59 protein-coding genes and 2 riboswitches (2 of these 61 running past the window's edge) are annotated in these 55,253 nt (G+C 70.4%); of the genes, 31 read left to right on the top strand and 28 right to left on the bottom strand.

Features of this window, described 5'->3' with window-relative positions:
• The 5 genes from hemE to ASE56_RS17660 all read left to right on the top strand — a co-directional run.
• Positions 1-303, top strand: the 3' portion of a protein-coding gene (gene hemE, locus ASE56_RS02480) for a uroporphyrinogen decarboxylase (RefSeq protein WP_082450287.1). Its footprint begins 735 nt before the window's first position; 303 of the gene's 1,038 nt are visible here — the last part of the coding sequence; its start codon lies off the left edge, out of view; it ends in the stop codon at positions 301-303.
• The gene (gene hemG, locus ASE56_RS02475; protein ID WP_056224625.1) at positions 300-1,808 is read left to right on the top strand and encodes a protoporphyrinogen oxidase; all 1,509 of its coding nucleotides are present in this window, start codon (positions 300-302) and stop codon (positions 1,806-1,808) included. The genes hemE and hemG overlap by 4 nt, the downstream gene beginning before the upstream one ends.
• A gap of 111 nt (positions 1,809-1,919) precedes the next feature.
• Entirely contained in the window at positions 1,920-2,321 is a 402-nt protein-coding gene (locus ASE56_RS02470) for a hypothetical protein (RefSeq protein ID WP_056224623.1), read from the top strand.
• Positions 2,322-2,324: 3 nt separating this feature from the next.
• Positions 2,325-2,735 (top strand): phage holin family protein, encoded by a 411-nt coding sequence (locus ASE56_RS02465; protein WP_056224620.1) that lies wholly within the window; start codon positions 2,325-2,327, stop codon positions 2,733-2,735.
• Entirely contained in the window at positions 2,725-3,162 is a 438-nt protein-coding gene (locus ASE56_RS17660) for a hypothetical protein (RefSeq protein WP_235556912.1), read from the top strand. Before ASE56_RS02465 ends, ASE56_RS17660 begins: the two co-directional genes overlap by 11 nt.
• Here ASE56_RS17660 and ASE56_RS02455 read toward each other — a convergent pair.
• Complete coding sequence (locus ASE56_RS02455; RefSeq protein WP_056224619.1) at positions 3,107-3,895, bottom strand: DUF4239 domain-containing protein; 789 nt, start codon at positions 3,893-3,895, stop codon at positions 3,107-3,109. The two genes, ASE56_RS17660 and ASE56_RS02455, sit on opposite strands and share 56 nt — an antisense overlap.
• Before the next feature lie 137 nt (positions 3,896-4,032).
• Here ASE56_RS02455 and hemQ point away from each other — a divergent pair, with 137 nt between their 5' ends.
• From hemQ to hemL, 5 genes are all read left to right on the top strand, one after another.
• Positions 4,033-4,704: a hydrogen peroxide-dependent heme synthase gene (hemQ, locus tag ASE56_RS02450; RefSeq protein ID WP_056224617.1), complete on the top strand. Its 672-nt coding sequence runs from the start codon at positions 4,033-4,035 to the stop codon at positions 4,702-4,704.
• Positions 4,701-5,702 (top strand): hydroxymethylbilane synthase, encoded by a 1,002-nt coding sequence (gene hemC, locus ASE56_RS02445; RefSeq protein ID WP_056224616.1) that lies wholly within the window; start codon positions 4,701-4,703, stop codon positions 5,700-5,702. Before hemQ ends, hemC begins: the two co-directional genes overlap by 4 nt.
• Positions 5,699-6,514, top strand: coding sequence for a uroporphyrinogen-III synthase (locus ASE56_RS02440; RefSeq protein ID WP_056224614.1), 816 nt, complete (start codon positions 5,699-5,701; stop codon positions 6,512-6,514). The genes hemC and ASE56_RS02440 overlap by 4 nt, the downstream gene beginning before the upstream one ends.
• Positions 6,511-7,494: a porphobilinogen synthase gene (hemB, locus tag ASE56_RS02435; protein WP_056224611.1), complete on the top strand. Its 984-nt coding sequence runs from the start codon at positions 6,511-6,513 to the stop codon at positions 7,492-7,494. The genes ASE56_RS02440 and hemB overlap by 4 nt, the downstream gene beginning before the upstream one ends.
• A gap of 103 nt (positions 7,495-7,597) precedes the next feature.
• Positions 7,598-8,938, top strand: a complete 1,341-nt coding sequence (gene hemL / locus ASE56_RS02430) for a glutamate-1-semialdehyde 2,1-aminomutase (RefSeq protein ID WP_056224609.1) — start codon at positions 7,598-7,600, stop codon at positions 8,936-8,938.
• A 212-nt stretch (positions 8,939-9,150) separates the two neighbouring features.
• Here hemL and ASE56_RS02425 read toward each other — a convergent pair whose 3' ends face one another.
• The 8 genes from ASE56_RS02425 to ASE56_RS02390 all read right to left on the bottom strand — a co-directional run bounded on the left by ASE56_RS02425 (position 9,151) and on the right by ASE56_RS02390 (position 13,783).
• Positions 9,151-9,420: a hypothetical protein gene (locus tag ASE56_RS02425; protein WP_056224608.1), complete on the bottom strand. Its 270-nt coding sequence runs from the start codon at positions 9,418-9,420 to the stop codon at positions 9,151-9,153.
• Between the two features lie 17 nt (positions 9,421-9,437).
• A complete protein-coding gene (locus ASE56_RS02420) occupies positions 9,438-9,965 on the bottom strand; it encodes a hypothetical protein (protein WP_156371580.1) in 528 nt (175 codons plus the stop codon).
• Positions 9,966-10,028: 63 nt separating this feature from the next.
• The gene (locus tag ASE56_RS02415) at positions 10,029-10,892 is read right to left on the bottom strand and encodes a hypothetical protein (protein WP_056224603.1); all 864 of its coding nucleotides are present in this window, start codon (positions 10,890-10,892) and stop codon (positions 10,029-10,031) included.
• A 14-nt stretch (positions 10,893-10,906) separates the two neighbouring features.
• Complete coding sequence (locus ASE56_RS02410; protein ID WP_056224601.1) at positions 10,907-11,131, bottom strand: SseB family protein; 225 nt, start codon at positions 11,129-11,131, stop codon at positions 10,907-10,909.
• Positions 11,132-11,365: 234 nt separating this feature from the next.
• Entirely contained in the window at positions 11,366-11,713 is a 348-nt protein-coding gene (locus tag ASE56_RS02405) for a hypothetical protein (protein WP_056224599.1), read from the bottom strand.
• 2 nt (positions 11,714-11,715) lie between these two features.
• Positions 11,716-13,065, bottom strand: coding sequence for a TNT domain-containing protein (locus ASE56_RS02400; RefSeq protein WP_056224597.1), 1,350 nt, complete (start codon positions 13,063-13,065; stop codon positions 11,716-11,718).
• Positions 13,062-13,376 (bottom strand): hypothetical protein, encoded by a 315-nt coding sequence (locus ASE56_RS02395; protein WP_056224595.1) that lies wholly within the window; start codon positions 13,374-13,376, stop codon positions 13,062-13,064. The genes ASE56_RS02400 and ASE56_RS02395 overlap by 4 nt, the downstream gene beginning before the upstream one ends.
• Before the next feature lie 5 nt (positions 13,377-13,381).
• Entirely contained in the window at positions 13,382-13,783 is a 402-nt protein-coding gene (locus ASE56_RS02390; RefSeq protein WP_235556909.1) for a YbaB/EbfC family nucleoid-associated protein, read from the bottom strand.
• Positions 13,784-13,923: 140 nt separating this feature from the next.
• Between ASE56_RS02390 and cofD the strand changes: the two genes are divergently transcribed.
• Positions 13,924-14,889, top strand: a complete 966-nt coding sequence (gene cofD, locus ASE56_RS02385; protein WP_056224592.1) for a 2-phospho-L-lactate transferase — start codon at positions 13,924-13,926, stop codon at positions 14,887-14,889.
• Positions 14,890-14,902: 13 nt separating this feature from the next.
• Here the strand turns inward: cofD and cofC are convergent, their stop codons facing one another.
• The 4 genes from cofC to cofG form a co-directional block, all read right to left on the bottom strand.
• Positions 14,903-15,538 carry a 2-phospho-L-lactate guanylyltransferase gene (cofC, locus tag ASE56_RS02380; RefSeq protein WP_056228053.1) on the bottom strand — a complete coding sequence of 212 codons (636 nt, stop codon included), beginning with the start codon at positions 15,536-15,538 and terminating at the stop codon, positions 14,903-14,905.
• Positions 15,539-15,626: 88 nt separating this feature from the next.
• Positions 15,627-16,637: a glucose-6-phosphate dehydrogenase (coenzyme-F420) gene (gene fgd, locus ASE56_RS02375; RefSeq protein WP_056224590.1), complete on the bottom strand. Its 1,011-nt coding sequence runs from the start codon at positions 16,635-16,637 to the stop codon at positions 15,627-15,629.
• A gap of 17 nt (positions 16,638-16,654) precedes the next feature.
• The gene (locus tag ASE56_RS02370) at positions 16,655-18,124 is read right to left on the bottom strand and encodes an NAD(P)/FAD-dependent oxidoreductase (protein ID WP_056224588.1); all 1,470 of its coding nucleotides are present in this window, start codon (positions 18,122-18,124) and stop codon (positions 16,655-16,657) included.
• Positions 18,121-20,475 (bottom strand): 7,8-didemethyl-8-hydroxy-5-deazariboflavin synthase CofG, encoded by a 2,355-nt coding sequence (gene cofG, locus ASE56_RS02365; protein WP_056224586.1) that lies wholly within the window; start codon positions 20,473-20,475, stop codon positions 18,121-18,123. The genes ASE56_RS02370 and cofG overlap by 4 nt, the downstream gene beginning before the upstream one ends.
• Positions 20,476-20,595: 120 nt before the next feature.
• On the opposite strand from cofG, the gene ASE56_RS02360 reads away from it, so the two are divergent.
• Positions 20,596-20,985, top strand: coding sequence for a hypothetical protein (locus tag ASE56_RS02360; protein WP_056224584.1), 390 nt, complete (start codon positions 20,596-20,598; stop codon positions 20,983-20,985).
• A gap of 10 nt (positions 20,986-20,995) precedes the next feature.
• On the opposite strand, the gene ASE56_RS02355 is transcribed toward ASE56_RS02360, so the two are convergent.
• From ASE56_RS02355 to ASE56_RS02345, 3 genes are all read right to left on the bottom strand, one after another.
• Positions 20,996-21,814, bottom strand: coding sequence for a TSUP family transporter (locus ASE56_RS02355; protein WP_056224583.1), 819 nt, complete (start codon positions 21,812-21,814; stop codon positions 20,996-20,998).
• Between the two features lie 64 nt (positions 21,815-21,878).
• Positions 21,879-22,697 (bottom strand): ABC transporter permease subunit, encoded by an 819-nt coding sequence (locus ASE56_RS02350; protein ID WP_056224581.1) that lies wholly within the window; start codon positions 22,695-22,697, stop codon positions 21,879-21,881.
• On the bottom strand, positions 22,694-23,953 hold the full coding sequence (locus tag ASE56_RS02345) for an ABC transporter ATP-binding protein (protein WP_056224579.1): 1,260 nt from the start codon (positions 23,951-23,953) through the stop codon (positions 22,694-22,696). The genes ASE56_RS02350 and ASE56_RS02345 overlap by 4 nt, the downstream gene beginning before the upstream one ends.
• 109 nt (positions 23,954-24,062) lie before the next feature.
• On the opposite strand from ASE56_RS02345, the gene ASE56_RS02340 reads away from it, so the two are divergent.
• From ASE56_RS02340 to ASE56_RS02330, 3 genes are all read left to right on the top strand, one after another.
• On the top strand, positions 24,063-25,151 hold the full coding sequence (locus ASE56_RS02340) for an enoyl-CoA hydratase/isomerase family protein (protein WP_056224577.1): 1,089 nt from the start codon (positions 24,063-24,065) through the stop codon (positions 25,149-25,151).
• Positions 25,152-25,284: 133 nt separating this feature from the next.
• Positions 25,285-26,211 (top strand): DnaJ domain-containing protein, encoded by a 927-nt coding sequence (locus tag ASE56_RS02335; RefSeq protein WP_056224575.1) that lies wholly within the window; start codon positions 25,285-25,287, stop codon positions 26,209-26,211.
• 38 nt (positions 26,212-26,249) lie between these two features.
• On the top strand, positions 26,250-26,432 hold the full coding sequence (locus ASE56_RS02330; protein WP_056224573.1) for a DUF5302 domain-containing protein: 183 nt from the start codon (positions 26,250-26,252) through the stop codon (positions 26,430-26,432).
• A 64-nt stretch (positions 26,433-26,496) separates the two neighbouring features.
• Here the strand turns inward: ASE56_RS02330 and thiD are convergent, their stop codons facing one another.
• The 10 genes from thiD to ASE56_RS02280 form a co-directional block, all read right to left on the bottom strand.
• A complete protein-coding gene (thiD, locus tag ASE56_RS02325; protein WP_056224572.1) occupies positions 26,497-27,933 on the bottom strand; it encodes a bifunctional hydroxymethylpyrimidine kinase/phosphomethylpyrimidine kinase in 1,437 nt (478 codons plus the stop codon).
• The gene (locus ASE56_RS02320; protein WP_056224570.1) at positions 27,930-28,607 is read right to left on the bottom strand and encodes a thiamine phosphate synthase; all 678 of its coding nucleotides are present in this window, start codon (positions 28,605-28,607) and stop codon (positions 27,930-27,932) included. The genes thiD and ASE56_RS02320 overlap by 4 nt, the downstream gene beginning before the upstream one ends.
• Entirely contained in the window at positions 28,604-29,428 is an 825-nt protein-coding gene (gene thiM, locus ASE56_RS02315) for a hydroxyethylthiazole kinase (protein ID WP_056224568.1), read from the bottom strand. The genes ASE56_RS02320 and thiM overlap by 4 nt, the downstream gene beginning before the upstream one ends.
• A riboswitch (TPP riboswitch) is annotated at positions 29,420-29,511 on the bottom strand. It overlaps the preceding gene by 9 nt.
• A gap of 39 nt (positions 29,512-29,550) precedes the next feature.
• On the bottom strand, positions 29,551-30,930 hold the full coding sequence (locus tag ASE56_RS16795; protein WP_156371578.1) for a hypothetical protein: 1,380 nt from the start codon (positions 30,928-30,930) through the stop codon (positions 29,551-29,553).
• Entirely contained in the window at positions 30,914-32,185 is a 1,272-nt protein-coding gene (locus tag ASE56_RS02305; RefSeq protein ID WP_056224564.1) for a S8 family serine peptidase, read from the bottom strand. Before ASE56_RS02305 ends, ASE56_RS16795 begins: the two co-directional genes overlap by 17 nt.
• Positions 32,186-32,238: 53 nt before the next feature.
• Positions 32,239-32,661 carry a hypothetical protein gene (locus ASE56_RS02300; protein WP_056224562.1) on the bottom strand — a complete coding sequence of 141 codons (423 nt, stop codon included), beginning with the start codon at positions 32,659-32,661 and terminating at the stop codon, positions 32,239-32,241.
• Between the two features lie 149 nt (positions 32,662-32,810).
• Positions 32,811-33,476: an SDR family oxidoreductase gene (locus tag ASE56_RS02295; RefSeq protein WP_056224560.1), complete on the bottom strand. Its 666-nt coding sequence runs from the start codon at positions 33,474-33,476 to the stop codon at positions 32,811-32,813.
• A gap of 237 nt (positions 33,477-33,713) precedes the next feature.
• Positions 33,714-35,057 (bottom strand): HNH endonuclease signature motif containing protein, encoded by a 1,344-nt coding sequence (locus tag ASE56_RS02290; RefSeq protein WP_082450284.1) that lies wholly within the window; start codon positions 35,055-35,057, stop codon positions 33,714-33,716.
• 230 nt (positions 35,058-35,287) lie between these two features.
• A complete protein-coding gene (locus ASE56_RS02285) occupies positions 35,288-35,644 on the bottom strand; it encodes a GntR family transcriptional regulator (RefSeq protein ID WP_056224558.1) in 357 nt (118 codons plus the stop codon).
• 3 nt (positions 35,645-35,647) lie between these two features.
• Positions 35,648-37,312, bottom strand: coding sequence for a D-alanyl-D-alanine carboxypeptidase family protein (locus ASE56_RS02280; protein ID WP_056224556.1), 1,665 nt, complete (start codon positions 37,310-37,312; stop codon positions 35,648-35,650).
• A gap of 29 nt (positions 37,313-37,341) precedes the next feature.
• Positions 37,342-37,452: riboswitch (TPP riboswitch) on the top strand.
• Between ASE56_RS02280 and ASE56_RS02275 the strand changes: the two genes are divergently transcribed.
• From ASE56_RS02275 to ASE56_RS02265, 3 genes are all read left to right on the top strand, one after another.
• Positions 37,444-38,079 carry an ECF transporter S component gene (locus ASE56_RS02275; RefSeq protein ID WP_056224555.1) on the top strand — a complete coding sequence of 212 codons (636 nt, stop codon included), beginning with the start codon at positions 37,444-37,446 and terminating at the stop codon, positions 38,077-38,079. (Overlaps the previous riboswitch by 9 nt.)
• Complete coding sequence (locus ASE56_RS02270; RefSeq protein ID WP_082450283.1) at positions 38,079-39,527, top strand: ABC transporter ATP-binding protein; 1,449 nt, start codon at positions 38,079-38,081, stop codon at positions 39,525-39,527. The genes ASE56_RS02275 and ASE56_RS02270 overlap by 1 nt, the downstream gene beginning before the upstream one ends.
• Entirely contained in the window at positions 39,524-40,309 is a 786-nt protein-coding gene (locus ASE56_RS02265) for an energy-coupling factor transporter transmembrane protein EcfT (RefSeq protein WP_056224553.1), read from the top strand. The genes ASE56_RS02270 and ASE56_RS02265 overlap by 4 nt, the downstream gene beginning before the upstream one ends.
• 80 nt (positions 40,310-40,389) lie before the next feature.
• Here ASE56_RS02265 and ASE56_RS02260 read toward each other — a convergent pair whose 3' ends face one another.
• Entirely contained in the window at positions 40,390-40,884 is a 495-nt protein-coding gene (locus ASE56_RS02260; protein ID WP_056224552.1) for a GNAT family N-acetyltransferase, read from the bottom strand.
• A gap of 130 nt (positions 40,885-41,014) precedes the next feature.
• Between ASE56_RS02260 and ASE56_RS02255 the strand changes: the two genes are divergently transcribed.
• The 4 genes from ASE56_RS02255 to ASE56_RS02240 are packed head-to-tail and all read left to right on the top strand — an operon-like array spanning position 41,015 to position 44,390.
• The gene (locus tag ASE56_RS02255) at positions 41,015-41,980 is read left to right on the top strand and encodes a hypothetical protein (protein ID WP_156371577.1); all 966 of its coding nucleotides are present in this window, start codon (positions 41,015-41,017) and stop codon (positions 41,978-41,980) included.
• Between the two features lie 45 nt (positions 41,981-42,025).
• On the top strand, positions 42,026-42,787 hold the full coding sequence (locus ASE56_RS02250) for an SDR family NAD(P)-dependent oxidoreductase (protein ID WP_056224549.1): 762 nt from the start codon (positions 42,026-42,028) through the stop codon (positions 42,785-42,787).
• Entirely contained in the window at positions 42,784-43,563 is a 780-nt protein-coding gene (locus tag ASE56_RS02245) for an enoyl-CoA hydratase/isomerase family protein (protein ID WP_056224547.1), read from the top strand. The genes ASE56_RS02250 and ASE56_RS02245 overlap by 4 nt, the downstream gene beginning before the upstream one ends.
• Positions 43,560-44,390, top strand: a complete 831-nt coding sequence (locus ASE56_RS02240) for an NAD(P)-dependent oxidoreductase (protein WP_056224545.1) — start codon at positions 43,560-43,562, stop codon at positions 44,388-44,390. The genes ASE56_RS02245 and ASE56_RS02240 overlap by 4 nt, the downstream gene beginning before the upstream one ends.
• A gap of 138 nt (positions 44,391-44,528) precedes the next feature.
• Here ASE56_RS02240 and ASE56_RS02235 read toward each other — a convergent pair whose 3' ends face one another.
• The gene (locus ASE56_RS02235) at positions 44,529-45,386 is read right to left on the bottom strand and encodes a Cof-type HAD-IIB family hydrolase (protein ID WP_056224543.1); all 858 of its coding nucleotides are present in this window, start codon (positions 45,384-45,386) and stop codon (positions 44,529-44,531) included.
• Between the two features lie 315 nt (positions 45,387-45,701).
• Between ASE56_RS02235 and ASE56_RS02230 the strand changes: the two genes are divergently transcribed.
• From ASE56_RS02230 to ASE56_RS02190, 9 genes are all read left to right on the top strand, one after another.
• On the top strand, positions 45,702-47,603 hold the full coding sequence (locus tag ASE56_RS02230) for a beta-glucoside-specific PTS transporter subunit IIABC (RefSeq protein ID WP_056224541.1): 1,902 nt from the start codon (positions 45,702-45,704) through the stop codon (positions 47,601-47,603).
• Positions 47,590-49,041, top strand: a complete 1,452-nt coding sequence (locus ASE56_RS02225) for a glycoside hydrolase family 1 protein (protein WP_056224539.1) — start codon at positions 47,590-47,592, stop codon at positions 49,039-49,041. Before ASE56_RS02230 ends, ASE56_RS02225 begins: the two co-directional genes overlap by 14 nt.
• A 44-nt stretch (positions 49,042-49,085) precedes the next feature.
• Positions 49,086-49,916, top strand: coding sequence for a PRD domain-containing protein (locus tag ASE56_RS02220; protein WP_056224537.1), 831 nt, complete (start codon positions 49,086-49,088; stop codon positions 49,914-49,916).
• An 18-nt stretch (positions 49,917-49,934) separates the two neighbouring features.
• Positions 49,935-50,201 (top strand): HPr family phosphocarrier protein, encoded by a 267-nt coding sequence (locus tag ASE56_RS02215; protein WP_056224536.1) that lies wholly within the window; start codon positions 49,935-49,937, stop codon positions 50,199-50,201.
• Positions 50,202-50,413: 212 nt separating this feature from the next.
• Positions 50,414-51,697, top strand: coding sequence for a 23S rRNA (adenine(2503)-C(2))-methyltransferase RlmN (gene rlmN, locus ASE56_RS02210; RefSeq protein WP_056224534.1), 1,284 nt, complete (start codon positions 50,414-50,416; stop codon positions 51,695-51,697).
• 87 nt (positions 51,698-51,784) lie between these two features.
• Positions 51,785-52,660 (top strand): ABC transporter ATP-binding protein, encoded by an 876-nt coding sequence (locus ASE56_RS02205; RefSeq protein ID WP_056224533.1) that lies wholly within the window; start codon positions 51,785-51,787, stop codon positions 52,658-52,660.
• A complete protein-coding gene (locus ASE56_RS02200; RefSeq protein ID WP_056224531.1) occupies positions 52,657-53,460 on the top strand; it encodes an ABC transporter permease in 804 nt (267 codons plus the stop codon). The genes ASE56_RS02205 and ASE56_RS02200 overlap by 4 nt, the downstream gene beginning before the upstream one ends.
• Positions 53,461-53,577: 117 nt before the next feature.
• Positions 53,578-54,591, top strand: a complete 1,014-nt coding sequence (locus ASE56_RS02195; protein WP_056224530.1) for an aldo/keto reductase family protein — start codon at positions 53,578-53,580, stop codon at positions 54,589-54,591.
• Between the two features lie 147 nt (positions 54,592-54,738).
• A protein-coding gene (locus ASE56_RS02190; RefSeq protein ID WP_056224528.1) for a DUF4407 domain-containing protein crosses the window boundary here: on the top strand, positions 54,739-55,253 show its start. It continues 1,180 nt past the right edge of the window; only the first 515 of its 1,695 coding nucleotides appear in the window; the start codon lies at positions 54,739-54,741; its stop codon lies beyond the right edge, outside the window.

Genomic DNA, 55,253 nt, shown 5'->3' with positions numbered 1-55,253 from the left:
ACGGGAGCTTTCCTCGACGACATGCGCCTGGGCGGTCTCGCCGACGCGGTGGGGGTCGACTGGCGCATGCCGCTCGACGAGGCCGCGGCAATCGTGGGCCCCGACGTGACGCTGCAGGGAAACCTCGACCCGGCGCTGCTGGGCGCTCCGTGGCCGGTCCTCGCCGCGCACGTCGACGACGTCCTCGCCCGCGGTCGCGCGGCCCGCGCACACATCCTCAACCTCGGGCACGGCGTGCCGCCCGACACCGACCCCGATGTGCTGACCCGCATCGTCGCCCGCGCTCACGGGGAGGACGCGTGAGCGAGCCCCTCGATCGTCTCGTGCGTCACGCGCACGAGACGCGGGTGATCGTCGTCGGCGGCGGGATCTCGGGTCTGGTCGCGGCGCGCGAATGCGCGAAGGTCGGCCTGAAGGTCACGGTCCTCGAGGCCTCCGGGGTGTTCGGCGGGGTCCTGCGGACCGCCGAGGTCGGCGGGATGACCCTCGACGTCGGCGCCGAGAGCTTCGCGACGCGCGGCGGAATCGTGCGCAGACTCCTCGACGAGCTCGGTCTCGCCGACGACATCGTCTCCCCGAATCCCGCCGGGGCGTGGGTCGCGGGTGTCCCGGGAGTCGGGGCGGCGCCGCTGCCGAAGGGCGGGGTGCTCGGCATCCCGGACAATCCCTTCGCCCCCGACGTGCGACGCGTCATCGGCTGGTCGGGGGCGTGGCGCGCGTACCTGGACCGCCTCCGGCCGCCGCTCACGATCGGTCACGCGCACAGCCTCGGAAAGCTCGTACGGTCGCGGCTGGGCGCGCGTGTGCTCGACCGGCTGGTCGCACCGGTCACGAGCGGGGTCTACTCGGCCCGTCCCGACGACATCGACATCGACCTCGCGGCTCCCGGTCTGAACGCGGCTCTGACGCGGACGGGCTCGCTCACGGGCGCGGTCGCCGACCTGCGTGCGAGCCGGGCGGCTGCGCGCCCCGCAGACGCTCCCGCGTCGGACGCTCCCGTCGTGTCCGGCGGGGCCTCGAAGACTCCCGCCCCCGGGGGCGCGGTCGAGGGCATCGCCGGCGGGATGTCTCGCCTCGTCGACGCTCTCGTCGCCGCCCTGGTCGAGAGCGGCGTGGAGTTGCGCACGGGCGTCGCCGCGCGGGCTCTCGAGAAGACCGACGACGGCTGGACGGTGACCACCTCGGTCGACGACGAACCGCTCCCGGCTCGCGCCGTCATCGTCGCCCTGCCCGAGGGGCCCGCCCGCGAACTGCTCGCGCCCGTGGTCCCCGGCCTCGAGGTGGGCGATCCGGTCGCCCCGGTCGTCGAGGTCGTGACCCTCGCGGTGCACGCCCCCGCTCTCGACCGGGCTCCGCGCGGCACCGGCGTCCTCACCGTCCCCGGCAGCCACGTCGCGAAGGCCCTCACGCACTCCACCGCGAAATGGGACTGGGTTCGGGATGCCGCCGAGCCCGGCGTCCACGTGGTGCGCGTGTCTTTCGGTGCTCAGGGCGAAGAGCCCGCGACCGCCGCTCTCGACGACGATGCGGCGGCAGCCCTGGCCCTCTCGGAGGCCTCCGCGATGCTCGGCGTCGAGCTATCGGCATCCGTCCTCCGGGACGCGCATCGCGTGCGATACGTGCAGTCGCAGCCCGCGGCGACCATCGGGCGGGCGGCCGAGACCGCCGCCGCGCGCGGTGCCGTACGCGCGGTTCCGGGCCTCGGGGCGACCGGCGCGTGGATCTCGGGCACGGGCCTCGCCCAGGTCATCCCCGACGCCCGCGATGAGGCCGATCGCGTGCGCAGCGACGCCCTCTGGACGAGCTGACCTCGCGCTCTCTCGACCAAGTCCGCCCGGCTGTCAAGGGTGGATGCCGAGCGCGGCATACATGACTACTGTGAGACTCGACCAGCACTCGTTCGAGCGTGAGGAGACCCCATGAGGGGCAAAGCAGCACTCGTCGTCGGACTCGTGGCGGGCTACGTGCTCGGCGCACGGGCAGGCCGCGACCGGTACGAGCAGATCAAGACTCAGGCCGCGAAGGTCTGGGACCAGCCCGTCGTCCAGGGACAGGTCGAGAAGGTCAAGGCCTTCGGCGTCTCGGCCCTGAAGTCCGTTCCCGGCGTGGTGTGGAAGGGCGCGAAGTCGGTCACCGGTGCCGCGAGCGGCTCGGGCACCGTGCAGGAGCGCGCCGAGCGCGCCGGACGCGCCGCCAAGCAGTCGGCCCACGAGGTCGCCGACGTCGTCGAGGACTCCGTCGACGACGCCAAGCAGGCGGAGAAGTCGGCCACCACGCGGGCGCGTGCGGCCAAGAGCGGCTCCACCTCGTCCGGGAGCTGACGCATGACCACTCCGCGCGGATTCCGCGATCGTTCCGACGACAGCCTGTTCACCCTGATCGGCGACATCCCCGAGCTGGTGCGCAACCTCGTCGTCGCCGAGATCAACGGCGCGAAGGCGTGGGCGCAGCGCACCGCCAAGGACGCCGGGATCGGCGCCGGGTGGTTCGTCGGTGCCTTGATCGTCGTTTTCTGGGCCATCCCCGTCTTCTTCGCTTTCGTCATCGCGGGGCTCTCGTCGTGGTGGCCGGTGTGGCTGTCCGCGCTCGTCGTGTTCGGCGTGATGATCGTCATCACCGCGATCCTGGCCCTGCTGGGGTACTTGCGTTTCAAGAAGCTCTCGAACCGCGAGAACCCGGGCACGGCCATCTCCGAAGACGTCCGCATCGTGAAGGAGGCCCGCGATGAGTATTGATCGCCCCGTCCCCGTCCCCCGCACCGCGGTTCCCCTGGGGATCACCGACCCGGTGCAGTCGGCGCGCGCCGAGCTCAAGGCGGCGCTGGCCGCCATCGAGGTGAAGGCCAACGCCCCGCGTCGCGTCAGCGAGGCCATCGACCGGACCGTCGGCGAGGTGCGCGAGAAGGCGCAGCAGAACCCCGGCGCTGCCGCGGCTGCGGTCGCCGGCGTCGCCGCGCTCGTCGGCCTCGCCGTCTGGGGCATCGTCCGCGCCTACACGCGCGGAGACTCCGCGAAGCGGCCCGCCTCCTTCGGGAGTCGGGCCGCTTCGTCGTCCGCGGGCCGGCCCCGGCGACCTCGGATCCGCTCGGGACCGGTCGGCGCGCGGCCTAGGGTTCGTTCGCGAACAGCCCGCGCAGCAGGTCCTCGAAGTACTCCGGCGTGACGGCGATCGGCCCGGCGTACGCATGGTCGAAGCCGGCGATGGCGTACAGCAGCAGAGCGACGAACAACGCGAGTATGCTCGACATCAGCAGGTGAACGCGGAGGTTCCGCACCTCGATCAGTCCGATGAGGATGGCATTGAGCACGGCACCCACGCCCAGCACGATCCAGAGCACGCTCGGCAGGGCGAGGTGGGTCAGGGCGATGCGGTCGCGGCGGTTCTCCACCAGCAGCTGGAACTGGTCGAGCGATTGCTGCACGTAGAGCGTCTCGGCGGCCGTCGTCGGCTGGACGGCGCCGATCGCGCGTTGCATGGCGGAGATATTGGCATCCGTCTCCGCGGGGATCTCGAGACGACGCTGCTCGGGCCAGTCCAGGTCGATGACGTTGCGGGCGTACTGCGTGATCTGCGCCTGCAGTTCGTCCCCCTGCGGGTCCGGAAGGAGTGCCGCCGTTCGGTACAGCGAGGCGAGCGACGACGACTCCTCGAGCACGACGCCGTCGACTTCGGTGAAGTTGCCGTAGGCCGCTGCCGCAATGAGGGCAAGGGTCACGCCGTAGAAGACCCCGTACACACCGACCGCGTAGCTGAGGACGCGGTCCCACTCCTCACCGCGCGGCGCCGCTCTGCGCACCCATTTCCGCAGCGCCAGGAGGATCGCGCACGAGCCCCCCACGACCAGGACGATGAACAGCGGCAGCCCCAGGTACATGGGGAGGTCGTACAGCCACATCGGTGCGCCTTCCGGGCGGCGTGCCCCGACGCCGTCGACGCACAGTACCAATGGGTGCGCCGCCGGCGCACCTGTCGGTGGTTCGGCGGCGAGTCAACCGGTTTGGACCGCCGCCCCGACCGGACGAGACTGGAAGCATGTCCGACGACAGCTCCTCCTCCGTGTACACGCTGTGGGCGGTTTTCCGCCGCGATCCCGAGAACCCGGTCACCGCCGCCGACGCGACCGAACTCGCCGACCTCGTCTCGCTCGTCGAGGCCGACGGTGTCACCGTCCGCGGCTTCTACGACGTCAGTGGTCTGCGCGCCGACGCCGACCTCATGGTCTGGCTCCACGGCGAAGACCCCCAAGCCCTTCAGCGCGACCTGCGACGCCTGCGTCGCACCTACCTGCTGAAGAACCTCCTGCCCACGTGGAACGCCATGGGCGTGCACCGCGACGCGGAGTTCAACCGCTCGCACGTGCCCGGCTTCCTCCGCGGCATCGAGGCCCAGCAGTGGTTGTGCCTGTACCCCTTCGTCCGCAGCTACGAGTGGTACCTCCTGCCCGAGGCCGAGCGTCGCGAGATGCTCATCGAGCACGGCAAGAAGGGCTCGGCCTACAAGGGCGTCATCGCCAACACGGTCGCGTCATTCGCCCTCGGCGACTACGAGTGGCTCCTGCCCATGGAGGCCGACGTCCTGACCGACCTCGTCGACATGATGCGCGACCTCCGCTACACCGAGGCCCGCCGCCACGTGCGCGAAGAGGTGCCGTTCTACACCGGCCGTCTGGTCACGCTCGACGAGATCCCCGAGATCCTTCAGTGAGTGCGCCTCTGCGCCTCGGCACTCGCCGCAGCACCCTGGCGATGACGCAGTCGCAGATGGTCGCCGACGCCGTGTCCGCGGCATCCGGTCGTTCCGTCGAGCTGGTGCCGATCGTCTCGGAGGGCGACGTCAACCGCGCCTCGCTGTCGCAGCTGGGCGGGCGCGGAGTCTTCGCGAACGGGCTGCGCGAGGCCCTCGTGGCGGACCGCTGCGACTTCCTCGTGCACTCGCTCAAAGACCTGCCGACGCAGCAGCCCGATGGGTTGGTGATCGCTGCGACGCCCTCTCGTGAAGATGCGCGCGACGTCGTCGTGACGCGCGAGGGTGTCGCCCTGGGGTCCCTCGCCCCGGGGTCGCGGGTCGGCACCGGTTCCCCGCGTCGCATCGCTCAGGCCCTGCGGCACAACCCGCGCCTCGACATCCGCGACATCCGCGGCAACGTCGACTCGCGTCTCGCCCGTGTGCGCGAGGGAGAATTGGATGCCGTGATCCTCGCGGCCGCGGGAATCTCGCGGCTGGGAGGAGATCTGGGCGGACTCCTCGCCGAAGAGCTCGGTCTCGCGGAGTGGCCGACCGCTCCGGGGCAGGGGGCGCTGGCGGTGGAGACGCGCGACGACATCGACCCGGACATCTACGCGGCCCTCGCCGAGCTCGACGACGAACGCACCCGGGTGGCCATCACCGCGGAGCGCACCGTGCTCTCCGCCCTCGACGCCGGGTGCAGCGCGCCCGTCGGCACGCACGCCTCGCTCGCGGAGGGCGACCTGCGCCTGCGGGCGGTGGTCTACGCGCTCGATGGAACGCAACGGATCGGCATCGACCGGACGGTGCGTCTCGACCCGGGGTATGGTGGGGACACTACGGGCAGTGGCAATGGAGCAGATGCTGCCGACGACGGGGGACCGATCGCGCGAGCGACGCGAGCGGGCCAAGAAGCCGCGCGTCGGTTGCTCGAACGCGGGGCGGCCGACCTGGTACCACGAGAGTCGACCACATGAACGAAGGCCACCAGCACACGCCGAACCCCTCCACGGGCAGCGTGCCGAAACCGCTTGCCGGTCGACGCGTCCTCGTTCCCCGAGGCGGTCCCTGGGGCGACGGCGTCGCGGCGAGCCTTCGACAGCTCGGAGCGGTGCCCGTCATCGCGCCGCTGATCAACTTCGCGCCGACGAACGACCAGGCGACGCTCGACCAGGCTCTCGCCGATCTGGCCGCGGGCGCCTTCGATTGGCTGACGCTCACGAGCGCCACGACGGTCGACGTGCTGTACGCCTATAAGGCGGTCATCCCCGCCGAGACGAAGGTCGCCGTCGTCGGCGAGACGACCGCGGCCGCGATGCAGGCCGTCGGTTATCACGTCGACCTCGTGCCCGAGCGGGACAACTCCGCTCAGGGTATGGCCGAGCAGATGATCGCGATCGAGACCGAGCCGCGCAAGGTGCTGACCCTGCGCAGCGAGATCGCCAAGCCGGTGCTGACGCGACTGCTCATCGAGGCCGGCCACGACGTGCGCAGCGTCGTCGCGTACCGCACGGTGGGCGTGCCGGTGACCGAGAAGATCGCCGCCGACGTGACCTCGGGCCGCATCAACGCCATCCTCGTCACCAGTGGCTCGGTCGCGGAGCAGGTCGTCGATCAGTTCCCCGAGATCCCGGCATCCACCGTCATCGCCGCCATCGGCCCCCGCACCGCCAAAGACGCCAAGCGCGCCGGTCTGAGCGTCGACGTGGTGGCCGAGACCCAGACCGTCGACTCCCTCATCGAAGCCGTCGCCCGCTTCCCCCTGCACTCCGACGAATCGACCTCATGAGCTTCCCCGAGCACCGCCCGCGGCGCCTGCGCCGCACCCCCGCCGTCCGTCGTCTCGCCCGCGAGACGCACCTCGTGCCCTCGCAGCTCGTGCTGCCGATGTTCGTGCGCGAGGGGATCACCGAGCCGAGCCCGATCGGTTCGATGCCGGGCATCGTGCAGCACTCGATGGACTCCCTCCGCCGCGCGGTGGCCGAGGCCGCCGAGCAGCGCATCGGCGGAGTCATGCTCTTCGGCGTGCCCGAGGTGCGCGACGCCGTGGGCTCCGGGGCCGACGACCCGAACGGCATCCTGAACCGCGCCACCGAGGCCGTGGTGGCCGAGGTCGGCGATGCGGTGGTCGTGCAGACCGACCTGTGCCTCGACGAGTTCACCGACCACGGGCACTGCGGCGTGCTGCGCGACGACGGGGCCGTCGACAACGACGCGACCCTCGAGCGCTACACCGCCATGGGGCTCGCGCAGGCGCGTGCGGGCTCGGCGATGCTGGGGCTGTCGGGGATGATGGACGGCCAGGTCGGCGCGGTGCGTGAGGCGCTGGATGCCGAGGGCTTCACCGACACGCTGATCCTCGCCTACTCGGCGAAGTACGCCGGGGCCTTCTACGGTCCGTTCCGCGAGGCCGTCGACTCGCAGCTCACGGGCGATCGCCGCTCGTACCAGCTCGACCCCGGCAACGGCCGCGAGGGCGTGCGCGAAGCGCTGCTCGACGTCGAAGAGGGCGCCGACGTCGTCATGGTCAAGCCGGCGCTGCCCTACCTCGACGTGCTCGCCGACGTGAAGGCCTCGGTCGACGTGCCCGTGTGGGCCTACCAGGTGTCGGGCGAGTACGCGATGGTCGAGGCCGCTGCGGCCCACGGCTGGATCGACCGCCGCGGCGCGATCATGGAGAGCCTGCTCGGCATCCGTCGCGCGGGCGCCGACGCGATCCTGACGTACTGGGCGGTCGAGGCCGCCCGCTGGCTCCGCGCCGAGCTCTGAGCCGTCTCCTCTCACGCGTGAGGGGTCATTTACGGTCGCCTGGACGGCGCCGAAGCGACACTTTTCGACCCCTCACACAGGGGGCCTCTAGGAGGATGGATTCATGACCGATCTCAACGACCAGTGGTTCGCTCGCGCCAAGGACGTCATCCCGGGTGGCGTGAACTCGCCCGTACGCGCGTACGGCTCCGTGGGTGGCACGCCGCGGTTCGTGCAGTCGGCCTCCGGCCCGCGGATCACGGATGCCGCGGGTCGCGAATACGTCGACCTCGTCGCCTCGTGGGGTCCGGCTCTGCTCGGCCATGCGCACCCCGAGGTGGTCGGGGCGGTGCAGTCCGCGGCATCCCGTGGTCTGTCCTTCGGTGCTCCGACGGGGGCCGAGGTCGAGCTCGCCGATCTCGTCGCGCAGCGCGTGCAGGTGGGCGATCTGAAGCCGATCGAGAAGGTGCGGCTGGTCTCGACCGGCACCGAGGCGACCATGACGGCGATCCGTCTCGCGCGCGGCGTGACCGGTCGCGACCTGCTGATCAAGTTCGCCGGGCATTACCACGGTCACTCCGACGGCCTGCTGGCCGCGGCGGGTTCGGGGGTCGCGACCCTCGCCCTGCCCGGGTCGGCCGGTGTTCCCGCGCCGATCGCCGCGCAGACGCTCGTGCTGCCCTACAACGACCTCGACGCGGTGCGCGAGGTGTTCGAGGTGCACGGCGAGAACATTGCCGCGATCATCGTCGAGGCGGCCTCGGCCAATATGGGCGTCGTTCCGCCGCTCCCCGGCTTCAACGCGGCGCTGGCCGACATCGCGCACAGCCACGGCGCACTGCTGATCATGGACGAGGTGCTGACCGGATTCCGCGTGCACCCCGCCGGCTTCTGGGGCCTGCAGGCGTCGCAGGGCGAGCGGTACCTGCCCGACATCCTCACTTACGGCAAGGTCATCGGCGGCGGCATGCCGCTGGCGGCCCTCGCCGGTCGCGCCGAGATCATGGACCACCTCGCGCCCCTTGGTCCGGTGTACCAGGCGGGGACGCTGTCGGGGAACCCGCTGTCGGTGGCCGCGGGTCTCGCCACGCTGCGGCTCGCGACTCCCGAGGTCTATGCGGCGGTCGACGCCGCGGCCGCGCAGGTGTCGGAGGCGCTGGACGCTGCGCTGACGGCCGAGGGCGTCGTGCACGCCGTGCCGCGCGCGGGCTCGCTGTTCGGTGTCGCGTTCCTGCCCGAGGTGCCTCTCGACTACGCCACGGCGCTCACGCAGCAGTCGTATCGGTACGCCCCGTTCTTCCACGCGATGCTGGATGCCGGTGTCTCGCTGCCCCCGAGTGTGTTCGAGGCCTGGTTCCTCACCGCCGCGCACGACGACGTCGCCCTCGACCGCGTGCTCGAGGCGCTGCCGGTCGCGGCGAAGGCGGCCGCGGAGGCGCTGGATCCGACGTTGCTGGCTCAGTAGCGGGGATCATCCTCGCGGAGGATACGTTTCGTCCTTTGCGATGATGCGCGGGGCAGGTGCGGCCGGAAGGCTGGAGTCATGCTTCCCGCACGCCCCGCGCCGTCCGCCATCTGGCAGCTGTTCTCGAGACTCGTGGCGTGGTGGCCGACGTCGATGGCACCTCGGCGCCGTCGCGCGACGTGGCAGCCGTGCCCGCGTGGTCAGGTCTGAGATCAGCGCCACGTCCAGCTGAGGAGAGCGGAGAGTGCCCGGATGCCGGCTTCGCCCACGTCGTCGCGCTCTGCAACGAGCGCGCGGGCGGTGCGGCCAGCCCACGCGGCCAGGTCTGTCGCGTCGTCGCCCGGGGTGATGGCATCGATTCGTTCGAGAAGGTCCTCGACGCGGGTGCGCAGGGCTCGGTCGGGGACGGCCTCGGGATGCCGGCCGGGGATGGCGGAGTCGTCGGCCCAGATGTATGCGGTGAGGGCGGTGTCGAGAATCATGGGTCCTCGCGAGAGGTCTAGAACGGGGAGGTTTGCGGCACCACGAAGGGCCAGCGCCATGTGAGGGCGTCCAGCGCGTCATCGGAGAGGCGGGGCATGATCAGCCCCAGACACGCTCGAACGCGACCGAGAAGCCCATCGTCGGCGGGCGCGACCTCGTGGAACACGAGCGACGCGGACCCGCGAACGAAAGCGGCCAGTACCGGCTCGAGGACTGGAAACTCTTTCGGGAACCGAGCCTCCGCACGGGTGACGTCGTCGATCGGTTCCGGCGTCACGCCCCACCCGGTGAAGAGCACGATCGCCTCGCTCAGCTGTGCGTCGTCGACCGCCGGGGAGGACGTGATCTGCTGCTCGGGGAAACGGGCCTGCGCCTCGAAGGCCGTAGCGGGGTTGTTGAACCTGCTGTTGCCTGTCCACCAGCTCTGACAATAGTCGCAGCGGTAAAGGAAATCATCGGGTGATGTTGCGACGAGGAAGGTGGGCTGAGCCTCGCGCATCGCCAGGTCGAGGCACGCGGGGCACCCGAGGGGTCTCGACTCCACGGGGTCACGTCCGTGGGAGAAGAACGGGCGCATCATGACTGCCTCGCCATGCGTGTGGGCACCTCAACTCGCCGTCCCTTGGCCGGCGGACTTCCCCTCGCGAAGTCGCCGCTCCATCCGCGCACGCTGTCGGTCGCCGCTCGCCAGCGCTTCCTGTTCGTCCGCGGCGGAGGAGGCGGGCGTTTCGCCCAGTCCCGGCTCCAGGTCCGACCACGCCCAGGCGCACGCCTCTTGCTCATCCGCGAATCGCATCTCCTGGCCGGCCGCATCCAGGACGGGGCGTGCGATGGTTCGGAGGTCACCACGTGTGACAGTCACCGTGCCATCGGGGTGCTGCACGAGGCAGAGGACCGTGGGAATGGGGCGTCCGTCGCGCGCCATCGAGACGATGTAGCGGACGGTCTCGGGTCCGACTCTCTCCCGGATGCGTGACTGCAGATGCTCGTAATTCAAAACCCTCGCTCTGGCGGGTTCGGCGGGACCGGGCGCCTGCCGCGTGACGACGACGCCCGGAAGCATGCTGTCGGTTTTTTCTGGAATGCTCGGCCGACTCCTGTAATCACCTTCCGCCTGGCGGCGGCGCAGGTTGTCCATGGCGGCTTGAGATTTCGCTCGATCCTCAGCGGACAGCCCGGGAGCTATCTCGTCGAAATCCTCCGTCGTCACCGTCCCAGAACGCTCGGCAGTTCCGCGTCGACGTGCGCGGTCCCCACCGCTCGAGGGCTCGACGACGTCGGAGAATCCATCCGGGAAGGGTACGGGATCCCCCTCAGCGCTCTTCACCCGAGAAACTCCGGGGAGCATAGACTCCGCCTTCCCAGGGATCGCGGGGCGATCGCGGTATTGCCCGGAGGCCTGCCGGCGCATCATCTGCTTGAGATTCTGCATCGTCTTCTCCTGCTCTTCAGGTTTCAGACCCGGTGCCATTCCATCTCGTTCGTTCACAGCACGAGTTCGGTTCGGGACTTCGCTCTCCCCGCCGGCTCGATGTCGAACCCGAGGTTCGAACCGGGGTTGACGACGAGGCCCTGCGTGGCCGGGGACTGCAGCAGCAGCTGACTCCCCGACATGGCGACGACGAACGGCGCAAGGTGGGCGACGCGCTCAGCCTCGTGAGGGGATGAGAAGACGGCCATCATCGAATGGTCGTGTTTCGGGAACAGCACGGGCTGAAGTCCGTGGACGTCTCTCCCGGATCCGCTCCGCTCGGAACGGAGAGCGTGCTCGCCGCGAACGTCCAGAGCCCCGACTGCATGGTGAGCTGGCCCGATCGCGCTGGGGCGGTTGCTGTCTCGAGCACTGAGGCCATCAGGAGTTTCCTCGATCCGCTGGGTGGCTTAGCCGACACGAGAGGGAGTCGATACGAGAGAACGCCTCTCGCGTCGATTCCAGCGCCTCCGTCAGAGTCCCAGAGTGCGCCGCAACTCTTCGTCGAAGTCGCGAGTGATGCGTTCGGATTCTGCCTTCTCTGCAGAAGTCAGGTGAACCCCTGGACGGTGATTCTTTCGCACCTGATCGAGGATGAAAGCGCACGCCTCGGATTCGGAGGGGAATCGCGCGAGTTCCGACCACTGTCCTCGATCTTGCACACCCACGACGAACATGGACGGCCCGTCCTCGCGAAGGATGAGGTCGCCCGTCACGGGATCGCCGTCGCCCACCCGTGGGTGCTGGGGACTCGAGACGCGGGCGGAGCCGAACTCCTCACGGAGCACACCACACAGCTGCTCGAAGGTCAGGTCTTGCATGCTCAGTTCTCGACTTTCGTGAGGTACCCGTGTTCCTCAAGCCATTGAACAGGCTTGGGAAGGTGGTACTGGACGCCCCCACCGGGTTGTTCAAACCAGGGCGCGATTTGGCCGGCGCGCGGCATCCCGGATTCTTCGTCGAAGGGTTTGGTCACCCGGTATTGGAAGTAGGGCTGCCCCACTGAGTCGGGCGGAATCGCACGCTCTGGGAACGGTGTACCGGCGGGCGAGGTGTACCGACCGTAGGGCTCGCCGTAGCGATCCATGACGTACCCCTCGGGGAGGTTCACTTCTTTCGGAGTCTTCCCCGCCGATAGGTCGAAGCCATCGTCCGGTGGATAGCGCCATCCGCCGGTCGATTTGTCGTAGTTGACGCTGTCGGGGTTCCAGTATTTGTCAACGAATTCTGATTCGGAAAGATCGCCGAATCGCCGGTAGGAGTCGGGGATGTTCGAATGCCCTGGGGTGGCATCTGTCACCTCCGAGGGCCCGAGGTGATCCGACGGGTTCCGAGCGACCGGAGGTGGATCTGGAAGCGGGGTGGTCGGCTCATGCGGGTGCGCGGAAGGGGCGTCGGCGCGAGGGGTGCCGCGGGGTGCGCGCCGCGGCACGCTTCCGAGCAGTCCGGCGCCCTTGCTCATCAGCGCCCGCAGCTCATTGAGAAGGTCCCCGAGCTTGCCGCACGAGCGCAGCAGGCCGGTGAGCTTGCCGCTGATCTTCGCGGTCCAGCTGGCGACGCGGGAGGAGACCTGGGAGATGATCCAGGGGGTGGCGATGCCGACGGTGACGACGGCTTCGGTGGCCCACGAGATGGCGGATCCGACGAGCTGGGAGAGGATGTCGCGGACGAGGTCGTGGACGACTTGGACGATGGTCGAGGCGATCTGCAGGCCGGTGGCCATGGCGCCGGCCCATTGGCCTGAGGCGCGGATGTGGGCGGCCGCGTCGGTTTGGAAGCGGCGGTAGGCGTCGATGGCTTCGCCGGCCATGTCGTCGAGGTCGCTGACGACACGGTCGAGGTAGTCGGCGGAGCTGTTGAGCTGGTTTTGGACGTTGGTCCAGGTCTGGGAGAACCCGGCGACGGCGCCGGCGTCTCCGGTCAGGTCGTTGAACCAGCCTTTGATGGGCTCGAAGTGATCGATCAGCCACCCGAGGCCGGCGGCGATGAGAGATCCGAGGGGGTCGATGGCGGTGGCGACGGTGTCGACGACCGTGCTGAAGGCCGCGAGGCCGCCTTCGACCCAGTTGCCGGACTCGATCGCGGATGCCAACTGCGTCCCCGAGTCCAGAAGCCCCGCCCCGCTGAACGGGGTCGCCGTGTCGACGGGACCGGCGACGAGCGCGTTGCTCACAGACCCGTCTCCAACGCACGGATCGATTCGAGGACCTTCTGCTCGTACGCGTCCATATCGCTTCCGACACCGACGATCTCGGTCGCGGAGCGGCGCACCATGTCTTCGGCGGCACCGATCAACGACCGAGCGGCGTCGGCCACCATCGTCGCGGGCGGCACGAGGAACGAACACAACACCCCGAACGCCTCGGCATTCAACCCGCCCGATGACCCGGCATCACGGGCGACGGAGATGTCGGATGCCACGGCGCTCAGCCGCGAGGCGTGCGAGCCGATCAGTTCGGAATCGACGGCGATACGGTCGGCCACGCGCGTCAGACCCGGAAACCCATGGGCTGCGACGGCGGCTCACGATCGAGCTCACCCGCGAGGTGATCGACGATCGGTGAATCAGCACCGAACGCGACCCGCGTGATCTCCAACGCCTGCTCACCCGCCAGCACCTGAGCGCGCCCCGCGGTCTCGGCGATCAGCTGCTCCAACGCGTCAGGACGCAGTTCGTACGCGGCGTCGGCGAGGCGGATACCGGCCAGACGTCCCGCCGCATCGACGGTCACCGTGACCTCGCGGCGCGGAGAGGTCGCCGACGCGCGAACAGCGTCGATGTCCGCCTGCACCTGCTGCGCTTGAGCTGCCCGAACCTGGGCTTCGGCCACTTGCTGCTCGATCCGGGCGATGGCCGCCTCGGCTTCACGAGAGGAGAAGAGGTCAGTCACTCGGGTGATGGTAGTCCCCGAGTCCATGACCTGGGTCAAAGATGTGAGAACTTTCATTTTCGCGCCGTTCGTGCTCACGCCGCCGGGGTGAGGCGGCTCACCGACGGCGCGCACTCCGCATCGGGTGGAAGACTGAACCAATGCTTCTCTCGCAGCCCCGTGTCGTCGTGCTCGCCGGTGGAGTCGGGGGGTCGAAGTTCACCCTCGGGGTCCGTGCCGCCCTTCGCCGGCTGAACGCTCCCGAGGCCACCGTCGTCGTCAACACGGGCGACGACCTGTGGCTCTCGGGCGTGCGGCTGCAGCCCGACGTCGACTCGATCACGTACGCCCTCGCGGGGGTGAACGACACCGAGCGCGGCTGGGGTCGGGCCGGCGACACCGAGCGCGTCAACGAAGAACTCCAGGCGTGGGGCGCGGGCTGGCCGTGGTTCACGCTCGGCGACCTCGACCTCGGCACTCACCTCGCCCGCACGGGGTGGCTGCGCGACGGCCTCACGCCGACCCAGGTGCTCACACGCATGGCGCAGCGGTGGCCGCTCGGCATCCGGATGCTCCCCATGACCGACAGCGAGGTCGACACCCATGTGCTGCTCGAGGACGGCGGACGCCTGCACTTCCAGGAGTGGTGGACGCGCCACCGCGCGAAGCTCACGCCCCGCGCCTTCGAGAACCCCGGGATCACGGATGCCGTGCCCGCACCGGGCGTCGCCGAGGCCATCGCGGGGGCCGATGTCGTCCTGATCGCGCCATCGAACCCCGTCGTGTCGATCGGTCCGATCCTGGCGGTTCTCGGGATTCGGGATGCCGTGCGGGAGACGTCGGCGAAGGTCGTCGGTGTCTCGCCGATCATCGGCGGGCGGGTCGTGCGCGGCATGGCCGACGTGTGCCTGAACGCGATCGGGGTCGAGACCTCGGCCGCGGCCGTCGCTCGGCACTACGGCGCACGATCGGCGGACGGTGTGCTCGACGCGTGGTTGCTCGCCGAAGAGGATGCGGCGTCGGCATCCGACGTCGAGGCCGCGGGTCTGCGCGCCGTCGTCGCGCCGCTGTGGATGCGCGACGAGGCGACGTCCGCCGCGATCGCGAAGGCGGCGCTGGGGGCCTGAGGCTCCGGCCCGGTCAGGCCGCAGCCGCGGCCAGCACCGCGGACGTCCGCGGACCCACGCCCAGCGCCACGGCCTCGGACAGCTGAGCCGCGGTGTCGACGTCGCGGTGCAGCGTCGAGTCGCGCTCGACGGCGAGGTCGGTACAGCCGAGCAGACGGTGGCGTGCGGCGGAGTCGGGGCCGAAGGCTGAGACCCACACCGCCCCGGCGCGGGCAGTGATCAGCGTGGAGCCGGTGCCCTCGGCATCCGGGACCAGACCTCGTTCGACGGATGCCGCGAGCTCGAGCGCGGCGTCGAGATCGGCGGGGCGCAGGGCCGGGACGTCGCCCAGCAGCGCGGCGCGCGGGGCGCCCACACCGGCCGCCTCGGCGCCGAGGGCGATGGCGGCGTCGAGGCCGCGGGTGTCGCCCTCGGTGACGACCTCGACGGTGCGCGAGCGGCGGAACTCGGAGCGGACACCCTCGTCGTCGGTCACGACGATCACGCGCGACACCAGATCGGCTGCGGCCGCCGCGGCGATCGTGTCGAGCGCGATCGCGCGCGCCAGGGCCTCGCGGTCGGTGCCCACGTCGGTGAGCCGGGTTTTGCCGACCGCGGCGGGCTTGACCGGCACGACGATCGTCCAGCCGGAGGTGTCAGGAATGCTCATCGCCTCCATTGTGTGCCGGGCATCCGACATTCCCGTGTGGGGGTGGCGGGGAGCCGCGAAACGTGCAGGCCCTGCCACCCCCACCGCCTCAGGCGAACCGCTTGCGCAGGCGCGGGAGGATCTCGTCGCCGTACATGCGCAGGAACTCCTCCTGGTCGTGCCCGGGGTCGTGGAAGACGAGGTGGCGGAAGCCGAGGTCGATGTACTGCGCGATGCGCTCCACGTGCTCGTCGGGGTCGGTCGAGACGATGAAGCGCGAGGCCGCGCGCTCGATCGGCAGCTCGTTCGCGAGGCGCTGCATCTCGATCGGGTCGTGCACGCTCATCTTCTCTTCGGCGGTGAGCGCCAGGGGAGCCCAGAAGCGAGTCTTCTCCAACGCGGTGTCGTGGTCGGGGTGGTACGACACCTTCACCTCCATGAGCGTGTCGACGTCGTCGCGCGAACGCCCGGCCTTCGACAGGCCGTCGTCGAGGGCGGGCAGCAGCTTCTCGGTGTAGAGCTCGGGATCCTTGCCGCTCGTCGTGATGTAGCCCTCGGCGATGCGGCCGGCCAGGCGCGTGGCCGCGGGACCCGAGGCGCCGATGTAGATCGGCACCTTCTGCTCGGGGCGGTCGTAGATCGTGGCGTCCTTGACCGAGTAGTAGGTGCCCTCGTAGGTGACGCGCTCGCCGGCCCACAGCTCGTTGATGATCGTGATGGCCTCTTTGAGGCGCTGGAAGCGCTCGGGCGGCTCGGGCCACTCGAGGCCCAGTGTCACCTCGTTGAGCGCCTCGCCGGTGCCGACGCCCAGCACGACGCGGCCCGGGTACATCACGCCGAGGGTCGCGAACACCTGCGCGATGACGCCCGGGTGGTAGCGGAACGTCGGGGTGAGCACGCTCGTGCCGATGATGACGCGCTCGGTGCGCGCACCCAGCGCGCCGAGCCAGGGGAGGGCATTGGGGGCGTGGCCGCCGTCGTGCATCCACGGCTGCAGGTGGTCGGAGAGGAAGACGGAGTCGAAGCCGACCTCCTCGGCCAGCACGCCGAAATCGAGCAGCTCGTTGGGCCCGAACTGCTCGCTCGAGGCCTTGTAGCCGAATCTCAGGGGAACGCTCATCTGTGACTCCTCCAGTGTCAGCTGCGCACGGGGCTGTGCGCGGGTTCGAACTCCGACCCGTCGGCGCCGGTGAGGCGCTCGCGGAACGCTTGCACGGTGCCCGGCCACAGCAGGGTGAGCCGGCCCGAGCGGGAATCGACGTACCAGTTGCGGCAGCCGCCGGTCATCCAGGGGGTGGATGCCGCGGCGGCGTCGATCTCGTCGGTATAGGCGGCCTCGGCCTCGGGGCGCACGCGCAGCACCCGCTCGGGGCGGCGGTCGCGTTCGGCGAGGGCGCGCACCACGTAGGCGGACTGCTCTTCGGCCATGAGCACGGCGGAGTTGTGGCCGAGGCTCGCGTTGGGGCCGTTGAGCACGAAGAGGTTGGGGAAGCCGGCGACGACCGTCGACCCGAACGAGGTCATGCCCTCGGACCAGTGCTCGGCGAGGGTCTCGTCGTCACCGCGCACGAGGTCGGCGTACGGCTGCTTGGCCGCGGCGAAGCCGGTCGCGAGCACGAGCACGTCGGCCTCGTACCGCTCGCCGCTCGCGGCGGTCAGGGTCGAGCCGTCGACCGCGGCGAGCTCCGTGGGTTCGAGGGTCACGGCATCCGACGCCACCGCCGGGTAGAACGCGTCGGAGAGCAGCACGCGCTTGCAGCCGAAGGCGTAGTCGGGGGTGAGCGCGGCGCGCAGAGCGGGATCCGTGACCTGCGCGTGCAGGTGGGCGAGGGCGGCATCGCGGGCGGCGGCGGATGCCGCGGCGTCGCCCGAACGCGAGGCGAAACGCTGCTCGCCCTCGGCGTAGAGCTCCGCCCGCAGGCGCGCGAGGGCACCGGGGCTGTCGGCGAGACGTTCGCGCTCGGGGACGGGGATGTCACCGCCACCGCGGGGGACGATCCACGCCGGGGTGCGCTGGAAGAGCGTCACGTGGGCGGCGAGACGCGCGAGCTCGGGCACGAGCTGCACGGCGCTCGCCCCGGTGCCCACGACGGCCACCCTCTTACCGGTGAGGTCGATGTCGTGGTTCCACCGCGCGGAGTGGAACAGCGGCCCCGCGAACGACTCCAGCCCGGGGATCGAGGGGACGAACGGCTCGGTCAGGCGACCGCACGCGAGCACGAGCGAGCGGGCGACGAGCTCTTCCGCGCCGGTGTCGATGTGCCACACCGACGTCTCGACGTCCCACGCGGCGCCCAGCATCGGGGTGCGCAACCGCAGCTTGTCGCCGAGCTCTTCGCGGTCGGCGACGTCGCGCAGGTAGTCCTGGATCTCGCCGCCCGGGGCGAAGGTGCGCGACCAGCCCGCGTTGGGGTGTGCGGCGAGGCTGTAGAGGTGCGCGGGCACGTCGCACGCGACTCCGGGGTAGGTGTTGTCGCGCCACGTTCCGCCGACGTCGGCCGCGCGTTCGAGCACGATCACGTCGTCGCGGCCGGCTCGCCGCAAGGCTCCGACCATTGCGAGGCCCGCGAAGCCCGCCCCGACCACGACGGTGTCGATGATCCTCATGCGGGGTGCCCGTCGCCGGGTCGGGGTGCGACCCGGTAGTCGGTGGTCCGCAGTCGGAACGGCCGCATGAGGCTCCGTGCGATGCGCTCGGCGGCCGCGACCGGCAGTTCGAGGCCCTGCTCGATGCCGGTGTCGGGCAGCACCCGACCGTCGTAGAGCGTGCCGCCGAGGTCATCGCCGCCCGAGCGCAGCAGCACGGCCGCGGCCTCGCGTCCGACCCGGGTCCACGGGATCTGCACGTGCGAGATGCTCCCCGACAGCGCGAGGCGCGACACGGCGACCATCGCGCGATGCTCGTCGATCGGGCTGCGACCCTCGACCAGGGCCACGTCTCCGCCGGGAAGGGGGATCGGCACGAACTCCGCGAAGCCGCGGGTCTCGGCCTGGATCTCGCGCAGGCGTCGCAGGTGCGCGATGCGCTCCGCGGCGGTCTCGACGTGCCCGTAGAACAGCACGGAGGTCGAACGGAAGCCCGCGCGGTGCGCCGCGGTGATGCCCTCGATCCAGCGATCGATCTCGAGGTCGCCGGGGGCGACGAGGGCGCGCACGCGCTCACTGAGGAGCTTCACGCCCGTGCCGGGCACGCTGTCGACACCCGCATCGCGCATCGCCGCGAGTGCGCCGTCGAGTCCGAATCCGCCGCGGTCGGCGAGGTCGCGCACGTCGAGCGGTCGGTACGCGTGCACGTGGATGCCGGGAGCCCCGCGCTTCACCGCCCGCACGAGGTCGAGGTAGCCCGAGGGGTCTTCGTCGGGCCGCAGCGCCCCCTGGATGCAGATCTCGGTCGCGCCGAGCGCGGCGGCATCCGCGGCGATCTCGGTGGCGTCGTCGAGGTCGAACTCTCCCGCGCTCCCCCGACCCGTGCGACGGAACCCGGTCGAGGTGAGGTTGCGGTTCTGCACGAGGGTGACGGGCTCGCCGACCGTGTAGCGGCGTGCGTCGTCGGCGGCGGCGGTGAGCTCGTCGAGCTCGGCGCCGGTGGCGCGAAGCAGTCGGACCCAATCGTCGTCGCCGAGGTCGAGAGGGGCGGATGCCGCCCGCTCGGCCAGACGCTTCACGCCGGGGTCGACGGCACGTGCGCCGGGCGTCATCACCGAGGCCGGTGCCGCCGCGGGCTTCACGTCGGCCGCGAGTCCCGTGGCATCCGCCAATGCCCGAACAGGAGCGTGCAGAGCGGAGTCGATCCAGCGCTCGGCGCCGCCCACGTACTCGGGGTGCGCGGTCAGGCGTTCGCGCAGGACGTATCCCTGCGCCGCGGTCTGCGCGGCCAGGTCGTCGATCTGCGGCCACGGGCGCTCGGGGTTGACGTGGTCGGCTGTCAGGGGCGAGACGCCGCCCCAGTCGTCGATACCCGCGTCAATCAGCAGGCTCAGCTCGCGCGGGTCGGAGAGGTTCGGCGGCACCTGGATGCGCATGTCGGCGCCGAACACGAGTCGCGCGACGGCGACCGCGGCGAGGTAGTCGTGCATGTCGGCATCCGGAGCGCCCTGCATCGCCGTGCGGGGCTTCGCGCGGAAGTTCTGCACGATGACCTCTTGCACGTGGCCGTGGCGATCGTCGATCTCGCGCAGGGCCACCAGTGATTCGGCGCGGTCGCGCACGGTCTCGCCGATACCGACGAGGATGCCGGTCGTGAACGGGATGCCGGCAGCCCCGGCGTCGTCGATGACCTTCAGTCGCAGTGCGGGGTCTTTGTCGGGCGAGCCGAAGTGCACCTGGCCGGGCTCCTCGTAGAGGCGACGCGAGGTGGTCTCGAGCATCATGCCCATCGACGGGGAGACGGGGCGCAGGGCGGCGAGCTCGTCGGGGTGCATGACGCCGGGGTTGGCGTGCACGAGCATGCCGGTCTCGGCGGTGATGAGCCGGGCGATGCGCGCGACGTAGTCGATGGTCGAGGCGAAGCCGTGCTCGTCGAGCCACGCGCGGGCCTCGGGCCAGCGCTCTTCGGGGCGGTCGCCGAGGGTCAGCAGCGCCTCTTTGCAGCCCATCGCCTGCCCCTGGCGCACGACGGTGAGCACCTGCTCCGGGCTCATGTACGCGGGCTTCCGCAGCAGGGCGAGCTGGCCGGGGGTGTCGACGAACACGCAGTAATGGCAGCGATCGCGGCAGAGGGTCGTGAGCGGCACGAAGACCTTGCGCGAGTACGTGATGACACGGGGCCGGCCGGCGTGCTCGAGCCCTTCGTCGCGCAGCGCCGACGCCACGCGGAAGAGCGCGGGGAGCGGAGCGTGCAGGAGCGCCTCGGTCTCGTCGACGTCGGGGCGGTGCCCCGCCGCGATCGCGGTCAGGAGATCGTCGATCGACGCGCCTCGGGCCGGTGCGACTCGCGGCGCAACGCTGCCCGTGCTCATTGGTCAAGGCTATCCCGCGGCTCCGACATCCGGGCCGTGACGGTGGACGGCTACTGATCGTTGCGGTCCTGTGAGGTGAGAGGCCCGTTCGCCCCGCCCGACGCTGGCAGGATGGAACACATGGTGACCCTGCTGCTCGATTCGACGCAGCTCGAGGTCGTGCTCTCGCCGACCGAGCGTGCGCTGTCCTTCCGCAAGAGCAACATCGTCGTTCCCCGTGAGCACATCGAACGGGTGCAGCTCACCGACGACGCGTGGACGTGGATCCGAGGCGTGCCGAATCCCGGTATCAATCTCCCCGTCGCCCTCGGAGCGGGCACCTGGAAGTCCGCCGGAGGCAACGACTTCGTCATCATCCGCGGTCGCAAGCCGAGCGTCGTGATCGACCTCTCCGGTCACGAGGAGTTCGAGCGCCTGGTGCTGACGACGAAGCACGGGGTCGCCCTGCTCAAGGCGCTGCGCCTCGACGTGGCATCCGAGCCCGAGAACGTCGCCGACATCGTGAGCTGACCAGCGCCGTCTACGACGTGAACTGCACCACGGTGTCCCACGCGAGCTTCACGATCAGGATCGACAGCGTCACGAGGAACACGATCCGCACGAACCCGCTGCCGCGTCGCGTCGCCATGTGAGCGCCGATGAAGCCGCCGGTGATGTTCATGACGGCCATCGCGAGCCCCAGCACGAGAAGGATCTCGCCGTGCACCCCGTACACCGCGAGAGCGGCGAGGTTGGTGGTGAGGTTGGCGATCTTGGCGTTGACGCTCGCCTGCAAGAAGCCGTACCCCAGCACGCTCACGATGAGGATGACGAAGAACGAGCCGGTACCCGGACCCAGGATGCCGTCGTAGAACCCGACCGCGAGACCGATCGCCGCCGCACGCCAGGCGATGGCCGTCGCCTTGTCGTGCCGGGGCTCGTGGTGCAGGCCCATCTGCGGCTTGAACAGCGTGTAGAGCGCGACGGCGATCACCGCGACGAGGACGATCGGGGTCAGCACCTCACGAGGGACGAATCGCGAGAGCGCCGCGCCGACCGTGGAGCCCGCGTACGCCCCCGCCACCAGGGGGATCAGCAGAACGAGCTGCACGCGGATCTTGCGCAGGTACACCCAGCTGGCCGACAGCGTCCCGAAGAACGACGACAACTTGTTGGTGCCGAGGATGAACGGGGTCGCGACGTCCTTCGGGACGGCGATGACCAGCGCGGGGAGCTGGATGAGACCGCCCCCGCCGACGACCGCGTCGACCCAGCCGGCGACCCCCGCGGCGATCAGCAGCAGCAGGAGGGCCGCCACCGAGACGGGGAGCCACTCGGCGATCACCGGTCCATCGAGCACGGTTGATTCTCACCGACCCGGGCGGGGCGACCAAATGCACGGACGCCGCGCGCAGCGGACGCGCTCAGTCGATGTCGCGACGCCAGGTGGTGAAGAGGCCGATGACGAGGAAGACGACGGCGTAGCCGAGCAGCACGAGTCCGCCCGCCCACCACTCGAGCGCACTGTTGTTCCCGGTGCCCATGGTGCCGAAGATCGTCTGCCCCACCAGCGCGTCGCTCGCGGCGCTCGGGAACCACTTGACCACGTCGCCGAACCCCTCGACGAGGCCGCCGATGGTGCGGACGATCGGTTCGATGAACAGCGTGACGGCGAGCACGATGACGATCGCAGCGACCTGGTTGCGGACGACCGTTCCGACGCCGATGCCGACGAGGGCCCACAGGGCGAAGGCGAGCAGCATGCGTCCGATGAGCACCCAGGTGTCGGATTGCCCGAGTTCCGAGTCGATGCCGAAGATGCTCAGCACGCCCGCCCCGGCGGCGACCGCGGCGATCGAGCCCAGGATGCCGTAGAGCAGGCCGACCACGATGCCGACGATGAACTTGCCCACGAGGACGACACCGCGACGGGGAGTCGAGAGAAAGGTCGGCGTCAGCGTCTTATGACGGAACTCGGTGGTGACCATGAGGGTGCCGATGAGCAACGGGAAGACGTAGCCGACCGCCGTGGCGGAGCTGTAGACGAGGGCCGGAACACCCTCGCTCGACATCGCGGGGCCGTTCGCTCCGGTCAGCTCGCCGGAGGCGACGCCGCCGAACACGAACGCGAGGGCGGCGGCGGTGAAGCCGACGTAGGCGACCAGGACGATCGCGAGCACCCACCAGCCGACGGTGGTGAACTGCTTGGTGTACTCCGAGCGCGTGGCGGCGACGAGACTCATCGCGGCACCTCCTGGTCGAGGGGCTGGTCGAAGGGTCGGTCCGCGGCCCGGTCGTCGTGGCCGGCGGGCGAGACGATGTCGATCACCCCGGTCGACGCGACGGCGTACGACTGCCGCGGACCCGCCTCGGGGGCCTCCGGCGCGCTGCGCACCGTGCGCGGCGGAGTCATGACCGCGACGAGGGCGGTCGAGGGCCGCGCTTCGTCGGGACCGGGTGCGTCGGAGGAGAGCGCGTCGTGACTCACCGCGGGGGCCGGTGCGCCGGTGGGAGCAGGGAAGGCGTCGAGGTTCGTGGTGGACGGCGGGGTCTCGGCATCCGGGGCGGGCTCGGACGGGGCGGCCGCACCCGCGCTCTCGTGCACGCGCACCCCGCTGACCAGTTCGAGGAAGATGTCCTCGAGGCTCGCGCCCTTGCTCTGCAGGTTCGACAGGGCGATCCCCGCACCCGCGGCGAGGCCGCCGATCTCGACGGGATCGTGGTGACGGATCGTGAAGCCGTTACGGAGCAGCTGGTACTCGATGCCGCGCTCGTCGAGCACGCGCGACAGACCCGCGCGATCGGGCGAGTCGACCACGGTGGCGTATTCGTCGGGGTCGGCGAGGTCTTCGATGCCGCCCTGGAACACCAGGCGGCCGCGCGAGATGATCAGCAGCGCGTCGACCGTCTGCTGCACCTCGGCGAGGAGGTGCGACGAGATGAGGACCGTGCGACCCTCTTCGGCGAGGTGCCGCAGGAGCGAGCGCATCCACCGGATGCCCTCGGGATCGAGGCCGTTCGAGGGCTCGTCGAGCACGACGACACCCGGGTCGCCGAGGAGCGCCGTGGCGAGTCCGAGACGCTGGCGCATGCCGAGCGAGAAGCCGCCGACCCGTCGACCGGCGACATCGGCGAGCCCGACCAGGCCGAGTACTTCGTCGACGCGGGAGGTCCGCAGGCCCGCCGCGCGCGCGTAGACCTTGAGGTGGTTCGCGGCCGAGCGTCCGGGGTGGAAGCTCGAGGCCTCGAGGGCCGCGCCCACCGTCTGCAGCGGAGAGGTGAGCTCGCTGAAGTGCTTGCCGCCGATCGTCGCCGTGCCCGACGTGGGGCGGACGAGGCCCAGCAGCATGCGCAGCGAGGTGGTCTTGCCGGCGCCGTTGGGACCGAGGAAGCCCGTGACCTGTCCGGGTTCGATCCGGGCCGAGAGATCGTCGACGGCGGAGATCGAGCCGAAACGTTTGGTGAGCCCGGCGAGCTCCAGCACCTGTCCGTCGGGCATACGGCACCTTTCGTTCTGCGTGCGTTCTTCCCATCTTCCCCGATCCGGGGGCGAAAACACAGTCATCCACAGCCGAGGGCGCGGCGAACCGCCTGTGTAACGTGGCACCGTGCACGCACAGCGAACCGAAGACCTCAGCGCCGGCGACACCGCCGCAGACAGCGTCCTGGTCGGAGGCCGTGGCGGCCTCGGTCATCTGACGCTGAATCGCCCGCGGGCCATCAACGCCCTCGACCTCGAGATGATCCGCGCCCTCCACGTGACGCTCGATCGCTGGGAGCGCGACACCGACGTCGACGTGGTGCTCCTCGACGGGGCGGGGGAGCGCGGTTTCTGCGCCGGTGGCGACGTGCGCGCGCTGCACGAGATGGTCACGGCGGGTCGGGTCGACGAGGTGCACGCCTTCTTCCGCGAGGAGTACGCGCTCGATCACCGCATCGCGATCTCGCGCAAGCCCGTCATCGCGATCGCCGACGGCGTCTGCATGGGCGGAGGGATCGGCTTGGCCGGTCACGCGGCCATCCGCATCGTGACGGAGCGCTCGAAGCTCGCCATGCCCGAGACCCGCATCGGCTTCACCCCCGACGTGGGCGGATCGTGGCTGTTGGGGCGGGCCCCCGGCCGTCTCGGCGAATACCTCGCCCTCACGGGAGGGACGATGGATGCCGCGGACGCGGTGTACGCCGGCTTCGCCGACCACATGGTGCCGACCGCGCACCTCGAGGCGCTGTACGAGGCGCTCGAGAACCGCGCCGACCCGTCGAGTCCCACCGAGCTGGTGCTGCTGTTCGACGAGACCCCGGAGCGGTCGCGACTCGAGGACGCGCGGGAGTGGGTCGATGACGCTTTCGCCGCCGAGGACGTGCCCGGCATCGTGGATCGCCTGCGCGCGCGACCCGAGCCCGAAGCGCGCGAGACCGCCGAGGTGCTGGCGTCGTCGGCGCCGACCGCGCTCGCCGTGACGCTCGAGGCCGTGCGTCGCGCTCGCGAGCTGCCCTCGCTGCGCGCCGCTCTCGCCCAGGAATACGGCCTGGTCATGTGGTTCGCGTTCACGCAACCCGACCTGGTCGAGGGGATCCGCGCCCAGGTGGTCGACAAGGACCGGTCGCCGTCGTGGTCGCCTGCGCGCCTCGAGGACCTCCCTGCCGAGCGCGTCGCCGAAGCCTTCGCGTATGCGCCGGAGCCCGCGCTCTGGTGACAGCGCCGTCGCGTCCGCGAGATGTGACCGTGCTCCGGCGACCGCGACCTGACCTCGCCGTCCGGGCCGCACTCAGCCGCAGCGGGTTAGCCTGAGAGGCGCCGCGTCCTCGCGGCAGAACGGATGAACGCACGTGTTCGACAGTCCCATGTCGTCCTCGGCATACGAGGTGCTCCGGGTCGCGGCCGACATCGATGACGAGGGTCTGCGCCGCGCCTATCGCGTGCGTCTGCGCGAGACCCATCCCGACACCGGAGGCGACGCCGCCCTGTTCGTCCAGGTCCAGCGTGCTTGGGAACTCGTGGGCACACCCGAGGCGCGCAGCGCCTACGACCGGGGTCGCGGGACGGCTCCCGGCGAATGGGGCGGTGGGGTGCCGGCATCCGCTCCCTCCCGTCCGGCCGACACGCGACCGCGCGCACGATCGCACGGCCAGCCCGGCGGGTGGCGTCGCGAGCGGTATCTCGGACTCATCCGCGAGTGGGTCGGGCGCGGCGTCGACATCGCCGACCCCTACGACCCCGCTCTCGTGCGGTCGGCCCCGCCCGAGATCCGCCACATCCTCGCCGACGCGCTCGCCGAGGAAGAGACCGCCCGGCTCGTCGCGGAGTTGGGCATGGGCTACACCGTCTGGCACGACGTGTTCGCCGATCGCGACGGACGCGACCCGGAGCAGAAGCTCGACCACCTCGTCCTCGGTCCGAGCGGCCTCTACGCCCTGCTGAGCGAGGACTTCGGCGGCCCCGTGGGGGTGCGCCGTGGCGAGATCACCGGCCCCAACGTGATCGGATCCCCCGTGACCGAGCTCGTGTCGCGCGCTCGCGTGATCGCGCGCGCGGCCGGTGTCCGCTTCAGCGGGGCGATGGTCGTGCTGCCCGACGACGCGGTGCTCGACGCGATCACCGAGCTCGGCAAAGTGCGGGGAACGCCCGTGGCGCTGGTCACGCGCAGTGCGCTCACGACCCTGTTGCGCAGAGGGATCACCGGGGGGCGCGAGGTCGGCGGCACCGAGCTGTTCGACATCCGCACGCGTCTGCAGCAGCGCGTGCGGCACGTCTGACTCGCGACACCCGCCGCGGACATGCCTAGGGTGGAGGCATGAGTACCGACGAGACCGCGGGTGCCTCGGCATCCGACGACATGAAGCGCAAGTTCAAGGAAGCGCTCGAGAAGAAGAACGGTCAGCACCGTTCGGGTCAGGCGCACCTCGACGGCCACTCCGCCGTGCAGGGAACGCACGGAGCGGTCACCAAGCGGGAGTTCCGTCGCAAGAGCGGCTGAGCCTCTCGGCCGACGTCACCTGAGGTGCCGGGGATCACGTCTCGTGCGCGAGACCCCCGGCACCTCACGCGCGTTTCAGGGGCGCGTCGAAGAACGCCAGCTCCAGCGCCATGGATCGGTCGTACGCGGTCGCCATCTCACGGCGGGTGGCGGGGGATGCCGTTCGCGCGGCGGCATCCGCGATCCTCTCGGCCGCGGCCGACGACGCGGCGAACGTCTCGTCGCCATAGGCCGTGAGCCAGTCGGCGTAGGGGTGGGTGGGGCCGAAGGTGCCTCTCCAGCGGGCCCCGATGTCGGTGTAGAGCACGTAGCACGGCAGGATCGCCGCGACCAGGACCGCGTACGACCCGCCGGCTGCGGCGGCGTGCAGGTGGTCGGTGTACGCCCAGGTCGTCGGGGCGGGTTCGAGCCCCGCCGGGTCGACGTGCGACTGATGCAACGTCGCCTCCTCGGCGAGGCAGGCCACCGAGCCCGCGGCCCAGAACCGCTGTTCCTCGGCGGTGGGGGCCAGGGCGGCGGCGCGTGCGAGCACGCGGGCGTACTCGCGCAGGTAGAGCAGGTCCTGGCCGAGATACCAGGCGAAGGCGTCACGGTCGAGATCTCCGGATGCCAGACCCCCGACGAACCCGCACGCGTCGACCTCTGCGCGGATGGAGGCGGTGGCATCCCACCGCTCGCCGCTCCACGATCGGCCGAGGTCGATGTGCGGGCGCAGTTCGTGCAGGTGGTCGATCGGGCCGTTGCCTCGACCGACGTGCAGGGCGTCGGCGTGCTCCAGGGCTCCGGTGAGCCAGCGCTTCGCGCGGGTGAGGGCGTCGGGCCAGGGCAGACCGTGCGCGGCGAGGGTCGCCATGGCCGACGACAGCGAGCAGCCGGTGCCGTGGGTGTGCGGGGTATCGACACGGCGGCCAGGAACCTCGTGCACACCGGTGGCGTCGACGATGGCATCCGGGCACTGTCGGCCGTCCAGGTGTCCGCCCTTGAGGAGGACCGCGGTGTCGGCCGTTGCGGCGAGCTGTTCGGCCTGGGCGACCGCGGCCTCCCATGTCGTCGCGACGGGTTCGCGCACCAGTACCGCGAGTTCGGGGAGGTTGGGGGTGACGAGGTCGGCGCGGCGGCAGAGTGCGCGCACGGCGTCTTCAGCGTCCGCCTTGAGAAGGCGGTCACCGCTGGTGGCGACCATGACGGGGTCGAGCACGACGATCGGCGGTCGCGTGGCGGTGAGCCACTGGTCGACGGTGGCGATGACGTCGGTCGAGCCGAGCATGCCGATCTTCACCGCGTCGATGTCGACGTCGTCGCCGACCGCGCGCAGCTGCTCCTCGAGGAAGGCCGTCGGCGGTACGTGGACGCTGCGGACCCCGCGGGTGTTCTGGGCGACCAGGGCCGTGACGGCGGCCATTCCGTAGCCGCCGAACGCGGCGATCGACTTCAGGTCGGCCTGGATGCCCGCCCCGCCGGTCGGATCGGTGCCGGCGATGCTGAGGACGCGGGGGATCACGCTACGCCCTCCCACGCCGCGCGCAGGTGTCGGACGACCTGGCCCGGGTCGTCGGCCCCGCTCACCAGAGAGACGACGGCGACTCCCGCGGCACCGGCGCGGCGGAGGGCGGTGACGTCGTCGAGGCCGATCCCCCCGATCGCGACGCACGGGAGGGGAGCGGATGCCGCGAGCTCGCCGAACCCGTCGATGCCGAGCGGTCGCGGGTGGTCGGGTTTCGTCGAGGTGGCGCGGATGACGCCGACGCCGAGGTAGTCGACCGTGCCCGCGGGCAGCGCCTCCGCCGCGGTGAGGTGCGCCGCGGTGTTCGCCGTCCATCCGATGAGGGCGTCGGGTCCGAGCAGTGCGCGCGCCGCGTCGACGGGCAGGTCGCTCTGGCCGAGATGGACGCCGTCGACGCGAGCGCGGTCTCCGGTGGGACCGACCGTTGTGCCCACGCGTTCGCGCGCGGCGAGGACGATGTCGAGGCGATCGTCGACGACGAACGTGCAGCGTCCCGCGATGACGTCGGCGAGGTCGAGGGTGCGGGCGAACAGTTCTGCGCCGCTCGCGACCTTGTCGCGCAGTTGCACCACGCTCACGCCCGCGGTGACGGCCTCGTCGACGAGGTCGCGCAGGCGCGCGAACGGCACGCGGTGATCGGTGACGAGGTGCAGGGACAGGTCGGCGGTCATCGTGCGACCTCGGTGTCGACGCGGACGCGTCCGTCGAGGTCGGCGGGCTGGATCGCGGCCAGTTCGTCGAGGAACGCCACCGCGAACGACCCCGGCCCTCCTGTTCGGGATGCCGCCCGCTCCGCCGCCACGGCCCAGATCGCGCTGGCGGCGCTCGCCGCATCGAACGCGGGGGCGACGGCGAGGAGGCTCGCCATCGCGGCCCCGAGCGCGCAGCCGCCGCCGGTGACCTTGGTCAGCAGGGCGCTGCCGCCGGTCACGCGCGCCGTGCGGGTGGCATCCACGATGAGGTCGGTCTCTCCCGAGACGGCGACGGTGCCGCCGGTGCGGATCGCGAGGGAGCGTGCGGCGTCGAGGGCGTCTTCGGCGGAGTCGGTGGCGTCGACCCCGCGGCCGCCGGCGCCGGCTCCCGCGAGGGCGAGGATCTCGGACGCGTTCCCGCGGATGATCGCGGGTCGGTGTTCGAGGAGCTCGTGTGCGAGGGCGGTGCGCACGGGCAGGGCGCCGACGGCGACGGGGTCGAGGACCCAGGGGGTTCCCGCGGTGACGGCCTCGCGGGCGGCATCCCTCTGCTCGCTCGTGGGGGTGCCGAGGTTGACGAGCACCCCGCCCGAGATTTCGGCGAACATCCCGGCCTCGCCGGGGATGTCGCACATCGCGGGTGCCGCGCCGAGGGCGAGCAGCGCGTTGGCGGTGAAGTTCGTCACCACCGCGTTCGTGATGCACTGCGTCAGCGGGGCGGCCTCGCGCAGAGCGTCGAGGGCTGCTACGGCGGTGCTGGGTGTGAGGGTGGACGGAGACGACGACGTGCGAACGACCATTCGCGACATCCCTTCGCTAGTACGAACTAGATCAGGTTCGACGGGTGTGTTCTCAGCCCTTGCGGGCACCCCGTGTCACTGTCTGGCACGCTAGCAGGTCGTCGGCCTCCGGATGCCGTGCCTCAGTCGTCGCGCGAGCCCGCGGCGGCGTTCTCGGAACGGGGACCGGTCTCTTCGTCGTCTTCGAGGCGAGGGGCGATGGGGCCGCCGAGGCCGCGTCGCTCGTCGCGGCGATCGGAGCGTGAGCCCGAGCCCATACCCCCGGCGCCCCGGCTGCCGGCGGCGCCGGCCGTGCCGCCGCCCGCCGTGCCGCCCCCGGCTCCACCGGTGGTGGCCGACGTCCCGGCTCCACGGCTTCCGGCCGCGGCGGCGTTCGCGCCGGTTCCGGATGCGCCCGTGCCGCCTGCGCCGCCGCCCAAGGAGCCGGTGCCCGAGCGTCCGCCGAGCCCGGTGCCGGTGGCCGAGGCTCCGCTCTTGCCGAGGAGTCCTCCGCTCCCGCTGATGGGTCGTCCGGCGGCCGCGGTGCTCGAACCCGCCCCCGAGCTCAACCGGCTGAGGGCCGCTGCGCCACCGCCCCCTGCGATCAGTCCGGCCGAGAGGCCCGAGCCGAGGCCCGCCCCGCCCCCGGAGATCCCGCCGGGGAAGGGGCCCCCGATCAAGCCGGGGCCGGAGACATGTCCGGGGAGGGTGCCGATACCCGAGATCGAGCCGTCCGGCGTCGGCGGGGTGTAGTGCGGGGGAACCTGTCCGAGGTCGATGCCGGGATCGTCACTGTGCGAAGTGCCGGGGTCGGGAATGAGATGCGGGGGGATGGGCGCAGGCAGTGGGGAGCCGTCTATCGAGTCGGGATTGCGTGGAACGGGGACGGGGGAGGCGTCGCCGCTGCCGAGGCCGCCAACGCGACCGGGGCTGCTCGTCCCCGTTGAGGACGGGGGTGTCTCGGCTTCTCGTTGCCCTTCCGAGAACTCTTTTCCCCCCTCGGAGAAGGTGGCAGCAGGGGGCGCCGGCGGTGCCATCCCGTTCATCGTCTGACTGATCGTTGTGAAATCGGCTTGTGCCTGCGCTTCGCGTCGTTGCGCCAGGATGCCATTAAAGGCCTGGACCGCGCCTTCACCAGCGAGCAGCGAGATGGGGCCGAGGAAGAGCGTCGTGCCGACTGCGGCGCCGCGGACGGCGAGTTCTTGACCGGATGAGAGCGCCCCGTCCGGGAGGGCTGCGAGCTTCTCACGCGCAGCTTGTCGGAGGCCGTTGGCCTCCTTGAGAGCGTTCGTGAGCGTTGCTTCAAGATAGGCAATCTGCCGACCGATGGTCTCCGCGCCTGCCCGAAACATCTTCTCTGCAGCGTCAGCCGCATCACCTTCAATCCCTGGAAGGTCAGCGGCGCCAGCTACGACGTCTCGCAGCGTGGCTAGCTTTTCCACCAGGTTTGCAGACTCCGGAACGCCGAACGGCTCGCCGGCATCGGCCAGGTTTGCTAGAGCCCGCTCATACTGACCGGTCATCGGTTCCCTTTCGACGGACTTTACGAGATACGAGGACGATGACGATCGTGACGACCACCCCAACCGTCACTACGATGCCGACCACGATGCCGATGACGGTCGGGAGAAGGTCCGACGACGGCGCCACCTGCGGTGCATCGTCTTCCCCGTCACGAGGTCGAGGGGGATCCGTCGAGCTAGCTGTCGGCGGTTCCGTCGTGGGGAAGCTTGACCCACGCGCTGCAGCGGCCTGAATCTGCTCGTCGGTCGGCTTCGTCCGGCCGTCGCTAAGCAGAAGGTTTTCGTCTGGATAGCTGGTGGGGTCCGTGGCGAGAAGTCGCGCGGGCCAAGCGAGCCCGTAGCCGAAACCACTCGCCGCATCGTTCACCAGATCGTGCGCCTTGTTGCCCGTGTTGCGGACAAGCCCTTGAACCAGTTGTGACGGCGTGGCCGTCGGGTACCGCTGTTTCGCCAGCGCCAGCATTCCCGCGACGATTGGGGCAGCGAAGGAGGAACCGGAGGCCACTCCACCCGTTCCCCACCCATCCTCCTCACTGCCGACCGTCCCGAGGCGTTCTCCGGGCGCGACCACCGTGGTCTCCGGAAAGACGAAAGGTGCCCCATCCGCAGACGGGAGCTGACCTTTGTCGTCAACCGCCGAGGCGACGACAACGCCTCGATACTCGCGCAACCCTGTCGCGGACTTCGTCTCGGGATTCGGTCCCGAGCCGACCAGGATCACGCCTTTCGCGACTGCGTTGGCGATGACGTCCGAGTCGAATGACGATGTCCCGCCCGCGATGGAGCTGACGACGACGTCGGCGCCGTCATCGATGGCGCGTTGCACCCCCAACCCCAGTGGGGTGAGCCCGCCCTCGTATTCGGCTGGGGTGCACTGATCGGAAGCGGTCTTCGTGCCGAAGCTGTAGAACTTGACTTCGGCATCAGGTGCCATCCCGCGAATCCCGTCAGGGCCCTCTCCGCTCCCGATGATCTGAGCAACGACTGTCGTGCCGTGTATGGCGTCCCCAGTGGGCTCAGTCGTCGTCGGTGAGGACGATTCTGCGCACAGCGGCCGCGAGTCGACGACTAGGCGGCGACCTTCGAAGACCGGCAGCTCGGGATTTATGTTGGCATCGATGACAGCGACTTTCACCCCCGCGCCGGTCCAGCCTTCGCTGTGGATGGTCGTCATTCCATAGGCGTCGTACCACCAGTTGTCGTCGGGGGCGGCATCCGCAGCGAGTGCGGGGGTCAGGACCAGAGCTGTCGACATCGCAGCGGCGGTGACGCAGCGGACCCACCGGTTTCGCAACGGTGTCTCTCGAATCATGCGCCGAACCCCGAACGAGAATCCGACTCGGAGGCGCCGGGTGTCGGAGAAGTCGAGGAGGGAGCGGTTCGTGGAGAGTTCGCAGATCCGGTGGACGGCTGGCCGGCGATGTCGTCAATCAGTGCCGTCATCTTCCGGGCTTTGCTGTCGCTGATCTGGTCCTGATCTTGAAGCATCGCTACGGCCTGTGCGAGCGCATCTGCATTGCGCAGAGCGAAATCGCGGACTTCCTGTACTCGTGCTGCAATCTCCGCCGCAACCCTCTCGAGTTTCTTCGTGTACGCCTCGGGAGCGTCTTCCTCGCGGTTGCCGTGGACGACCGTGATGGCCGCATCACTGGGAAGGTCGTCGCTCGCTCGGCGGATGCGCGAGACGTGGTAGTCGCCCACTCCGTCTTCGACGCGGATCATTCCGACCATGTCCAGGTTCCTTTCGCGCGGCACGAACGGGGATCCTGACCGTCGCTGTGAGCGTCGCCCCCCGGTTTCGCTTGCGAGTCAATGATGGCGCATCTGCCGAGTTGAGCAAACCAGTTATCCACAGCAGTCGGCCCTCCTCTCGGGCGCGATCAGTACCGCGCGGAGAACCCACCGTCGGCGTGCAGCAGCTGACCGCTGATCCAGCGGCCCTCGTCGGACAGCAGGAAAGCGGTGATGGCCGCGATGTCGCGGGGTGTCCCGAGCCGAGCCAGGGGATGGTGTGGGGCTAACCCGTCGCGGGTGGTGTCATCCATCCAGCCGGTGTCTATCGGACCCGGATTCACGACGTTGGCGGAGATGCGGCGCGGACCGAGCTCGCGTGCGGCCGAGATGACGATTCGATCGAGAGCCCCCTTCGAGGCGCCGTACGGAAGATTGCCAGTGGTGTGATCGCTTGTGAAGGCGACGATCGCGCCACCCGTGTCAGAGACCTGCCGGGCGAACGCGGCGATCATCAGGAGGGACGCGCGGGCGTTCACGGCGATATGGCGATCGAAGCTTTCCGCGGTGGTGTCGATGATGCCGGACTTGATGTCGTGTGCGTGGCTCAGGACGAGAGCCTGGATCGGCCCGCGATTGATCGAGACGCGCTCGACGAGCTTGGTGGGGCCCGAGACGTCTGCGAGGTCGCAGGGATAGTCACCATCGGAGAGGTCGCTCGTCACGACCTCCCAGCCGTCACTTCTGAGCCGGGGCACGATGCCCGCCGCGATGCTGTTCGGTCGTGCTGCTCCGGTTACCAAGGCGAGAGGCATGGAGCTGAGCGTAGAGGGCACGGCCGACGCTCTCGTAGACGCCGGTCGGCCGCCCTGTACGCGATCGGATGTTCCCCCTGCCTCGTGCGGGTCGACAAGCGGAGCGGCTCGAGCGCGTGGGCGCCCAGTGACGAGCCTCGCCACACCTGCAGTCCTGCCACGAGAACCCCGCCGAACGAGCCCAGCGTGAAGCGCCCGGGCGCGCACAAAGGCATCCCGGGTAACACGCCACGCGCGTCAGAACGGCGGGGGTGTGCCGTCGTCGTCGGGGTCGGGCGGGGGTGGGTCGTCGGGAAGGAAGCGGACGGCGGGGGAGTAGGGGAGGGGTTCGTCGGTGTAGGTGCGGCCGGTGGGGCTGGTCCATTGGAGGACTCCGCCGGGAAGTTGTTCCACGCTCCAGCGGGTGAACTGCTTCTGGGTGTGGTGGCGTTGGCAGAGGTGGGCGAGGTTCGCGACGTGGGTGGGGCCGCCGAGGGCGTGTTCGCGGGTGTGGTCGACTTCACAGCGGATGGCGGGGACGGTGCACCCGGGCCAACGGCAGCGGCGGTCGCGGGCGCGGAGATAGCGGTCGATGGCGGTGGTGCGGTGGTAGGTGTCGGTGTGGAGGACGGCACCGGTGATGGGGTGGGTGATGACGCGGTCCCAGGGGAGGGTGGTGGCTTCGGCGAGGCCGCGGGCGGTGGCGGCGTCGAGGGGGCCGTGCCCGATGAGTTCGGCGGGGTCGTCATTCTCGGCGGTGGGGTCGAGGATCGTGAGGGCCGGGACGACGACCTGAACGCGGGCGCGGATGGCTCCGAGGGCGCCGGGACCGTCGTCGGTGCGGGTGGGGTCGGCTTCGGGGGCTGCGGTGAGGAGCAGGTCGGTGAGGATGTCGGCGCGGAGCTGCGCGGTGGTGCGTTCGTCGCTCACCGCCTGGGGGTCGTCGAGGCGGGCGTCGATGAGGGCTCTGGCTTGCAGGGTAAGACGGTCGTGGATTCCGACCGCGAGGACGGTGGGGAGGGTGGCGACGAGGTCCGACATTCCGTCGGGGCCGGTCACGATCCTCACGCATCGGGTGTCGCGGCCGCGGCGGTGGCGCTCGGTGAGGGTGATGGGGTGCAGGCGTTCGGCGAGGGCGGCGAGGCGTGAGCGGAGGCGCCCGGGGCTGAGGCCTTCTGCGGTGCTCACTGCGAGGGCGTCGAACTGTTCCCGCACCTCGACGGGGAGGGGTGAGCCGACATCGAGGATGGTGTTCACGTGGGTGCGGGTCAGGGTCCCGGACTCCCACGCCGACAACGTGTCGGGGTAGTCGTCGACGAGGGTCATCGCCCGGGTCATCTGGGTGTGCACGGTGCGGTCGGAGAGGTTTTCGGCCGCGGCGATCTCGGATGCCACCTCGCGCAGAGCGAGCTCGGCGGCGCGGGAGGACGCGCACTGTCCCGCCATGACGTCGAGGGCGAGGTGGCCGGCCTCGGCGAGGGCGCGGGTGCGCGCAGCCTCGACTGCAGCGAGAGCGATGCTGGCGCGGCGGACCTCGTCGACGAGCACCGACAGAACGCGGGGTCCGTCGGTGGGGTTCGTCGGGGAGGAGCCATCGCGCATGTGTGCATGCTAGCGGTGACCTCCGACATTGCAGCGGAAAGAAAACCCCAGGTGGGGATAACTAATCGCGGAGCGGGCCTGTGGAGGAACGGGCTTCCGGAGGGACAGGTGCGAGAGGGACGGATGCCGGGTGGGGAGCGGCCGCGACCGACGGGCTCAGCCACCTCGCACGAAAGCCGGCGGCGACTCCGCCCCCCACTCACCGGCGAAACGCGGGCGAGCCTCAGCGCTCACCGATCGCGCAGCGCCGCCCGCACGAATTCGACCGCATCGTCCGCGGAGACCCCGAGGCGGCGCACAGCCTCGACGTACGTGCGCGCCGCACCCGCGGCGCGAGCGGAGGCCGCGTCGGCCCCCTTCACGAACGTGCCGGCACGGCCGCGCGTCTCGACGTAGCCCGCCTCCTCGAGTTCCTTGTAGGCGCGTGCCACGGTGTTCGCGGCGAGACCGAGCTCCGTCGCCAGAGTCCGAACGGGCGGCAGACGCGTCCCCGCGACGAGTTCCCCGGTGTCGATCTGCGCGATGACCTGCGTCCGCACCTGCTCGAACGGCGGCACCGACGAGGTGGCATCCACGGAGAGATCCATCGCTCAGTCGTTCAGGCCGAAGAGGTCGAGAGGGTGGGTGAGGCGCCACCACGGGCTCGGCGGGTCGATCTCGCCGGTGAGCTTCACATCCACCGTGTCGGCGTCGACGGGACCGGTCGCGGTCAGCGTCCCGACGGTCGAGCCCGCCGCGGTGGTGTCGCCGAGGCTGAAGGACGTCGAGGTCTGCGCCGCGCCGCCGTTCCACAGCACGACCGTGGCGTCGGACGCGGTCACGAGATCGATGTCGGGACCCCACAGCGTCTCTGCCTTGCCGACCAGCGTCCCGGCGGGCACCGAGGGCTTCGGCTGCAGTTCCTGCTCGATGCGGGCGAAGAGGTCGCGCGCGGCCTGGTTGCGGCTGTCGGGCCCGGGCTGACCGAGCACGGCGGCGTAGGCGCGCACGATGGCGGTGCCGACGGTGATGTCTTTCGCGGTGAGCAGGTTCCAGGCGTCGAGCGTGCCCGTCTTCACCCCGACCACTCCGGGGTCGGCCAGCAGAGCGTTGCCGTTCTTGAACGTGCCGGCCCCGGGCAGGGTCAGCTCGGGGGTACGCACGATCTCGGCGATCACGGGATTGGCGAGCGCCCGCTCGGCGAGGGCGATGAGGGCGGAGGGAGTCGCGGTGTTGCCGGCTTCGATCCCGGTGGGGTTGACGATCGTGATGCCCTCGATGCCCCGTTCGGCGAGGTACTGGGTCGCGGCGGCCGAGAATTCGGCATCCGTTCCGAAGAGATCCGTCGACAGACGCTGCGCGTAGTTGTTGGCGGAGGCGATGAGCATGCCCTGCAGCATCTGCAGTTGGGTGAGGCTGCCGCCGGCGGGAACGTCGAGCGAGGATTCGCCCCGGGCCCGGTACTGCCAGTAATCGGCGCTGTCGGCCTGCGTGAAGCTGTAGCTCTCGCCCTGTTCTCCCGGGGCGAGGGGCAGCCGGTCGAGAACGACGAGCGCCGTAACGATCTTGGTGATGCTCGCGATCGACTCGGGAGCGCTGGCCGACGACGACAGGGTGTCGGGGACGCCGTCGATCGCGATCGCCGCTTCGCCCTCGGCGGGCCACGCCGGAACGGCCGCCGCGGCGGCGATCGGCTGCACGGCCACGGGGCGGGTCGTCGGCATGACGGCGTTCAACGGCCACAGCAGCGTCGTCGCGGCGTACGCGGCGATGATCAGCACGAAGAGAAGCGTGGGGATGACCGTGCCGGGGCGAAGGATCGGCCGACGGGCGCCGGCGAGCAGGTCCGCGGAGCGGGACGTGGCACCCGAGACGACGAAAGCGGGGGCCGGGCGCGGAGCGCTCGCATCGTCGGGATCGATCCACAGCAGCGCGCCGAGCGCGACCGGAAGAGGAGTGGCGGGAACAGATGGCTCGCCCGTCACGGCGGGGGCGTCTCGGGAGGGGGAGTCGGATGCCGCGGGCTCGGTCGCCGCGGCAGGTGCCCCGCCCGTGAGAGAGCCGTTCGCCGCGAGGTCATTCGCCGCGGGAGTGGATGCGCCATGCGCCGCCGGCTCGGAGCGGACAGCCGGGGACGTGGCATCCGGAACCGAGAGGGCCGGGCCCAGGGCGTCCGTCGTCGACAGGGCGGGTCCGAAGTCGCCGGAGGTCGCCACGCGGGGGGAGGAGTCCTGTGTACGCAGCGCACGCCGTGAGGCCGGGGTCTGCTCGTGCACCCGCCCACGCTACCCCGCCCTATACTCTTCACGACAACCACGGGAGTCCGGTGAGCCGGGCTGAGAGGAAGCGAATCCACGCTTCGACCGTCGAACCTGATCCGGATCATGCCGGCGCAGGGAGGAGAGAAATGCACACGTCCACGTCTGCCCTCGCGAACCGCTCTTCGGTCGCCACCACGGACCGTTTCCGGTGGCGCGTCGTCGACATCGTCGTCGCCGCCGTCCTCGGCGTCGCGATCGGCCTGCTCTTCTGGGGCTGGAACACCGTCGGCGGCCTCTGGTTCACCGCGATGGACGGCCTCACCCCGGGCCTCGGTGGGATGGCCGTCGGCATCTGGCTGATCGGCGGCGTCATCGGCGGCCTCGTCATCCGCAAGCCCGGCGCAGCACTGCTCGTCGAGCTGATCGCGGCGATCGTGTCGGCGCTGATCGGCAACGTGTGGGGCGTCACCACGATCTTCTCGGGGCTGGCCCAGGGCCTCGGCGCCGAGCTGATCTTCCTCGCCTTCCTCTACCTGCGGTTCACCCTGCCCGTCGCGATGCTCGCGGGTGTCGGTGCGGGCGTCGGCGCGTGGGTGCTCGAGCTGTTCCTCACCCCCAACCTCGCCAAGTCCCTCGAGTTCAACCTCATCTACCTCGGCACCCTCGCCGTCTCGGGTGCACTGCTGGCCGGTCTCGTCGGCTGGCTGCTCGTGCGCGCCCTCGCCGCCACCGGAGCGCTCAGCCGCTTCGCCGCGGGCCGGGAAGCGCGTCGCGACGTCTGATGACGGGCCCCGCACGCGTCGACGTCGAGGGTTGGGGCTGGCGATACGCCGGTCGTAAGCTCCCCGCCACGCGCGAGGTCGACCTCGTCATCGAGCCCGGGGAGCGCGTCCTGCTGCTCGGCGCGTCGGGAGCCGGCAAGTCGACCCTGCTCGCGGGCCTGGCGGGACTGCTCGGCGGGAGCGACGAGGGGGAGACCACCGGCCGCATCCTCGTCGACGGCGCCCCACCCGAGTCGCAGCGGGGCCGTATCGGCCTGGTGCTGCAGGATCCCGAGGCGGGCATCGTGCTGTCGAAGGTCGGCGACGACATCGCCTTCGGGTGCGAGAACCTCGGCGTCCTCGCGGCGCAGATCCCCGCGCGGGTGGCCGAGGCCGTGGCATCCGTGGGTCTCGCCGTTCCCCTCGACCGCCCCACCAAGGCGCTGTCGGGCGGGCAGAAGCAACGGCTCGCCCTCGCCGGGGTGCTGGCGATGCGACCGGGACTCCTGCTGCTCGACGAACCCACGGCCAACCTCGACCCCGAGGGAGTGGCCGAGGTGCGCGTCGCCGTGGAGGGGGTCGTGGCGCGCGAGGGCACGACCCTCGTGCTCATCGAGCACCGCACGGCGGTGTGGGCCGACCTCATGACCCGGGTCGTCGTACTCGCCCCCGGTGGCGGAGTGCTGGCCGACGGACCGCCCGAGCGCGTGTTCGCCGAGTACGGGGAGGCCCTGGCCGCCGCGGGCGTGTGGGTGCCGGGTCGCCCGGTCGACCTTCCCGTGCTCGCTCCGGTCTCGGCGCTTGATGCCGTGCTGCGCGCGTCCGCCCTGTCGATCGGGCGAGAGAAGGGCGCCGTCGTGGCCTCGGGGCTCGACATCTCCCTGCCGCGCGCGGCAGGAACGGTGATCACGGGACCGAACGGCGCGGGGAAGTCGACCCTCGCGCTCACGCTCGCGGGACTGCTCCCCGAACTCGCCGGCGAGGTCGTCGCCGCGGAAGAACTCGCCGCGCGCGGGATCCGTCGCCCGGTGCGCTGGCGATCGACCGAGCTGCTCACCCGCATCGGGACGGTCTTCCAAGAGCCCGAGCACCAGTTCCTCGCCGCGACCCTGCGCGACGAACTCGCGGTCGGCCCCCGTGCTCTGCGCATGGCGCCGGCCGAGGTCGACCGCATCGTCGACGAGCTGCTGGAGCGTCTCGATCTGGCATCCCTCGCTCTCGCCAATCCCTTCACGCTGTCGGGGGGACAGAAGAGGCGCCTGTCGGTCGCGACGGTGCTCGCGGCCTCTCCCGAGGTGATCGTGCTCGACGAGCCGACCTTCGGTCAGGACCGCCGCGGGTGGATGGAGCTCGTCGCCCTGCTCCAGCGCGAGATCGCGCGCGGGCGCACGGTGGTCGCCGTCACGCACGACGCCGACGTGGTGCGTCACCTCGGTCAGCACCGCATCCGGATGGGGGATGCCGCGTGAGCGCCGTCACCACCGAGCGTTCGCGCACCGCCTGGCTCGACGGGGTGAACCCCGTCACGAAGGTCGCGATGGTGATCGTGCTGGCGGCCCCCCTGCTCGTCTCGATCGACGCCGTGAGCGCCGCGACGGCGCTGCTGCTCGAACTGCTGTGCGTGCCGCTCACGGGACTGACCTTCGCCGCGGTCCTCACGCGCCTCGTGCCCGTGATCGTCTTCGCCCCCGTCGCCGCGGTGAGCATGCTGCTCTATGCCCGGCCGGGGGGGACCGTGTACGGCACGTTCTTGTTCGCGACGGTGAGCGACGACTCGATCGCCCTCTCGCTCGCCGTGCTGGTGCGCGTGGTCGCCCTGGCCCTGCCGATCATCTTGATCTTCGCCCGCACCGACCCCACCGAGCTCGCCGACGCCCTCGCACAGGTGGCGAAGCTGCCCAGCCGCTTCGTACTGGGCGTTCTGGCCGGAGCCCGGACGGTCGGCCTGTTCGTCGACGACTGGCGCACGATGAGCCTGGCCCGTCGCGCCCGTGGACTGGGCGACCGCGGGGCCCTCCGCCGCTTCTTCTCGATGGCGTTCGTGCTGCTCGTGTTCGCCGTGCGGCGCGGCACGAAGCTCGCCACGGCGATGGAGGCGCGGGGGTTCGGCTCCGACATCGAGCGCACGTGGGCGCGCCCCTCGACTCTCTCGGGTCGGGATGCCGTAGCCCTGGCCGCCGCTCTCGCGCTCATCGCTGTCGCCCTCGGGGCCGCGGTGGTGTCGGGGGCGTTCCGGGTGGTGGGGACGTAGACCTCCGTGGAGGGTCCGCAACGCTCGGCGCGGGTGGGCCCCCGGGCGGCGTGGACCGGAGGCGAGAGCTCGCGCTCGCCTCAGAACACGTACTCGAAGCAGAGCGATCGCGGCATCGTCTCGACGTAGGGCTCGTAGACGGGGATCGGCGTGAATCCCGCGGCGGCGTAGACCCGCAGCGACTCGGGCTGCATGCGACCGCTCTGCAAGATGACCCGGTGCGCACCTCCGGCCCTCGCGAGGTCGACCACGGTCGCGGTGAGCGCCGTGCCGATCCCCCGTCGACGGCCCGCGGGGACGACGATCAACCGCTTCAGCTCCCACTCTTCGCCGAGGCGGCGCAGGATCACGTGTCCGAGCGGCGTGTCGTCCGCATCGAGAGACAGCAGCGTCGCGACGACCTGCTCGGGGTGCACGGCGAGGGCCTCTCCGCGTTTCGCCGCGACCTCGGGGGTGTCGTCGGCGTCGGCGTCGCGGTACCGCTCGTCGAGATCGGCGTCCAGCGCGGCGCGCAGGGCGACCGCGCGGGGATCGTCGACGTCGACCTTCTCTATGCGGAAGTCCGGGAGATGCACCCATCGAGCCTAGGCGCACCGCGCGGCGACCACGGTGCGGGGCGAGGCCGACGCGTGCGGACACGTCCGTAGGGAATGATCGCGGGGGTCGATCGGTTCGGACAGCGGCAGAATGAGCTCGGGGGATGCCATGGGATTGTCGTTCGGAATACTCGCGGTGAGTGTGGCCGTCGCGGGCGCCGTGATGTTCGTCGCCATGCCGCGGATCGGCACTCCCGGAGCCATGACCCTGTTCCTGCGCTTCGCCGCCGTGGCCGGGGTGACGGCCGCGGGCTCCAGTGCGATGTACTTCATCTACGGCGCGGGGGGCGGCATCCTGACCCTCGTCCTGGGCGACGTGGCCATGGTGCTCGCACCGGCCCTGCTCATCGTCGCGTTGAGCGCCCTCGAAGGGCGGCCCGCGCGGAGGACATCGATCGGGATCCTCGTCCTCGCGCTGGCGGTCGCCGTCGTGACCGCCACGGTTCCGCTCCCGGGATCCCTCGCCGTGAAGGCCGTCGCCGTCGCCGCGACCTGCGGCGCGTGCGCGTGGGTCGCGAGCCATTCGCGCGTCGAACCGTTCGGTCCGCTGCGCGTGATCGCGCTGACGAACGCCGTGTTCGCCGTCTATTCGCTGTCGCGGGCGATCGTCGGCGTCGTCGTCGGCTGGGATTCGACGCTGTTCCGCTTCGTCTTCTCGTTCGCCCCGGCGACGGTGCTCGGGGCGGCCGCGGTTCTCGCGATCGGCGCGGCGGTCGTCCGCGTGCGTTTCGGGCCGCGCGTCGCGGCGGAGGTCGCGCAGTGTCCCGCGGGTGCGGCGGTCGTCGTGGGGGACTGGGACCTGGCATCCGCGGCCTACGGCCCCGATCGCATGCGAGGCCTCGTCGCCGACCTGCGCTCCGCGGCACGCGACCTCGACCCCGGCGCCGCTGACGTGCCGCGCGGAACCGAGACCACGGTCCCCGACGCGGTCTCGGCCCTGGGCGCCCATCTGCAGACCGCGTACGGGTGGGAGCCCGAGCAGACGATCCTGCTCGTGGACGGCGCGACGACCGCCGCCGTCCGCACGCAGCCGGGGCGTCGGGCGAAGAAGAGGTGGGGCTCGGCGCGGTCCTGAGTCTCGACTACTGTGGTACTCGGTTTCAGCTTCGAAGGAGAACGCATGGATATCGCAGGAGCATCCGCCCTCGTCACCGGCGGTGCCTCGGGCCTCGGACTCGCCACCGCGCGCCGTCTGACCGAGGCGGGAGCGCGCGTCACGATCGTCGACCTGCCGACATCGAACGGGGCCGCGATCGCCGAAGAACTCGGCGGATCGTTCGCCGCCGCCGACGTGACGGATGCCGAGCAGATCGCCGCGGCCGCCGCCCTCGCCGCCGCCGCGGGACCGCTTCGCGTCGTCGTCAACTGCGCGGGGATCGCGCCGCCCGCCAAGGTGCTCGACCGCGACGGGAACCCCTCGGCGCTCGCCGACTTCGAACGCGTCGTCCGCGTCAACCTCATCGGCACCTACAACGTCATCGCGCAGACCTCCGCCGTCATCGCGAAGACCGACCCCACCGAGGGCGGTGACCGCGGCGTCATCGTGAACACCGCGAGCGTCGCGGCCTTCGACGGACAGATCGGCCAACCCGCGTACTCCGCGAGCAAGGGTGGCGTGCACGCCATGACGCTCCCCATCGCCCGGGAGCTCGCCCGCCACGGCATCCGCGTCGTCACCATCGCCCCCGGGATCATGGAGACGCCGATGCTCAAAGGACTCCCGCAGGCGGCACAGGACTCGCTGGGCCAGCAGGTGCCCTACCCCTCGCGCCTCGGCTCTCCCGACGAATACGCGCGCCTCGTGCTCGCGATCGCCGACAACGGCTACCTCAACGGCGAGACCATCCGCCTCGACGGCGCGATCAGAATGGCACCGAAATGACCGACGGCATCCTGCTCCACATCGAGGACGGGCTCGCGCGCGTCACCTTCGACCGGCCCGCCTCGCTGAACGCAATGGACTTTCCGATGGCCCGCCGCTGGCGCGAGGTCGCCCACGAGGTCACCTCCGACTCCGCAGTGGGAGCGGTGATCCTGGATGCCAACGGCCCCGCGTTCTGCGCGGGCGGCGACGTCGTGGCGATGTCCACTACGGGCGCCGCGGGGAGCGACGTGACCGAAACGGCGCACGCGATCCACGACGGCATCCGCACCTTCGCTGAGGCCCCCCTGCCGATGGTCGCCGCCGTGCAGGGCGCCGTCGCCGGCGGAGGGCTCGGGCTCATGCTCACGGCCGACTACATCGTCGCGAGCGAGAACGCGCGCTTCGTCAGCCGCTACGCCAACATCGGACTCACCCCCGACCTGGGCGTCTCGACACTGCTGCCCGCCGCGATCGGCCAGCGCCGCGCGCTGCAGCTGCTTCTGCAGGACCGCATGCTCACCGCCGCGGAGGCCCTGGACTGGGGTCTGGTGGCCGAGGTCGTGGCATCCGCAGATCTGGTGACGCGCGTCGACGAGATCGCGCGCTTCTGGCTCGAGGGGGCGACCGCCGCGTTCGGGCAGGCCACGCGCCTCGTCCGCGTGGGCGCCGCGCGCACGCTCGCCGAGAACCTCGACGACGAGGCCGCCACGATCGGCGCGGCCTTCGAGACCCCCGAAGCGCGAGCGCGGGTCGCCGCGTTCGCCGCCGCTTCCGCGAAAGGACAACGCTCGTGACGCTTGCCGGGAAGACCATCCTCATGTCGGGCGGAAGTCGCGGCATCGGCCTCGCGATCGCGTTGCGCGCGGCCCGCGACGGCGCGAACATCGCGATGCTCGCGAAGACCGACACCCCGCACCCGAAGCTCCCCGGCACGGTGCACACGGCGGCGGACGAGATCCGCGCGGCCGGCGGGCAGGCGCTGCCGATCGTGGGCGACGTGCGCGACGAGGCCTCGATCACCGAGGCCGTGATGCGCACGGTCGGCGAGTTCGGCGGTATCGACATCGTCGTCAACAACGCCAGCGTCATCGACCTCTCGGGCTCGCTCGAGCTCGCGACCAAGAAGTACGACCTCATGCAGGACGTCAACGTGCGCGGGACGTTCCTGCTCTCGCGCGCTGCGATGCCCCAGCTGAAGGACGCCGAGAACCCGCACATCCTGTCGCTCTCGCCGCCGCTGAACGTCACGCCGAAGTGGCTCGGGGCTCACACGGGGTACAGCCTCGCGAAGTTCGGCATGACGATGGCCACCCTCGGGCTCGCGGCCGAGTTCGCCGACGCCGGCATCGCGGCCAATACGCTCTGGCCGCGCACGACGATCGCGACCGCTGCCGTGCAGAACGTCATCGGCGGCGACCGGCTCATGGCCGTCTCACGCACGCCCGAGATCTACGCCGACGCGGCCTACGAGGTGCTGATCGCGCCCGCGCGCGAGCGCACCGGGCAGACGCTCATCGTCGAAGACGTGCTGCAGGCCGCCGGGGTCACCGACTTCTCGGGATACGCCGCCGTGCCGGGCACCCCCGACGAGGCGATGTACCCCGATATCTTCCTGGACTGACGCGCGGCGCGGGGGCAGCGGCGACGCCCCTCGCGCCTCGATAAACGCCGATCCTTTCGAGACACGCCGTGCCGCCGCGTGTCTCGGGAGGATCAGCGTTTATCGGACTGAGGCGGGGCTGAGGGGCGGGGCCCGACCTCAGATCAGCCCCAGCTCCGCGAACGCGTTGTGCACGCCGTCGTCCAGAACCGCGGTGGTCACCCGGCCGGCGAGACGCTGCAGCTCCGGCGCGGCGTTGCCCATCGCGACGGGCGTGCCGACGACCTCGAACATCTCGACGTCGTTCCAGCTGTCGCCGATGCCGATGGCATCCGTCGCCGACAGGCCCAACTGATCGAGCACCGCCGTGATCGCGGAGCCCTTGGTGACGCCGGCCTGACCGATCTCGCCGTTCGACCCGCCGGGCAGCGGGATCGAGCCCGGGATGACGTGGAAGCCCTCGCCGAGAGCGGCCGCCGCGTGCGCGACGGTGTCGGTCGACGGGCTGACGAACACGGCCTTCGCGACGGCGTCGCGGTCGACCTCCGAGACCGGCCGCGGCTCGCGCCAGAGCGGTTGCTCGGGCGGCAGGCCCTCGGCTTCGAGCTCGGCGGCGCGCTTCTCGTGCCGTTCGCGGCGGTACTCGGTCATCACGGGACCCATGCCGGCGCTCGCGTACACGCCCCCGTGGGTCTGGAGGAAGTAGTGGATGCCGTGAGCCTCGAAGTAGCGCTCGAGGGCTTCGACGTCGGCGCGGGGCATCGGCTGCTCGACGATGAGGGCGTCCTCGTCGGGATCGCCGCCGCGGGTCGCGTACGCGCCCCCGTTGGTGATCGCCCCGTCGAAGCCGATCGCCAACACCTCGGGGTGGATGTCGCCCGCCGATCGCCCGGTGGAGAGCCACACGAGGTGGCCGTTCTCGCGCGCCTTCCGCACGGCGGTCACCGTCGAGGGGGCGATCACCGAACCGTGCTCGAGGATCGTGCCGTCGACGTCGAGGAAGGCGATGCGGGTCATGTGCACTCCACAGCGATCGGCGCCGAGGCGCGGATCAGGTCGGGGGATCGACGGCGGATGCCGCGTCGAGGGCCATCGATCCCGGTCTCGGGAGAACCGACGACACCGCCACGCTACTCGACCGGCCCGCGCGTTCGACGTCGCGATTCGGCATCCGGGAATCGTCGTGTAGAGTCGCCGACGGACATGTGACTGGTCATGCAGGCAGGATCCGAACGCAGTGCGAGAGCACCGCCTTCGGGTCCTTTTTTGTTGCCCGGGCGACTTCGGAGTCGACGTCGCGACGCGTGTCCTTCGATCCAAGGAAGGACTTCGATGACCACTCAGGACAGCGCCCGCGCGATCCTCGAGCACGTCGGCGGAGCGGCCAATGTGGCCTCGCTCCACCACTGCTCGACCCGCCTCCGCTTCACGCTCGCCGACGACTCGCAGGCCGATGAGGCCGCCCTCAAGGCCACGCCCGGCGTCATCGGCGTAGTGCTGGGCACCCAGACCCAGGTGATCGTGGGCTCGGGCGTCAACGACTACTTCCGCGAGATCGAGAAGATCCGCACCGGGAGCGGCACGCGCGCCGCGGCGCGCGTCGACTCCGCCACGCCGAAGCTGACCCTCAAGCGCGCCGGGTCGGTGTTCATGGACTTCGTCGTCGGCGTCTTCACCCCGATCATCCCCGCCGTCGCCGGCGCGGGAATCTTCAAGTCGTTCCTCATCCTCGCCGTCGCGCTCGGCTGGCTGCAGACGACCGATCAGACCTATCAGGTGCTCACCGCGATCCCCGACGCGGTCTTCTTCTTCCTCCCGCTGCTGGTGACCTACACCGCCGCGAAGAAGCTCGACGTGAACATCCCGCTCGCGCTCGGCATCGTCGGCCTGCTGGTGTTCCCGACCTTCGCGGGTCTTCTCACCCAGGAGGGCGGCGTCGCGCTGTTCGGCCTGACGGTGCCCGCGATCGCGTACAACGCACAGGTGTTCCCCCCGATCCTCGCCGTGCTGCTGCTCGCCGTCGTCGAGCGCTTCGCCCGCCGCATCAGCCCCAGCGTCATCAGCACGTTCCTCGTGCCGTTGATCTGCTTCGTCATCGTGGCGCCCGCCACGATCTTCCTGCTCGGTCCGCTCGGCTTCTTCCTGGGCACCCTGCTGACCGGGGCGATGCTGTGGCTGTACGGCACCCTTGGTTGGATCGCCGTCGCGCTGATGGCCGCCGCCCTGCCGTTCATCGTCTCGGTCGGCATGCACAAGGCGTTCATCCCGCCCACGGTGGCCACGATGGCCTCCGCGGGCAAGGAGAGCTTCTACCTCGTCGCCTCGCTCGCCCACAACCTCGCCGAGGCGGGCTCGAGCCTCGCGATCGCCGTGCGCACGAAGAACAAGACGCTGCGCGGCACCGCGATCTCGTCGGGCATCTCCGCGTTCTTCGGCATCACCGAGCCGGCGCTCTACGGTGTGACGCTGCAGAACCGCCGCGCGATCATCTCGGTCGTCATCGGAGCGTTCGTGGGTGGTTCGTACCTCGGCATCGCGGCGATCTCGGCCTTCGCTCTCGTCAGCCCGGGAGCGGCGTCCATCTCGATGTTCATCGACATGGCCAACCCGTGGAACCTGCTGCACGCGGTCATCGGCGCCCTCGTCGCCATGATCACCTCGTTCATCGTGTCGCTGGTGATCTGGAAGGACTCCGACTCGGCCACCGTGCGTCTGCTCGAGAAGCAGGCGGGCACGTCGACCCCGGTTGCGGCACGCGCCGCAGGCGAGATCGTCGCCCCCATGACGGGTGAGGTCATCGCCCTCGAGAAGGTCGACGACCCGGTGTTCTCGGGAGGCATCCTCGGACCCGGCGTCGCCATCCGCCCCACCGACGGCGAGGTGCGGGCCCCCATCACCGGCACCGTGTCGAGCCTGCTGCCCTCGCGCCACGCGCTCGGCATCCTGGGCGACGACGGCCTCGAGGTGCTCGTGCACGTGGGCCTCGACACCGTGCGCCTCGAGGGCGCGCCCTTCACCGCCCACGTCGCCCAGGGCGACCGCGTCGAGGCGGGTCAGCACGTGCTGACCGCAGACCTCGCGGCGATCGAGGCCGCCGGACTCGACATCACGACGCCCGTCGTCGTGCTCAACGGCGACGCCTACGACGTCGCCCCCCTCGTCACCGGACGCGTCGCCGGGGGCGCCGCTCTGCTGTCGACCGATGCGAAGGAGACCGCGAATGGGATTGCCTGACGGATTCCTCTGGGGCGGCGCACTCGCCGCCAATCAGGCCGAGGGTGCCTGGAACGAAGGGGGCCGCGGTCCCGCGGTCTCGGACGTGTCGAAGTACCGGCCGAACGTCGACCCGCGCGAGTACGCGGTGCACCACCAGCACACGCTGGAGTCCATCGCCGCCGCGATGGCCGATGACGACATCGCCTTCTTCCCCAAGCGCCGCGGCATCGACTTCTACCACCGCTACCGCGAAGACCTGGCATTGTTCGCCGAGATGGGCTTCTCGGTGCTGCGCGTGTCGATCGCCTGGTCGCGGCTGTACCCGACCGGCGAAGAGTTCGAGCCGAACGAGGAAGGCATCGCGTTCTACCTCGACCTCTTCTCAGAGATGCGCCGTCTCGGCATCCGCCCCCTGGTGACCCTGTCGCACTACGACCCGCCGCTCGCGCTCGCCCTGAAGAACAACGCGTGGGTCGACCGCAGCACGATCGCCCTCTTCGAGCGCTTCTCGCGCACGTGCTTCGAGCGCTTCGGCCACCTCGTCGACCTCTGGCTGTCGTTCAACGAGATCGACGGCATCATCCGTCACCCGTTCACCTCGGGCGGCATCATCGACGAGACCGTCGAGGGGTCGCTGGAACAGGCCTGTTACACGGCGCTGCACCACCAGTTCGTGGCATCCGCGTCGGTGACGAAGATGCTGCACGAGATGCGGCCGGAGTCGGAGATGGGGTGCATGCTCACGATGCTCACCACCTACCCGAACACCTGCCACCCCGACGACGTCGCGGCGACCCAGGCCAAGGAACGACTGCTCTATCTGTGCACCGACGTCCAGGCCGGAGGGGCGTACCCGCGGCTGGCGCTGAAGGCGCTCGAGGCCAAGGGCATCACGATCCCCTTCGCCGAGGGCGACGTCGAGCTGCTGCGCGAGCACCCGGTCGACTACATCTCGTTCTCGTACTACATGACCCTCACCGAATCGGTGCGCCCGGATGCCGAGCGGACCCCCGGCAACACGGTGCTCGGCGTGAAGAACCCGTTCCTGCCGTCCAGCGAGTGGGGGTGGCAGATCGACCCGGTGGGCCTGCGCATCTCTCTCGTCGACCTCTACGACCGCTACGGCAAGCCGCTGTTCATCGTGGAGAACGGCCTGGGCATGCGCGACGAGCTCACGGACGACGGCCGTATCCACGACCCGTACCGCATCGACTACTTCCGTTCTCACTTCGCGGAGATGATCCGCGCGGTCGACGAGGGCGTGGAACTGCGCGGCTACACGAGCTGGGCGCCGATCGACATCATCAGCGCCTCGTCGTCGCAGATCTCGAAGAGGTACGGTTTCATCCACGTCGATCAGGACGACCTCGGAAACGGCACCGGCGAACGGCGTCGCAAGGACTCGTTCTTCTGGTACCAGAAGGTCATCGCCTCGAACGGGGCCGACCTGGCGTGACGACCGCACTCGCTGCGCGTCCGCCGGGGTCGACGGAGACACCCATGCAGATCATCAAGAAGGTGCTGAACTCCAGCGTCGTGCTCGTCGAGGACGAGCGCGGCGTGGAGCGCGTGCTGTTGGGTAAGGGCATCGGTTTCGCCGCGCGCCCGGGCGACACCGTCGCGCGGGGATCGACGGACCGGGTGTTCGTCGCGCTCGACGATGCCGATCAACGGAACCTCGTCGAGTTGCTCGCACAGATCCCCGGAGGCTTCGTCGAGCTCACGAGGGCGATCGTGATGGATGCCGAGAAGGCGGGCATCGAACTCGACGCGCACATCTACCTCACGCTCACCGACCACCTGCATTTCGCGGTGGAGCGCCAGCGGCGGGGCCTGCAGGTCACCAACCGCCTGGCGTGGGAGGTGCGAACCGTCTACCCGCGCGAATACGAGGTGGGCCTTCGCGCCCTCGGACTGCTCCGCGACCGCACAGGGGTGTCACTTCCCGACGAGGAGGCCGCCAACATCGCCTTCCACCTCGTCAACTCCGAGGTGGGACGACCGGCCGTCGACTCGATGCGGGTGGTCGGGCTCGTGTCGGACATCACGACGATCGTCACGCACTCCGGGGGAGTGACCCTGGATGCCGACGACCTCCACACCCGTCGGTTCCTCACCCACCTGCAGTTCTTCGCGGAGCGGTTGTTCAGCGACCGCCTCGCCGGTCAGGACGAAGACCTGCTCTTCGCGACCATGACGGCCAAGCACCCGCGCGCCGTCGCGACGGCCGAACGCATCCGCGCGTTCGTCCTCAAGGAGCACGAGGTGGCCATCTCCGACGAAGAGGTGGGCTACCTCGCCCTGCACATCGCTCGCGCCCAGTCGAGCTGAACACCCCGAAAGGTCCCCATGGCACAGCGCACCGCCGTCTTCGGCTCGTCCTCCGGCCTGCACTCCCGCCCCGCGGCGACTCTCGCCCGCGCGGCCGCGGCGTCGAAGCACACCGTCACCCTCGCCGCCGGTGACACCTCCGTCGACGCCCGCAGCATCCTCGCTCTGCTGCAGCTCGGCGTGAAGACGGGCGACGAGGTGGCCCTCGAGGTCGACGGTCCCGAGGCCGACCGCGTCGCCGACGAACTTCAGGCGCTGCTCGAGCAGGATCTCGACGCCGCCTGACCCGATCGCGTGAGGGGCCGCGCCGGGTGTACCCCCCGACGCCCGGCATCCCGGCCCCTCACGTGCCCTCTGGGGTCCGGCCCTTCTCCGTGGCTCGCGTGAGGGGTCGGAATCTGTCGCCTGCCGCCTCACGAGGCGACACTTCGTGACCCCTCACGCGAGCCGGTACCGCGCCCAGCCACGGTGCAGATGCGCCCGGTACCCTGGAAACCATGACCGAACAGCCCCCCGTGCGCACGACGACGCCCCGCTCGGTGCGCCCCGAGGGGGCCCCGGCCGACACCGGCATCCGCCAGGTGCGCCCCAAGACCGAAGGTTGGCAGCAGGCGAAGGACGAGACCGGTCGTCCGCTGCTGCAGTTCGCCAGCCCCAAGCGCGGCAAGCCGCCCGTGCACCTCGCCGACCTCACGCACGACGAGCGCATCGCCAAGCTCAAGGAGCTCGGCCTCCCGGGCTTCCGCGCGAAGCAGCTCGAGAAGCACTACTTCACGCACTACACGTCGGATGCCGCCGACATGACCGACCTCCCGGCATCCGGTCGCGAAGAGCTCGTCGCGGGAATGCTGCCGCCGTTGCTCACCGAGGTGCGCCGGCTCGAGACCGACCGCGGCGACACGATCAAGTTCCTCTGGAAGCTGCACGACGGCGCCCTCGTCGAGTCGGTGCTCATGCGCTACCCCGGCCGCATCACGCTGTGCGTGTCTTCGCAAGCGGGGTGCGGCATGAACTGCCCGTTCTGCGCCACCGGGCAGGCGGGGCTGACCCGCAACATGTCGGCCGCCGAGATCATCGAGCAGATCGTGCGCGCCAACGCCCTCATCGCCGCCGGCGGTCTGGGCGGCAAGAAGCGTGACGACCACTCGCTCGACCGCGTGTCGAACATCGTGTTCATGGGCATGGGCGAGCCGCTCGCCAACTACGCGCGCGTCATGCAGGCGGTGCGCGTGATGGTCGACAAGGAGCACGGCCTGGGCATGAGCGCCCGCGGCATCACGGTGTCGACCGTCGGACTCGTCCCCGCGATCAAGAAGCTCGCCGACGAGGACATCCCGGTGACCTTCGCCCTCTCGCTCCACGCCCCCGACGACCACCTGCGCGACGAGCTCATCCCGGTGAACTCCCGCTGGAAGGTCGACGAGGCCCTCGATGCCGCGCGCGCCTACTTCGACAAGACCGGGCGCCGCGTCTCGATCGAATACGCCCTGATCAAGGACATGAACGACCACGCTTGGCGCGCCGACCTGCTGGCCGAGAAGCTCAACGCCCGCGGTCGCGGCTGGGTGCACGTGAACCCGATCCCGCTGAACCCGACGCCCGGCTCGATCTGGACGGCATCCGAGGTGCCCGTGCAGAACGAGTTCGTACGCCGCCTCAACGACGCCGGCATCCCCACGACCCTCCGCGACACCCGCGGCAAAGAGATCGACGGGGCGTGCGGCCAGCTCGTCGCGACCGAAGAAGACGAGGCGGCGGCGGCGGTCACGCCGGTCGGCTGAGGAGTTTTTGCGCGTCCCCCGATCGGTGGATGCCGCGTCCACCGGCCCGTCGTTCCCGTCGCCGCCCCGCCCCGTCAGACTGAGGTCATGAGCGAGAACGTCGTCGAGGTTGAGAACCTCCGCAAGACTTACAAGGGCGGTCTCGAAGCGTTGCGCGGGGTGTCGTTCGACATCCGCCGGGGTGAGACGTTCGCGCTGCTCGGGCCCAACGGCGCGGGCAAGAGCACGGTCATCGAGATCCTCGAGGGCTATCGCGATCGCACGAGTGGAGACGTACGCGTCCTCGGCGTCGACCCGCACCGCGGCGGCCTCGACTGGAAGGCGCGGCTCGGCATCGTGCTGCAGAACACCGGCGAAGCGCCCACGGCGAGCGTGCGGGAGCTGCTGGCGCACTTCGCCTCGTTCTACCCGCGCCCGCGCGACGTCGACGAGGTCATCGCCTCGGTCGGGCTGAGCGAGAAGGCCAAGGTCTCGGTGCGCAAGCTGTCGGGCGGGCAGCGGCGTCGCGTCGACGTCGCTCTCGGCATCGTCGGCCGACCCGAACTGCTGTTCCTCGATGAGCCGACGACCGGCTTCGACCCCGAGGTCAGACGGCAGTTCTGGGGCCTCATCCGCGACCTGCAACGCGAGGGCACGACGATCCTGCTGACCACCCACTACCTCGACGAGGCAGCCGAACTCGCGGAACGCGCGGCGATCATCGTCGGCGGAGAAATGGCATCCGTCGGTCGTATCGACGAACTCGGCGGACCGGATGCCCGTGTGCCTCTCGTGCGGTGGCGCGAGGGCGGTGAGACCCGCGAGCAGCGCACGCAGGATCCCGGAGCGGTGGTCGCGCAGCTCTACGCCCGTCTCGGCGAACCCGAGCGGCTCGAGGTCGTGCGCCCGAGCCTCGAAGACGTGTACCTCTCGTTCCTCGGCGACGAAGCGCGCCGCACGACCGCGGCGGGAGGCCCCGCGTGAGCCGCGTGCTGCGGCTGGGTGCCGCCCGTGTCGCGTTCGAGGTGCGCTCGTACTTCCGCCAGGGCGACTCGGTGTTCTTCACGTTCCTGTTCCCCGTGATGATCCTGCTGATCTTCGCCGTCGCCTTCGACGCGCAGACCTTCGGCCCGCCCGGAGACGAGGTGGATGCCGCGCAGTTCTACCTCCCCGCGATGCTCGCCGCGGGCGTGCTGCTGTCAGGTCTGCAGAACATGTCGATCGACATCGCGATGGAGCGCAGCGACGGCACGCTCAAACGCCTCGGCGGAACCCCGCTGAGTCCGGTGTCGTACTTCATCGGCAAGCTCGGGCAGGTGCTGGTGACCGGATTCCTGCAGTCGGCGCTGCTCATCGTGGTGGCCGCGGTCTTCTTCGGCGTGCCGCTGCCGACCGACCCGGAGCGTTGGCTGACCTTCGCGTGGGTGTTCCTCCTGGGCGTCACCACCTGCGCGATCCTCGGGATCGGCCTGTCGGCGCTGCCCCGCACCGGCCGCAGCGCCACGGGCGTCGTCATTCCGATCGTGCTGCTGCTGCAGTTCATCTCGGGCGTCTACATCAACTTCGCCGCCCTCCCCGAGTGGCTGCAGAACGTCGCGAGCGTCTTTCCGCTGAAGTGGCTCGCGCAGGGCTTCCGCTCGGTGTTCCTGCCCGAGAGCTTCGCGGCCGGCGAGCCGTCGGGCTCGTGGGACCACCCGCTGATCCTGCTGGTGACGGGGCTGTGGCTGGTGCTGGGACTCGCGCTCGTGCGGCTGACGTTCCGGTGGATCCGGAAGGACGCGTGACGCGCGAGGGGTCAAGATGTGTCGCTTCCGACGATTCGTGGCGACACCTTCCGACCCCTCACGCGGATATCCGGATGCCGCGGCCCCGGTGTCGGTGGCCGGGTCTAGCGTGGAGGAATGGTCGCTTATCGCTATCTCGGTAACAGTGGATTCAAGATCTCGGAGATCACCCTCGGCAACTGGGTGACCCACGGCTCGCAGGTCGGTGACGACGCGGCGATCGCCACGGTGCACGCCGCCCTCGACGCCGGCATCACGACATTCGACACCGCCGACGCCTACGCCAACACGGCCGCCGAGACGGTTCTCGGCAAGGCCCTCGAGGGGCAGCGGCGCGAGTCGCTCGAGATCTTCACCAAGGTCTACTTCCCCACCGGCCCCGCGGGCCCCAACGACACCGGCCTCAGCCGCAAGCACATCATGGACTCCATCAACGGGTCGCTCAATCGCCTGGGCACCGACTACGTCGACCTCTACCAGGCGCACCGCTTCGACTACGAGACGCCGCTCGAAGAGACGTTCCAGGCCTTCGCAGACATCGTGCGCCAGGGCAAGGCGCTCTATATCGGTGTCTCGGAGTGGACGGCAGAGCAGCTGCGCGACGGGCACGCGCTCGCGAAGCAGCTCGGCATCCAGCTCATCTCGAACCAGCCGCAGTACTCCATGCTGTGGCGCGTGATCGAGGGCAAGGTCGTGCCCACCAGCGAAGAGCTCGGCATCTCGCAGATCGTCTGGTCGCCGATGGCCCAGGGCGTGCTGAGCGGCAAGTACCTGCCGGGTCAGCCCGTGCCCGAGGGCTCGCGCGCGACCGACGAGAAGAGCGGTGCCACGTTCATCAAGCGCTTCTTGAACGACGACACCCTCGAAGCCGTTCAGCGCCTCAAGCCCATCGCCGACGAAGCCGGACTCTCGATGCCGCAGCTCGCGATCGCGTGGGTGCTGCAGAACCCGAACATCGCGGCAGCCCTGGTGGGTGCATCGCGACCCGAACAGCTCGCGGACACCGTGAAGGCGTCGGGAGTCACCCTGGATGCCGACACCCTCGCCGCGATCGACTCGGCCCTCGGCGACGCGGTGTACTCCGACCCCGAGAACACCTACGAGGTATCGCCGAAGCAGCGCGTGGCCTGACCCGCGGACGACGGTGGGGCGGGGCTTCGGCTCCGCTCCGCCGCGCTGCGGGGCGCGCTCCGCCGCGTTGCGACGCGAAGAGGGGCGCTCGGCTGCGCCTCAGGCGCCGCTCAGGAGAGGGCAGGGTGGGCGTCGTACTCTGTGCGAATGTCCTTTTCCGCTCACCGGCCGGGCCGCTTCGGCTCCGATGGCCGCATCGAGTTCACGACGGACGAGGAACGCGAGCAGTACCTCGACGACATCCTCGCCGCGCAGAACGCGGCCCACCGCCCCGCCGAGGCCCAGGACCACACGTCCGAGCCGTGGGGCGCGCCGCCCGCAGACGACGAGCCCGTCGACCCGTTCGTCGTCGACGCGCGCGACGCCGAGCCGGTCGAGACGCCCCGCGACGCCGAGCCGGTCGAGACCCCCCGCGACGCCGAGCCGGTCGAGACCGCCCGCGACGACGCCCCCGCCGACGACCACGACACCGTGGTGATCGACCGCTCCGAGCGCTCCCGCCCCGACGACGAGACCGCGGTGATCCCCGACGAGGCGCCCGAGCCCGTGGCATCCGAGCCCGCGGCATCCGAGCCGCGCCAGCCCCGCCTGCGCCGTCACGATCCTCGACGACCGCGTCTGTCGCTGATCCGCCGGATGGCGGTGCTCGGCGGTGCCGACAA

Source organism: Microbacterium sp. Leaf203 (genome assembly GCF_001421275.1).
GTDB classification, from domain to species: Bacteria; Actinomycetota; Actinomycetes; order Actinomycetales; family Microbacteriaceae; genus Microbacterium; species Microbacterium testaceum_A.
This window is presented reverse-complemented; position numbering and strand designations above follow the sequence as displayed.

What these genes read in the sequence shown, in the direction of transcription:
- ASE56_RS02275 (WP_056224555.1), top strand. Translation starts at nt 37,444, where the DNA reads ATGCACACGTCCACGTCTGCCCTCGCGAACCGCTCTTCGGTCGCCACC.
- ASE56_RS02465 (WP_056224620.1), top strand. Translation starts at nt 2,325, where the DNA reads ATGACCACTCCGCGCGGATTCCGCGATCGTTCCGACGACAGCCTGTTC.
- thiM (WP_056224568.1), bottom strand. Translation starts at nt 29,428, where the DNA reads ATGGTCGTTCGCACGTCGTCGTCTCCGTCCACCCTCACACCCAGCACC.
- hemQ (WP_056224617.1), top strand. Translation starts at nt 4,033, where the DNA reads ATGTCCGACGACAGCTCCTCCTCCGTGTACACGCTGTGGGCGGTTTTC.
- rlmN (WP_056224534.1), top strand. Translation starts at nt 50,414, where the DNA reads ATGACCGAACAGCCCCCCGTGCGCACGACGACGCCCCGCTCGGTGCGC.
- hemB (WP_056224611.1), top strand. Translation starts at nt 6,511, where the DNA reads ATGAGCTTCCCCGAGCACCGCCCGCGGCGCCTGCGCCGCACCCCCGCC.
- ASE56_RS02220 (WP_056224537.1), top strand. Translation starts at nt 49,086, where the DNA reads ATGCAGATCATCAAGAAGGTGCTGAACTCCAGCGTCGTGCTCGTCGAG.
- ASE56_RS02255 (WP_156371577.1), top strand. Translation starts at nt 41,015, where the DNA reads ATGGGATTGTCGTTCGGAATACTCGCGGTGAGTGTGGCCGTCGCGGGC.
- ASE56_RS02295 (WP_056224560.1), bottom strand. Translation starts at nt 33,476, where the DNA reads ATGCCTCTCGCCTTGGTAACCGGAGCAGCACGACCGAACAGCATCGCG.
- ASE56_RS02470 (WP_056224623.1), top strand. Translation starts at nt 1,920, where the DNA reads ATGAGGGGCAAAGCAGCACTCGTCGTCGGACTCGTGGCGGGCTACGTG.
- ASE56_RS02305 (WP_056224564.1), bottom strand. Translation starts at nt 32,185, where the DNA reads ATGTCGACAGCTCTGGTCCTGACCCCCGCACTCGCTGCGGATGCCGCC.
- ASE56_RS02195 (WP_056224530.1), top strand. Translation starts at nt 53,578, where the DNA reads ATGGTCGCTTATCGCTATCTCGGTAACAGTGGATTCAAGATCTCGGAG.
- ASE56_RS02215 (WP_056224536.1), top strand. Translation starts at nt 49,935, where the DNA reads ATGGCACAGCGCACCGCCGTCTTCGGCTCGTCCTCCGGCCTGCACTCC.
- ASE56_RS16795 (WP_156371578.1), bottom strand. Translation starts at nt 30,930, where the DNA reads ATGACCGGTCAGTATGAGCGGGCTCTAGCAAACCTGGCCGATGCCGGC.
- fgd (WP_056224590.1), bottom strand. Translation starts at nt 16,637, where the DNA reads ATGAGCGTTCCCCTGAGATTCGGCTACAAGGCCTCGAGCGAGCAGTTC.
- cofC (WP_056228053.1), bottom strand. Translation starts at nt 15,538, where the DNA reads ATGAGCATTCCTGACACCTCCGGCTGGACGATCGTCGTGCCGGTCAAG.
- cofG (WP_056224586.1), bottom strand. Translation starts at nt 20,475, where the DNA reads ATGAGCACGGGCAGCGTTGCGCCGCGAGTCGCACCGGCCCGAGGCGCG.
- ASE56_RS02205 (WP_056224533.1), top strand. Translation starts at nt 51,785, where the DNA reads ATGAGCGAGAACGTCGTCGAGGTTGAGAACCTCCGCAAGACTTACAAG.
- ASE56_RS02415 (WP_056224603.1), bottom strand. Translation starts at nt 10,892, where the DNA reads ATGGCACCGGGTCTGAAACCTGAAGAGCAGGAGAAGACGATGCAGAAT.
- ASE56_RS02425 (WP_056224608.1), bottom strand. Translation starts at nt 9,420, where the DNA reads ATGATTCTCGACACCGCCCTCACCGCATACATCTGGGCCGACGACTCC.
- ASE56_RS02455 (WP_056224619.1), bottom strand. Translation starts at nt 3,895, where the DNA reads ATGTGGCTGTACGACCTCCCCATGTACCTGGGGCTGCCGCTGTTCATC.
- ASE56_RS02250 (WP_056224549.1), top strand. Translation starts at nt 42,026, where the DNA reads ATGGATATCGCAGGAGCATCCGCCCTCGTCACCGGCGGTGCCTCGGGC.
- ASE56_RS17660 (WP_235556912.1), top strand. Translation starts at nt 2,725, where the DNA reads ATGAGTATTGATCGCCCCGTCCCCGTCCCCCGCACCGCGGTTCCCCTG.
- hemL (WP_056224609.1), top strand. Translation starts at nt 7,598, where the DNA reads ATGACCGATCTCAACGACCAGTGGTTCGCTCGCGCCAAGGACGTCATC.
- ASE56_RS02270 (WP_082450283.1), top strand. Translation starts at nt 38,079, where the DNA reads ATGACGGGCCCCGCACGCGTCGACGTCGAGGGTTGGGGCTGGCGATAC.
- ASE56_RS02345 (WP_056224579.1), bottom strand. Translation starts at nt 23,953, where the DNA reads ATGCCCGACGGACAGGTGCTGGAGCTCGCCGGGCTCACCAAACGTTTC.
- ASE56_RS02300 (WP_056224562.1), bottom strand. Translation starts at nt 32,661, where the DNA reads ATGGTCGGAATGATCCGCGTCGAAGACGGAGTGGGCGACTACCACGTC.
- ASE56_RS02230 (WP_056224541.1), top strand. Translation starts at nt 45,702, where the DNA reads ATGACCACTCAGGACAGCGCCCGCGCGATCCTCGAGCACGTCGGCGGA.
- cofD (WP_056224592.1), top strand. Translation starts at nt 13,924, where the DNA reads ATGCTTCTCTCGCAGCCCCGTGTCGTCGTGCTCGCCGGTGGAGTCGGG.
- ASE56_RS02350 (WP_056224581.1), bottom strand. Translation starts at nt 22,697, where the DNA reads ATGAGTCTCGTCGCCGCCACGCGCTCGGAGTACACCAAGCAGTTCACC.
- ASE56_RS02290 (WP_082450284.1), bottom strand. Translation starts at nt 35,057, where the DNA reads ATGCGCGATGGCTCCTCCCCGACGAACCCCACCGACGGACCCCGCGTT.
- ASE56_RS02405 (WP_056224599.1), bottom strand. Translation starts at nt 11,713, where the DNA reads ATGCAAGACCTGACCTTCGAGCAGCTGTGTGGTGTGCTCCGTGAGGAG.
- ASE56_RS02285 (WP_056224558.1), bottom strand. Translation starts at nt 35,644, where the DNA reads ATGGATCTCTCCGTGGATGCCACCTCGTCGGTGCCGCCGTTCGAGCAG.
- ASE56_RS02370 (WP_056224588.1), bottom strand. Translation starts at nt 18,124, where the DNA reads ATGAGGATCATCGACACCGTCGTGGTCGGGGCGGGCTTCGCGGGCCTC.
- ASE56_RS02360 (WP_056224584.1), top strand. Translation starts at nt 20,596, where the DNA reads ATGGTGACCCTGCTGCTCGATTCGACGCAGCTCGAGGTCGTGCTCTCG.
- ASE56_RS02440 (WP_056224614.1), top strand. Translation starts at nt 5,699, where the DNA reads ATGAACGAAGGCCACCAGCACACGCCGAACCCCTCCACGGGCAGCGTG.
- ASE56_RS02245 (WP_056224547.1), top strand. Translation starts at nt 42,784, where the DNA reads ATGACCGACGGCATCCTGCTCCACATCGAGGACGGGCTCGCGCGCGTC.
- ASE56_RS02320 (WP_056224570.1), bottom strand. Translation starts at nt 28,607, where the DNA reads ATGACCGCCGACCTGTCCCTGCACCTCGTCACCGATCACCGCGTGCCG.
- ASE56_RS02330 (WP_056224573.1), top strand. Translation starts at nt 26,250, where the DNA reads ATGAGTACCGACGAGACCGCGGGTGCCTCGGCATCCGACGACATGAAG.
- ASE56_RS02225 (WP_056224539.1), top strand. Translation starts at nt 47,590, where the DNA reads ATGGGATTGCCTGACGGATTCCTCTGGGGCGGCGCACTCGCCGCCAAT.
- ASE56_RS02235 (WP_056224543.1), bottom strand. Translation starts at nt 45,386, where the DNA reads ATGACCCGCATCGCCTTCCTCGACGTCGACGGCACGATCCTCGAGCAC.